This is a genomic window from Alloprevotella sp. Lung230, from assembly GCF_014385435.1.
Classification (GTDB): Bacteria; Bacteroidota; Bacteroidia; order Bacteroidales; family Bacteroidaceae; genus Alloprevotella.
Map to the genome: position 1 here is coordinate 1 of NZ_JACSUD010000010.1, position 57671 is coordinate 57671.

Here is a 57671-nt window from a genome sequence, read left to right on the forward strand (position 1 = left end):
CTAACAGCGATACCGCTGCTGCCGTTTCTTCGGCCGAAACGACGGCCGCTCCCCTCATCGGCCGCCTCCACTCGATGGAGTCGATGGGCACCGTCGATGGCCCCGGCATCCGCTTTGTGGCCTTTCTGCAAGGTTGCCCCATGCGTTGCCTCTTTTGCCACAATCCCGACACGTGGGACGTCAAGGGCGAGCACCAGTTTGACTTCACCCCCGAACAACTGATGGCTGAAGTGCGGAAATATAAGAACTTCATCCGCCGCGGCGGTGTCACCTGCACCGGAGGCGAACCGCTCCTCCAAGCCGAGTTTGTCGAAGCCTTCTTCCACCTCTGCCGTGCAGAAGGGCTGCACACCGCGCTCGACACGGCTGGAACGATTTGGACGGAAGCCGCGCGCCGTGCTGCTGCTGCTGCCGACCTCATCCTCTTCGATGTCAAAACGGTGGACGACTCGCTCCACAAGAGTTACACCGGTGTGGAGCGCACCCACAATGACCGCTTCCTCCACTATCTTCAAGACATCGGAAAGCCCGTCTGGGCACGCCACGTGGTGGTGCCCGGCATCACCGACCGCGACGACCGCCTCGAAGCCGTTGCGCAATATCTGAAGCAGTTTTCGGTCATCGAGCGGGTCGAAGTGCTGGGCTATCACACGATGGGCGAGTACAAGTACGAAAGTCTCGGCCTGCCCTATCCCCTCCACGGTGTCGAACCCCTCTCGCCCGAGCGGAAGGCCAACGCCAAGGCCATATTTCAAGCTGCCCTGCCCAATGTGGTGGTGCAATGAGGGCGTCGATACTCACTGCGCTCAAAGGCGGTTTCTGCCGCAAAAAAATCACGCTTCCTGCACTCTCGTTGGAGAACAGGAAGCGTGATTTCTTTTGGTCTGGCCCGAGGCGGAGCGCTTCCGCTTAGGCGTGGTGGTGCTTGTGAGCGTGGTAGAGGGCGCGCCCTTGCTGAATCATGGCGATGCACTCTGCCGGATCGGCTGCTCTGGCTTCGGCATAGAGGGTGCCGAGACGGTCGAAGAACTCCTCCGAGCCCACCAGGCGTGCAAAGTTGTGGCAGCCTTTCTCCAGGCTCACCGCCCGCCCGCATTTCATCGAATTGGTGTCGATGAGGGCGAAATGGATGCGCTCATTGACGCGGTCGAAAAGGATGTTGTCGGCCGAGAAGTCGCGGTGCAGGAAGCCGTTGCGGTGAAGTTGAGCGGCATAGCGGGCAAAACTCTGCGTCACCTCTTCGCGGAAATCCGGGTCGAGGGTGTCGATGTCCTTCATCGAGTACCGATAGTTGGAGTGCAGACATACGAAGTAGCTCTGACTGTTGAGCCAGTTTTCGCGGATGGTGACGAACGCCACCGGTTCCGGGCTTTCAAAACTGCGCTCTTTGAGGAGGAGTGATTTGACGTAGGCATTCTTGGCCTTAGGCGACTTGTAGAGACGTGTGGCCAATCGGTTGGTGAGGGGCATCTTGCCGTAGCGCTTCACCACGAGCGTCAATCCCCCCACTTTCAGGGTACGGAGGAGGTTGCGTCCGCGGTGCAGTTCGCGTCCGTGGGCGAAATGCTCGTCGATGTGTTCGAGATATTCGCGCAGATGTTGGTATTTGGGGTTAAGAACGATACGCATTATAAATCTTCGATGGGGGGCACTTTCCCCTTAACTAAGTCCGGTGATTTCGCCGTCCACGTAGTCGATGTGGAGGGCTTGAGGTTGTTTGGGAAGTCCGGGCATGCGAAGGATGTCGCCGGCGATGGCTACAATCATTTCGGCACCGGCGTTGATGACGATGTCGCGAATTTCAAAATCGAAACCTTCGGCCGCACCATAGCGTTTGGCATCGGCCGAGAAGGAAAACTGCGTTTTGGCGATGCACACGGGGAAGTGGCTCATGCCGTTTTCTTCGGCTGTTTTGATGCGGCGCAATGCGGGGGCGGCAAAGGAAACCGTGGCCGCGCCGTAAATCTGCTTCGCCACCTTTTCGATTTTCGTACGAATAGGGTCGTCGTCGGCATATTGGAATTGCAGCGGCTGCGAGGGATTTTTCGCAATGGTATCTACCACGACTTGTGCCAATTCGGCTGCACCGGCACCGCCTTCGGCATAGGCGTTGTTGATGACAAACGGAGCCTTCAGCACGTTTTCGCAGTGGGTGCGGAGGAGGGTCATCTCCTCATCGGTGTCTTCGGCAAAGCGATTGAACACCACCACCACGGTTTGCCCGAAGGAGCGGAGGTTGCGCACGTGCTTGTCGAGATTAGCCAAACCGTCGCGCAGGCCGTTGAGGTTGGGGGCTTTGATTTGGTCGAGCGGCACACCGCCGTGCATTTTCAAACCCTGTGCCGTGGCCACCAGCACCGTGAGGTCGGGTTGCAGTCCGCTCTTGCGGCATTTGATGTCGAAAAACTTTTCAGCACCCAAATCTGCGCCAAATCCGGCTTCGGTGATGGTGTATTCGGAGTGGGAGAGCGCCATTTTGGTGGCAAACAATGTGTTGCAGCCGTGGGCAATGTTGGCAAAGGGGCCGCCGTGTACAAACGCTGCCGTGTTTTCGGTGGTTTGCACGAGGTTGGGCTGGAGCGCATCTTTGAGCAACACCATGACCGACCCCGCCACACCAAGGTCGCGGACGGTGAACGGAGTGCCGTCGTAGCGATAGCCGAGCACGATTTGCTCAACGCGGCGGCGCAGGTCGTTCTCGTCGGTGGCAAGGCAGAGAATGGCCATCAGTTCGGAAGCGGGAGTGATGTCGAAGCCCGCTTGTGTTTCGATGCCGTTGGTGGACGGCCCCAAACCGGTGACGATGCTGCGCAAAGAGCGGTCGTTCACGTCGAGGACGCGGCGCCACAGGATTTCTTTCAAGCCAAATCCCTCGGCGCGGTGCTGATACAGGTAGTTGTCGAGCAACGCGGCAATCATGTTGTGCGCAGAGGTGATGGCGTGGAAGTCGCCGGTGAAGTGGAGGTTGATTTTCTCCATCGGCAGCACCTGAGCATGGCCGCCGCCGGCCGCACCGCCTTTCATACCGAAGCACGGCCCGAGGGAGGGTTCGCGCAAGGCCACCACGGCTTTTTTGCCGATGTGGTTGAGGCCGAGCGCCAAACCGATGGACACGGTGGTCTTACCGATACCGGCGCGGGTGGCGGTGATGGAAGTGACGAGAATAAGGTGTGAGCGTTTCATCTTCTCCTCAGAGATGAGACGAAGCGGCACTTTGGCAATGTGTCGGCCATAGTTTTCGATGTCGTCGGCAGCAATGCCTATCGATTCGGCCACCTGGGCAATGGGTTGCAATTCAGTGGCGTGGGCAATTTCGAGGTCTGTCATCATGGGGTGAAGACGTTGTGATGGGTTGAACAAGGTTGGATCAAAAGGAGAGGAAGCAACCTCGTTTAGGATGCTCCCTCTGCAAATTTACAATTTCTTTGAAAAATGGGCAAGGTTTTGATGAGTTTTTACGAGTGGAGTTGGCAAAATGCGGCTTTCTTGTGCCTCAAAAGCTCCATTTCAGGCTGAGTAACGCTTCGCGGGGTCGTAAGCGATAGCCGTAGGTATAGATGTCGGTGAGCATATAGGTGCGCACTTCGTATCGGCGCGTGTCGGCCAAGTTGTGCAGTTGCAGTTCTGCTTCCCAACGCTTGCGCTTGTAGCGCATCCGGGCGTCGAGGAAGAAGGAGGTGAGGTAGTGACGGCGTTGCTGCTCGTTGCGCGCCATCTCGCCCTGCACTGACACCTCCCAATGCTCGCCCGGAGTGAAGGCGGCATGCACACTGCCACTCCAGCGGTTGAGCGCGCTCCGCGTTTCGGCGAAGTGGAGAAAACTCCGTTCCCAAGCCACCTGTGCCCGTACCTGCAACAGCTGCCGCCACCAGTTGCAGTCGGTGGAAAAGGCCGTGTAGACGTGGTGGGTGCGGGTGGTGAGGAGCGACTGTTGCCGCAACATCGAGCGTTGCGAACCATTGTAGCGGAGGGAAAGTGCAAAGTGCGTGTGGATGGGACGGCTGTAGAGGGTGGCGCGCGCTGTCGTCATCCAGCTGCTTTGCGTGTTGTCGTGAAGCACTTCCTGCGAGGTTGTCCCACCTTGTGGCCCGATGGTCGATGCTTGCAGTTGGCCGGCTTTCGTGCGGTTGTAAGTGGCCGTCCAGTTCACCGACCTCCCCCGATAGGTGTCGCGCCACATCAGTTGCAACTCCGACTGCCACGTCCGCGACCGGGAGAGCGCACCGCTGCCCGGCCATATCTGCTGCCGATAGGTCTGGTAGAGCGGGGCGACGAGAAAGTCCTGAAACCGCCCCACGCCCACGTGATAGGCCGTTGTGCCTGTCACGAAGAGGCTTGACCACCGCTTCAGCAGCGTCACCGAAGGCACGAAGTAGGGGCGGTTGAGCAGAAATTCCGTGTGGAGATAGCGGTTGTGAAAGTCGTGCAGCAGATAGCGGACGGGCAGTCTCACTTCGAGGTGAAAACCTCTGCCGCCCACGCTGTAATGAGGGATACCCTGCAGTTCTGCCCCCAGCGCCCAGTTGTCGTTGCGTGGTGCTGTGAGGAGGTTCGTTTGTTCCGAGGCGAAGCGTTGATAGGAGGCATAGACGTTGAGGTGCAGCCCCACTTGTCCCCATCGTCCGTTCTCCCCCAGTTGGTAGGCATAGTGCGTGCCGGTGGTGGCAAACGCCCGCAGGGCCGACACTTCCTGCCGCACCAATGCCGTGCCGTCGCTTTCGCGGTCGGCCGTGAGTTGTGCCGTGGGCGTGGTGCTCAGCCCCGTCTTCAGTTCCCAGGCGGAGAGATGCCGCCCCTTGCGGCGTTTCCAGGCCAAGAGGTTGTCCCAACTCACGTCCACCTCTCGCCACCGCTGGCGGATGCTTCCTGTGGGGAGGTCGTAAATGTTGCGGCGCAGATGGGCGCGCAGGGCGGTCTTTTCGGCCAGATAGGCACTGTCGCTGTTGTGTTCATACTTCAGGCTCAGATCGACGCCTTGTGTGATCAAGTCGTTGTCCACGGCCTCCATCACCACGAGGGGTGTTTGCAGACCATAGTATTCCGATTGCTGAAATTGCGAAAATGTGTGCCGGCCGAGGGTGTATTGCCCTTTCAGCACGAGTTCTTTCTCCTTGCCGAGGTCAAAGAGGGTGTGCCAAGAGGCAAAGGCCGATCGGTTGTCGGCATAGCGCCGTTGGGGCAGACTGCTTGTGCCGAAGGGTGTGTCGGGGAAGAGGGAGGCGATGGGTGTTTCCGAGTGTTGCAGCAGGAAGTCGATGGTCTCTATCGCATAGTCTTCGGCAAAATTGTTGCCTTTGACGGCGTACATCGTCTGGCGATGGGGAAAGATCTGCATCCCATAGAGTTCCGCCAGCCATCGGGCACCATCGCCCGCGCCAGCCCCCATCTTGGCGTTCCCCACCAGTCGCCCCAGTGCCCCTCTCTTGAGCGAGAGGTTGAGTGCTGCCTGCTTGGACACTTCGAGGTCTTTGAGCAACTTCACCGGTTGGTGATTTTCGAGCACACTCACCGACTGCACATCGCCGGGCTTGATGTTGCGTGTGGCCAGTCCGTAGTTGCCTCCCAGCAGGTCGCGCCCTTCGATATAGAAGCGGTTGATGGCCTCGCCTTGGTAACTGATTTCGCCATTTGTCCCAATGTTGATGCCCGGGATGCGGCGTATGACGTCTTCGATGTTGCGGTCGGCCTTTCCCGCGAGCGACGAGACGCGATAGGTGAGGGTGTCACCCCGTTGGTGCACATAGTTCGACTTCACCGTCACTTCGCGAAAGGCTTGTGCGCGCTCGCTGAGCTTCACGTCCTGTCGCTGCGTGCCGTGGGGGAGGATGACTTCCACGGGTTTGTAACTAAGGTGGGTGAATTTCAGTCGAAACTCCCCCTTTGAGTCGTTGCCAAGTGTCAACCGATACTGACCCTTCTCGTCCGTTTGCGTGTAGGCCGTCACCACTTTTGCCCCTTGGGCATAGGCACGAACAATCACTGCCGGCAGGGGAGTGCCTTCGCTGTCGCGCACCGTCCCTGTCAGCAGTGTCTGTCCGTGCCCCAAGCCGGGAAGCAGCAGGAGTAATAGGAGAAGTAGGGGTTTGAGCATCTACTTGTCGAAAAGATATTTGAAACGAAATCGGGCTGACTTCCAGTCAGCAGGCTTGCAGATAGATTTCTACCCCACGAGAACGTGGGGTTATTCAAAGGTGTCGCTTTCAGCGACTGTTATCAATAAAGTGTCTATCCCACTACTTTTGCCGTCAATCTTTCGAGCGAAAACGCTCGATGTCTCCGTTTAGAAATCCTCGTAGGGCGAGTAGAAGAGACGTCTCTTTTTGGCATTGGCTTCGGGTTCTTTCTTTTCAATCAGTCCGGCGGCGACCATACCTGCTCCCGGGTGAGTGGCGTCTTCATAGATGGCTTTGAGCGCTGCTTCACGCGTCACTTTTCGCCAACTATGGAGGGACATTGTCAAAAAGTGGAGTTTGGGTGAGCGTATGCTCGTCGCTTCAATGTGGTGTATCCCCTTGTCGTCTTGTGCTTTCAGAATCAATCCCGGCAAGCCTTGCAGTTTCCACGGCCCGGCATCAATGGGGATTTCGTCGCTCCACCATGCTGTCCAGACGCGTCCGCGAAAGGGTGCCGTGGCTTTGTGGCAGAGATAGCCGCACACGGTGGCCGTGTCGGGCAGCAGCGTCCACTGGAACACAGCTGTACTGTCTTGGCAACGATAGCGAGAGGGGAAGACTGAAAAGCTTTCGGTGAGCATTTTACTTTTGAGATTGCGTACCAAATGATAGTTGGGGATGTTGGGGTATATGAAATCTAAATCAAGCACTTCGCCCAGCGTGGTGGCTTTCCCTTTTGTTACATAAAGGGAGTCTCGCCGATAGGCACCATAAGATCGGTAAGTCATAAAGGACTCTCCAATGCACAAAACCATCGGGTTTTCTTGCGTTAATGGAATGACCGTGTCTACATCAGTTTGCAGATAGAAAACTTCCAGTCGAATCTTTTTATCCAACGTGTCCTGTTTCTCTGGATTAGCAGAAAGTTTTTGTCCCTCTTCAGATAGAAAAACTTGTGCCCATAAAGTAGAAGGGCAGAGGAGCACAAAAAGAATAAAGAGTTTTTTTAGCATGGTGGTGTTCTTATAGGTGTTAAAAATTAGGTGTTGTGCTGCGAACTTAAGAAAAACAGTCTGATTGACCAAATAAATCGAGATTTTTTTTGAAAAAGTTTTTGAGAAATGTTAGTTCGTAGAGTCAACCGGCAAGTGCAAAATTAAGCTATTCTTTTGAAGAACTCTGTTTTTAGTGTTTCAAACTTTAATTTTTTCCTGGGTCTGCTGTTGATTTTCTTTTGTATGCTCGCAATCTTTTTATCTGTAACTTCATCGAAGTTGGTGTGCTTTGGAATATACTGTCTGATGAGTTTATTTGTATTTTCTATCACCCCCTTTTGCCATGAGGCATAAGGATCGGCGAAATAAACGACCGCTCCCAAATATTTCGTAATTAGCTTGTGTGCAGCAAATTCAGGACCATTGTCAGTGGTAATGGTCTTGATGTGTTTCTTGTAGGGCAGAAACAGCCGTCTGACCTCCTTGGCCAACGGCTCTGCCTTTTTCCCATGGGCAAGTTTGGTCATGAAGAGCATGTTTGTGGAACGCTTGCGACGCTCCATCGCCTTGTCGTGCGCCTTGAACCAAATGTACTTGCCCGACCCGAGTACTGTTACGTCTTAATTCACGAGAAAGGGTGGATTGACTGGTTCCCACGATACGTGCGATCTCTTTTCTTGGGCATTTTCTTTGCTCCGAGGTTAGTTGTTTATACATATGCAATACAAAGATAATTAATCTCGGGGAGTCTTCCAAAAGGAGACTCCTTTTTTGTATTGCCGGTATCGCTCTTCGGGGCTGCGCGCCCCGGCCGCGAGGCAAACCCGCGGTGCTTTTCATGGATTAGAACCTATGAAAAAACGAATGATTTGTTGCACTTCGATTTTGAAAGTACGAATACGTACTATGTGAAAAAAGCAAGGGGCTTTTCCTAAAACATTCCCAATGTCCTTTTCTTCTGGGGAAAACAATAGAGCGGGCGGCTACACTTTCTTCAGAGAAAGTGGTTTTGACTTCAGAGCCGGTTTTATTTACCTCAGACTCCGTGACTTCTACCTCCCATGTTTTTTTGCCTTCCCTCGCGCGCGCATACTACTGTCAAACTTTGTTTTTTTCCTTCACTTCCTTCACCGGCGGCTTTTCTTCTCGTCAAAACAATGAGGCGGTGAAGGTTTTACGAAACGAGAACCTTCACCTGCAATCGGTTAATTATCATGGGGTTATCCTACCTGGTGAAGGAGTGAAGGATTTTTTCATGCATTATGTGTGTATACGCGCGCGCGCGAGAGGCGACCGGCAGCGAGTAGGGGCATCCGAAAGAGGTGGTGTTCGATACGGGAGAAGAGCGGCCATGATGGGGAAGCACCGCCCGCTATTCTTAGCCGGAGATTTAGGCCGTCACGCTGTAAAATCACGGTTTTTCTTTGTCGTGCTCACGGCAAAAACGTATATTTGCAAATGAAATTGAAAATAGAAATTAAAACAAAAAATAATGACAAGTATAAAGCAAAGAGAGGAATTACAATCTGCCATTTGGAGAATCGCCAATGAAGTGCGCGGGGCTGTGGACGGATGGGATTTCAAGCAGTTTGTTTTGGGCACTCTCTTTTATCGTTTCATCAGCGAAAACTTCGCCAGTTTCATACAAGGGGGAGATGACAGTTTTCATTATGCCGAGCTGACCGACGATGCGATTACACCGGAAATCAAAGACGATGCCACGAAAACCAAAGGCTATTTCATTTATCCCGGTCAGTTGTTTGTCAACGTGGCCAAGACGGCCAACACCAATCCCGACTTAAACACCGAATTGGCGGCGATATTCAAGGATATCGAGGGTTCGGCCGTCGGCTATGCGTCAGAGCATGACATCAAAGGACTTTTTGCCGACTTCGACACTACAAGCCTCCGCTTGGGAAATACTGTCGAGGAGAAAAACCGCCGTTTGGCAGCCGTCATCAAAGGGGTGGAAAGTCTTGACTTCGGCGACTTTGAAGACCATGAGATTGACCTCTTTGGCGATGCCTACGAGTTTTTGATTTCCAACTATGCCGCTAATGCCGGCAAATCGGGCGGTGAGTATTTCACCCCGCAAAATGTGTCCAAACTGATTGCACGGCTGGCACTCTTGGGGCAGACTTCGGTCAATAAAATTTACGACCCGGCTTGCGGTTCGGGTTCTTTGTTGTTGCAGGCCAAGAAGCAATTTGATGAACACCTGATTGAGGAGGGCTTCTTTGGGCAGGAAATCAACCACACCACCTACAATCTGGCGCGGATGAATATGTTTCTGCACAACATCAATTACGACAAGTTCGACATTGCTTTGGGCGACACGCTCCTCCATCCTCAATATGGGGATGAAAAGCCCTTCGATGCCATCGTTTCCAATCCGCCTTATTCGGTAAACTGGGTGGGGAGCGACGACCCTACGCTCATCAACGACGACCGCTTTGCTCCTGCCGGTGTGCTTGCGCCCAAGTCGAAGGCCGATTTTGCTTTTGTGCTGCATGCTCTCAGTTATCTTTCCGCTCGTGGACGTGCGGCCATTGTTTGTTTTCCCGGCATCTTCTATCGGGGTGGTGCGGAGCAAAAGATTCGAAAGTATTTGGTAGACCACAACTTTGTGGAAGCGGTTATTTCTCTACCTGCCAATCTTTTTTATGGAACCACCATCGCCGTCAATATCATTGTGCTCTCCAAGCATAAGACGGAAGCTAAAACGCAGTTTATCGATGCCGGTGGTGAGGATTTCTTTAAGAAAGAAACCAACAACAATGTGCTTTTACCGGAGCATATCGACCGCATTGTGAGCATCTTTGAACACAAAGAGGAGGTGCAGTATGTGGCTACATCGGTAGACAACGCTAAAATTGCCGAGAACGATTATAACCTTTCCGTGAGTTCGTATGTCGAGGCGGAGGACAAGCGAGAAATCATTGATATTGACAAACTCAACGCAGAAGTGGCTGAAACGGTGAAGCGGATAGACGCATTGCGGGCGGAGATAGATAGTATTATAAAGGAGATAGAGGAGTAAGCTCAGAATACTGAATTTCTGCTAAATGTAGTATGGATTGCAATAAGAAAAGCAACGAATTATGAAACAGAATATCATAGAAACGTCTAATAATTCAGCAAGTACGGCCATCGCTATACTTTCGCAACATGTGCAGCAGCACATCTTTTCCATTCGCCAACAACAAATAATCGTAGATGCCGATATTGCTGACCTATATGGTGTGGAAACCAAACGAATAAACGAAGCTGTACGCAACAATCTGGATAAGTTTCCCGATGATTATATGTTTGTGCTCACCAAAGAAGAAACAGAAATTTTGCGGTCGAAAAATTCGTCCACAAAACTTTCTTCCAAGACTCGAACACTACCGAAAGCGTTTACAGAGAAAGGACTATACATGCTGGCTACAATCCTAAAAAGTAAGAATGCTACTATGGTAACATTTGCCATCATAGAGACTTTCGCCAAGGTACGCAAGTTGAAACGAGAATTGTTAAGCCTTCATCAAGAAAACAACAAGCAGGAACAAAATGAAAAGATGAACCGATTTGGAAAACTCCTATCGGATGTAGTTATGCCCGACCTTGAGGTGGCAGAAACAGAATCATCACTGGAAATCAATTTTTTCATCGGGAAAATCAAACATACCGTAAAGAGAGTCAAACGTGCAACGATAGAAGATAAAGAGTAGTATCAATGCCATCATTAAAGCATTGACCGTATGAGCAGCATTCAGCTTTTTGAACAATGGTGGGCAAAGGTGGCTCGCATGAAATTAGAAAAGCAAACAGGAAAAAGTGTAATTAGCAGCGACAATGCTACTATGCTGCATAGGTTATCTCAAAAGAAACAGCAAGATGAAGAATAACGAACAACATATCATGCCCTTTATAGAACGCTTACTCGATGGGGCTGAAGTGGAGTGGAAGGAACTGGATGAAGTAGCAGAGGTAAAGCGTGGGCGTCGGCTTGTTAGGAAAGAACTGAGCGAAACTGGTCGTTATGCTGTTTTTCAAAATAGTATGACACCTTTGGGGTTTTATAATGAGGGTAATGTCTGTGGAGATACAACTTTTATTATTAGCGCAGGAGCAGCAGGCGAAATTGGATATAGCACAGTAGATTTTTGGGCTGCCGATGACATTTATTATTTTCTTCCAACCACTACTATTTACAGCAAATATCTCTACTACTTCTTATTGACAAAGCAGACTGCTATAAAAGGGCAAGTACGACGTGCGAGTGTTCCACGTTTAGCAAAAAATGCATTTGCAAAAATCAAAATCCCTATTCCCCCTCTTTCTGTCCAACAAGAAATCGTTCGCATTCTCGACAAGTTTACGACGCTGGAGGCGGAGTTGGAGGCGGAGCTGGACTGCCGCAAGCGGCAGTATGAGTATTACCGCAATAAGTTACTTTCCTTTGATATGTTAAATGGGGGGGGTAATTCGTTAAATAATATATTTATTTTGCCATTGGGAGAAGTATGTTCTGTTCTTAGAGGTAAAAGACTAACAAAAAGAGAACTATACGAGGAAGGTTCCTATCCTGTGTTTCATGGCGGAGTAGAGCCTATTGGTTATTATAGTAAACCCAATCGAGAAGCTCATTCTGCAATGATTATCAACGTGGGGGCATCTGCAGGAACGATAGGATATAGTTCAAAGGAGTTTTGGTCTTCTGATGGTTGTTTCTGCTTCTCTCATAGCGAGTCACTAAGTCAAAGGTTTCTGTATTATTTGCTTCAAAGTATGGAAGGCTTCATAAAGGCAAAAGTTAGGAAAGCTGGTATACCTACTTTAGACAGTAAAGTGATTGAAAAAATCAAAATCCCCATTCCCCCACTTTCCGAGCAGAAACGTATTGTTTCTATTCTCGACAAATTCGACATGCTCACTAACTCCATCAGCGAGGGGCTGCCCAAGGAGATTGCGCTGCGCCGAAAGCAATACGCGCATTACAGAGATCGGCTCTTGAACTTTCAAAGATAAAGTCACCCCCTAAGAACGTCTATTATGGATGCGCCAAAGCTTTTGACCGATTGCTGGAAGAACTGAAAGCCGAGAATGCCGCCTTGAAAGCGGAGGTGGCAAGCCTCAAAAGACTGCTCGAAGGAAAAGAGTGAGAGAGGCAGCGCGCTAAGCCGCTATCCTGAGAAGATTAGTTTTCCTATGGGGTAGTTATCATAGGAAATATAGGAATCCTATGATAACTAATAAATCAAGAAAAAACCAAATCAAAAAAATGACTCCTTACAACACTATCGCAGAAATGCAGCACTTCATCGTGCTGGACAGCTACACCAAGTACAGCGAACTTCACGAGCCCCCCGTGGGCTATCAGACCGAAGCCGCTTTGGAGCATGAACTGATAGAAGACCTGCGGCATCAAGGCTACGAGTATCTCTCTGACATAACGAATCCCAAAGCCCTCCTTCTCAATGCACGCGTGCAGATAGAACAGCTCAATGCTGTGAAATTCGCCGATTCGGAATGGCAGCGTTTTCTCGAGGAGTATTTAGATAAGCCGGGAGACAGCATTGTCGACAAGACGCGAAAGGTGCAGAATGATTATATCTACGACTTTGTGTTTGATGACGGGCATATCCAAAACATCTATTTGGTGGATAAGAAGAATATGGTGCGAAACAAGGTGCAGGTCATCCATCAATTTGAGCAAACCGGCACCCACGCCAACCGCTACGATGTCACCATTTTGGTGAACGGTCTGCCCATGGTGCAGGTGGAACTGAAAAAACGAGGCGTCGCTATTCGAGAAGCCTTCAACCAAGTGCACCGTTACAGCAAAGAGAGCTTTAACAGCGAGAGCTCGCTCTACAAGTATTTGCAGATTTTTGTCATCTCCAACGGCACCAATACCCGCTATTTCGCCAACACCGTCAAGCGCAACAAAAATAGTTTCGACTTTACGATGAACTGGGCGAAATCGGACAACACCCTCATCAAGGACTTAAAAGACTTTACCGCCACCTTCTTTCAGAAAAACACGCTGTTGCAAGTGTTGTTCAGTTATTCGGTGTTTGACATCAGCGACACCTTGCTCATCATGCGCCCCTATCAGATTGCCGCTACGGAGCGACTGATATGGAAAGTGAAAAGTTCCTATCAGGCAAAGCGGTGGAGTCAACCCGAAGGCGGTGGCTACATCTGGCACACGACAGGATCGGGCAAGACCTTGACGAGTTTCAAGGCGGCACAACTGGCCACACAACTTGAGTTTATCGACAAAGTGTTTTTCGTCGTCGATCGTAAGGATCTCGACTATCAGACGATGAAGGAGTATCAGCGCTTTTCGCCCGACAGCGTGAACGGTTCGGAAAGTACGGCAGGGCTGAAGCGCAATTTGGAAAAGGACGATAACAAAATTATCGTCACGACCATTCAGAAACTGAATAATCTGATGAAGGCTGAGGCCGCTCTGCCGGTCTATCAGCAGCAAGTGGTCTTTATCTTTGACGAGTGTCATCGTTCGCAGTTTGGCGAAGCGCAGAAAAATCTGAAGAAAAAGTTTAAGCGATATTATCAGTTTGGATTTACCGGAACCCCCATCTTTCCCGAAAATGCTTTGGGGGCGGAAACCACGGCCGACGTGTTTGGTCGTGAACTGCACTCGTATGTCATCACCGATGCCATACGCGATGAGAAAGTGCTGAAGTTTAAGGTGGACTACAACGATGTGCGCCCACAATTTAAGGCGCTGGAAACGGAGCAGGACGAAATCAAATTGACGAAAGCAGAGAACAAAAAATTCCTCCTTCACCCAGATCGAATCAGAGAAGTGTCGGAATATATTCTCCGCAACTTTCGACTCAAAACCCATCGTCATCAAGGTGGCGGAAAGGGCTTTAATGCGATGTTTGCCGTCAATAGCGTTGAAGCCGCCAAACTCTATTATGAAGAACTGAACAACCAGCAAAAAGATAGCGAAAAGCCCTTGAGGATTGCTACGATATTTTCCTTTGCGCCGAATGAAGAGCAGAATGCCGCCGGCGATATTCGGGAAGAAAATTTCGAGCCTTCAGCCATGGATAGCAGCGCCAAAGAGTTTTTGGACAAAGCCATCAAGGATTACAATGCGATGTTCCGAACCAATTTCGGTGTAGACAGCAAGGAATTTCAAAACTACTACCGTGATTTGGCCAAACGCGTGAAGAGTCAGGAAGTCGATCTCATTATTGTGGTGGGCATGTTTCTGACCGGTTTTGATGCGCCCACGCTGAACACCTTGTTTGTCGATAAGAACCTGCGCTATCATGGGTTGATGCAGGCTTTCTCACGCACCAACCGCATTTACGATGCCACGAAGACGTTCGGCAATATCGTGACTTTCCGCGATTTGGAGAGAGCCACGATAGATGCCATCACGCTGTTTGGCGACAAGAATACAAAGAATGTGGTGTTGGAAAAGAGTTACGAAGAATATCTCAAAGGCTTTACCGATATTGCTACGGGCGAGGCGCGCAAAGGTTATATCGACATTGTGAAAGCCCTCAAAGAGCAATTTCCAAGACCTGAGGAAATCGCGAAAGAGTCGGAAAAGAAAGCGTTTACCAAACTTTTTGGTGAATACTTAAAGGTAGAGAACATTCTGCAAAACTACGATGAGTTTACCTACCTCAAAGAACTGCAAAAGATTGACAAAGAGAATCCCGATGCTGTTGAAGCCTTCAAAGAGCGCCACTTTTTGACGGATGATGCCGTTTCGGCCATGATGGAGATTGACGTCCTGTCGGAACGCGCAGTGCAAGATTATCGCTCAACCTATAATGATATTCGCGACTGGTTTAGAAGAGAGCGGGAAGGGAAAGCTCCCGAGCAATCCAAGATAGACTGGGATGATGTGGTGTTTGAAGTGGATTTGTTGAAATCTCAGGAAATAGACTTAGATTATATCTTGGAGTTGGTGCTTGAACACAATAAAAAGACAAAAGATAAAAACGCGTTAGTAGATGAAGTGCGTAGAATGATTCGAAGCAGCGTCGGAAACAGAGCCAAAGAGAGTCTTGTCGTGGATTTCATTCATGAAACCGATCTTACGTCTATTCAAGATAAAGCCGGTATCATTTCGGCATTCTTTACTTATGCCCAAGCACAGCAAAAAAGCGCCGCAGAAAAATTGATATTGGAGGAAAACCTGAATGTAGAAGCGGCAAAACGCTACCTGCAAACCTCCTTAAAGCATGAGTTTGCCAGTGACAACGGCACCGATCTCAATGCAGTTCTTCCCAAGATGAGCCCTCTCAATCCGCTATATCTCACGAAGAAACAAAGCGTCTTTCAAAAGATTACGGCTTTTGTTGAAAAATTCAAGGGAGTTGGCGGAAGTGTGTAATGAGAGTGGCTCTCTCCCTGTGATGGGGGCAACCTTCTGTTTGATGGGCATCTCTCCACAGGTTGTGCGTGTTTTTGAAAAAAATACTATCTTTGTGCTCGAAATTCATTTTATCCCACCTTTATACGTATTCTGATTATGGTAAGAAAACACATGATTCCCTTCTTTGTCGTTCTGCTGATGTTCCTGCCTTTGAGAGGCGGCGCGTCAGAGTTTGTCAATCTCACCCCTTATCCTAAGACCCTCAAGATGGGGCAGGGCACGTTGAGGCTTCCCCAACGCTTTGTGGTGGGAGGAGATGCGCTGGGCGACAGCATTGTTGGTGAAATCAATAAGTTTGTGGCCGACTTCAACCGAGCGGCTACGGGAGTGGAGGCCGTGGCTTCCCCCAACGGAACTGGGGCAACGCTTGTGCTGCGCCTGAACGCCGATTTGAAAAAGACACTGGGCACGGAAGGCTATGGGCTGACCATCACCCGCGACGGCATCACCCTCGAAAGTGCCACTCGGAAAGGATTTTATTACGGATTGGTGAGTATCAAGAAAATGCTGCCGGCCTGCATCATGGCCGGTGTGAAAGACGCGAAGGTGACCACCTATACGTTGCCCTGTCTGACCATCACCGACTCACCGCGCTTCAAATACCGCGGTTTCATGCTCGATGTGAGCCGCCACTTTTTCTCTGTGGCCGAAGTGAAGCGCATCCTCGATGTGATGGCGGCCTACAAGATGAACGTGTTCCACTTCCACCTGACCGACGATCAGGGTTGGCGTTGGGAAGTGAAGCAGTATCCCGAACTCACGCGTGTGGGTTCGGTGGCAGCCAACACCTACATCACCGCCATGTATCACGGTGCCTACTGGACGAATGCGCAATACGGCCCCTACTTCTACACGCAGGATGAGTTGCGCGACATCGTGGCTTACGCTGCCGACCGCCACATTGAAATCGTTCCCGAAATTGATATGCCCGGCCACTTTGTGGCGGCCATGGCTTCTTATCCCGAATACTCGTGCAACCCCGATGCCGCTCCTGCCGTTTGGACGCATGGAGGCGTGTCGAGTAATGTGTTGAATGTCGCTAACCCCCAAGCGGTGCAGTTTGCCAAAAACATTCTCACCGAGCTGATGGACATTTTTCCTTCCACCACCATCCATATCGGCGGTGACGAATGTCCCACCGGTGCGTGGGAGCACAATGCACAGTGTCAAGCGCAGTACAAGAAACTCGGACTGAACTCCTATCGTCAGTTGCAAAGCCACTTCATCAAAGCCATGGACGAACACGTCAGAGCGCGTGGACGCAAATTGGCCGTCTGGAACGAGGCCATCACCGCTGCCGGTTCCGACCTGAAAATTATGGAAAAGACCGGAGCGACCGTCTATTGCTGGACGGGAGCGGCCAATGCCGCGGCCAAAGCCACGCAGTTGAAGATGCCCCATGTCTACACCCCGCAGTTCGGCTACTACATCAACCGCCAACCCGGCCAAGCGCCTTGGGAACAGTCGCTTCCCGGTAATGGCAGCGACGACCTGAAGTCGGTGTACAACCACGTACCTTTCTCCAACCATTACACCCTCGGCATCCAAGGTACATTTTGGACGGAACACGTCGGTACCGATGACGTGTTGGAATATCTCGCTTTCCCTCGCTTGATGGCGGTGGCCGAAGCCGGATGGACGCCGCAGAGCCTCCGCAATTTCGATCGTTTTGTGGAACGTATGCGTGCCGACACCACCATGCTCAACTACAACGGCTATCAGTACGGCCGTAACTACCTGCGCACCACTAATGTACCCGAACCTCCGGCCGACAACACGCCTCCTGCCGTGATGCCTGAAGAAGGTAAAACCTACATTGTTCGCTGTGCGGTGGAGGCGTTCAAGGGTACCGCGTTGGCCGACAATGGCAACTCTGCCTACCCGCAGCATACCGCCGACCGCCGCGCCAACATCGGTTGGATGGTGAACCTCGTGCACCCCTATGATGCCACGAAACGCAATCTGACCCTTCGTTTGAAAAATGCCACTACCCATCGCAGTATCGGCGCTCCCGCTTCTGAAGCCCTCGACCGTCTGGGTTATCCCCTCTCGTTCGGTGCAGCAGCGGAACTGATGCTGACCTACAATCCGAAGCATAAGGATTTCACCATCGCCGCGTCGGGTAAAAATCTTTTCCCCGTTCCCCACACCTCGCCCGCTCTTTCGGGCATCATCAGTGCCGGCAACAAGGAAGGGCTGGGCAATGCCGTTCGTCCGCAGGGAGCAGCTTGGCAGTTGATTCCTGCGCGCATCGTGACCTTCGTCTGCCAAGACACCGAAGGTAAAGCGCTCGCCACCCTCAAAGAATTTACGGAGAAAGGCACTCCCCTTTCGGCAGCCCCCACATTCCCCGGCTATGTGCTGAAAACCCCTCTGCCCACAGAGGTGTCATCGACCGAAGATGTAACCCTTGCTTTGACTTATGAGCGCGCCGCCTATCTCATTTACCGCTCTTGTGAAGACACGCGCGGTGGCCTGCTCCTGCGCGACACGCTCAGCGTGCCTGTTGGGGAAACCTTGATGGTGAAAGCCCCAAAGTTTGATTACTACACGCCGAAAGATGTTCCTGCCGAGGGGGTGGCAGTTACCCCTACTGCCGACCGCCACTTGAAGATGACGTACGAAACCGAAGCCTATTCGGGGGTGAAAGCAGTGGCCGAACCGGTGGGGCAGTTGGAAGATGGTCATAGTTTTGTCATCTATGACACCGCAGTCAATGACCCCAAGCGTGCTGGTTTTCGCAATGTCAATCCCACCACCCAACAAGTGATGCAAGGGCGCCTTGCCCAAGGCGAGGCCACGCCCTACTTTACATGGACGCTCGAAAAAAGCGGTGCGCGTTGGAAGGTGAAAAACGAGCTTCTCGATAAGTATCTGCCTGAAATGGTGCAGTCGGGACGCATTCTCCTTTCCAACAATGCCGGCTTGTTCAACTTCACGCTCAATGCGGATAAGGAGACTTGGAAAGTGCAGGGGAGCAATCGCCAGTATTGGGATGGTGCCGAAGGTTTCATGACGGGTTGGCACACTTACGGTCATCCTTATCGCCTGCATCGCTATTTCGTCAAACCTTATTTCAGCGTTACGGTTTCGGCCGTATCTGCCGGAGAAGGTACCATTCTCTCTCAACAAGTGGCCATCGTTCCTGCCGGCAGTGCTTACACGCTGGTCGCACCTGTCGTTGAAGGTAGAGAGTTGGTGTCGGTGGAAGGGCCTGTTGAGCAGTTGAAGTCTGTTTCGGGACACCTCACCATCCGCTATGTGTATGGTGCTCCTTCGGCGGTGGAGGCGGTGCCCTTGGCGTCTGCCCAACATCATGCCGTGTATGACCTCTCCGGCCGCCGCACAACGCCCTCCCGCCCCGGTTTGTATATCGTGAATGGGGTTAAGGTTTTGGTGAAATAAGCCCACCTTCTTTTCTTTTGCCCCTTGGGCATAGGCGCGAACAATCACTGCCGGCAGGGGAGCGCCTTCGCTGTCGCGCACCGTCCCTGTCAGCAGTGTCTGTCCGTGCCCCAAGCCGGGAAGCAGCAGGAGTAATAGGAGAAGTAGGGGTTTGAGCATCTACTTGTTGAAAATATATTTGAAACGAAATCGGGCTGACATCCAGTCAGCAGGCTTGCGGATAGATTTCTACCCCAGGAGAACGTGGGGTTATTCAAAGGTTTCGCTTTCAGCGACTGTTATCAATAAAGTGTCTATCCCACTACTTTTGCCGTCAATCTTTCGAGCGAAAACGCTCGATGTCTCCATTTAGAAATCCTCGTAGGGCGAGTAGAAGATGCGTCTCTTTTTGGCATTGGCTTCGGGTTCTTTCTTTTCAATCAGTCCGGCGGCTACCATACCTGCCCCCGGGTGGGTGGCGTCTTCATAAATGGCTTTGAGCGCTGCCTCACGCGTCACTTTCCGCCAACGATGGAGGGATATTGTGAGGAACTTTATTCTTGGCGCGTGTATGCTCGTCGCTTCAATGTGGTGCATTCCCTTGTCGTCTTGTGCTTTCAGGATCAACCCCGGCAAGCCTTGCAGTTTCCACGGCCCGGCATCAATGGGGATTTCGTCGCTCCACCACACTGTCCAGACGCGTCCGCGAAAGGGTGCCGTGGCTTTGTGGCAGAGATAGCCGCACACGGTGGCCGTGTCGGGCAGCAGCGTCCACTGGAACACTGCCGTACTGTCCAGACAACGATAGCGAGAGGGGAAGACTGAAAAGCTTTCGGTGAGCATTTTACTTTTGAGATTGCGCACCAAATGATAGTTGGGGGTGTTGGGGTATATGAAATCTAAATCAAGTACCTCCCCCCAAGTGGGCGTCTTCCCTTTTGCCACATAAAGGGAGTCTCGCCGATAGGCACCATAAGAGCGGTAAGTCATAAAGGACTCCCCAATGCCTAAGACCATCGGGTTTGCTTGTGTTGATGGAATGACCGTGTCTACATCAGTTTGCAGATAGAAAACTTCCAATCGGATATTTTTATCTAACGTGTCTTTCTTTTCCGGATTGGATGGACTATTTCTTCCTTCCTCGGAAATAAAACCTTGTGCCCATAAAATAGAAGGGCAGAGGAGCACAAAAAGAATAAAGAGTTTTTTTAGCATGGTGGTGTTTGTTCGGAGATTCTTTTATGAAGGGGTTATTCTTCCTCGTAGGGCGAGTAGAAGTGGCGTCTCTTTTTGGCATTGGCTTCGGGCTCTTTCTTTTCAATCAGCCCGGCGGCGACCATACCTGCTCCCGGGTGGGTGGCGTCTTCATAGATGGCTTTGAGTGCTGCTTCACGTGTCACTTTTCGCCAGTGATGGGTAGACATTGCTGCAAAGTGGAGTTTGGGGGAGCGTATGCTCGTCGCTTCAATGTGGTGCATCCCCTTGTCGTCTTGTGCTTTCAGAATCAGTCCCGGCAAGCCTTGCAGTTTCCACGGCCCGGCATCAATGGGGATTTCATCGCTCCACCATGCTGTCCAGACGTGTCCGCGAAAGGGTCCCGTGGCTTTGTGGCAGAGATAACCGCACACGGTAGCCGTGTCGGGAAGCAGCGTCCACTGGAACACTGCCGTACTATCCAGACAACGATAGCGAGAGGGGAAGACTGAAAAACTTTCGATGAACAAATTGCGTCTGATATTGCGGATTAATTGATGATGGTAGGAGTCACGGAAGAGATTATACACGTCCGTTACTTCACCCACAGTTGGTGCTTTCTTAATCACGCACAAGGAATCTTGTCGATAGGAACAATAAGAACGATAAGAGCAGAATTTTTCTCCAATACTTAGGACAAGTGGATAGGTGATTGTTGCTTTTAAAACAGTGTCTATATCTGTTTGTTGATAGAAAACTTCTAATTGGATGTTCTTGTCTAATGTGTCTGCCTTTTCAATATTAGCAGGAAGGCTGCGTGTTTTGCTATCTAATATAACGCCTTGACCCCAGAGAAGATAGGGAAAGCATGCAATAAAAAGAATAATTTTTTTGAGAGACATAAACTATTCTTGTTTGAAATGTTTGCATTAAAAGAGACACATAGCGCTTGTGAATTTTCCTCGCAAGCGCTATGTGCTATTTTACTCTCTACCGACGGTGTGAATGTCTTTGATGTGAGAAAGTCCGAAACTAATATGACAACCTGGTTGTCCACAAGCATCTTGGGCAAGGCCATCTATATACTTTTGAACTTCTTTTTCCGTAGCTCCACTTTGTCGAAAGGCTTCTGGGGAAACGGCATAAAAACGATGAACACTGTTATCACAGCATCTGACCGTGATTTCACTGGTAGGAGTAGAGATAGAATCTACTGCCGCGAGAGCAAGAAGGAAAAATCTTTTTTTATAAGGCGGAAGATTTTAGGGGTGTGCTGCAAACTTAAGAAAAACAGTCTGATTGACCAAATAAATCGAGATTTTTTGAAAAAGTTTTTGAGAAATGTTAGTTCTTTTGTTTCTCGCGCGCACGCGCGTATACCCTATATAGGGTGTGCAAAAAGCCTTCACTCCTTCACCAGGATGCTTAACGTTTTCTTTTATAGTGGGTTATGGGTGAAGGCAATTTGCACTTTGCCTTCACCCCTCCCTTGGCGATGCCGGCCGATGCTCACCTGCTTTTCCTCTTGGTGTAGAGGGACTTGCCCAAACGGGTGAAGGCAGTGAAGGCAAAAAACAAGAACTCTTGTAGTGTGATGCGCGCGGGAATGCGCGCGAGGACGGAACATGAGGAGCAGAGTGTGCACCCCACGTGAAAGCCGGGCAATGGGGAGGGGGCAAAACGAAATGGGAGGTAGTTTGGCGCGGCTCTGAGGTAAATGAAACTACCTCTGAGGTAAATCTGTCTGGCACGGAGGGGAGAAGGGTCGGCAGTGCTGTCGCCGAAAGTGTTAAATCTGTGTTAAAATCGGGGACCTCCGGCGTTTTTGGCCGGTGAGATGTCTATATGTAAATAGGGGGCTTCTCCCAATAGCCGTAGGCGAGGAGGGCTTGCCCGACGAACCTACGGTAGGTCCAATACCGAGCGGAACGCCTCCGAAGGAGACGCCCATCGGTAAGCCCCCACTCATGACAGAGCGCCGCTTGCCACGTGGCTGAAATCGCGGGATTTATCCAACCAATCTTCTAAAACGAGGAGGGAGACATGGGGACTTTCATAAAGAAACGAAAAAAGAAAAGGGTTTTACGGTAAAACTAAACGCTTGGAAAAAGTTTTTTGTATCTTTGTGCTCTCAATACTTTGTTCACGACATGAAACGACTTTACACGCTTTTCTTGCTCCTCTTGGGGACGATATTCACCCTCTCCGCACAGCGCCTGCCGGGGCGTGTGCTCGACGCCAAGACGGGAGAAGCCCTACCTTTTGTCAACGTTTTCTACGACGGTGGCCGCGGCGTGCAGACCGATGCCGAGGGGCGATTCTCCATCGCCTTCCGGAGCGGAGCGCGCTTGCGGGTGTCGTCGGTGGGCTATGAAGCCTATGCCACCCGCGTGAAAGGCACCGACTCGCTCATCGTGCGCCTCACTCCTGCCGATTTGGGGATAGCCGAAGCCAAAGTGGTGGGGCGTAAGGAGAAGTATTCGCGCAAGAACAATCCTGCCGTAGAATTGATGAAAAAGGTGATTGCTGCCAAAAAGAACAGCGATTTGCGGCAGCACGACTATTATTCGGTGGTGCAGTACAACAAACTTAATTTTGCGTTGAGCGATGTGACGCCACGTGTTTTTGAGGAAGGACAGTTCAAACGGATGCCTTTCTTGAAAAATCACGTGGAGCGGTCGCCCGAAACCGGAAAACTCATCCTGCCGCTCACGGTGGACGAAACCGTGACGGAGCAAATCTACCGCAAGCGTGACAATACGGCCAAGCAAATTGTGGTGGGGCAACGTTCCGAGGGCATCAACGAACTCATCAATACGGGCGATGCAATCAACACCATGCTCAAAGATGCCTTCACCGAGGTGAACCTCTACGAGAACAACGTGCGACTGCTGCAATATCAGTTCATCTCTCCGCTTTCCTCGACCGATGCCATTGGTTTTTACCGCTATTTTCTGGCCGACACCACCTATGTGGAGGGGACAAAGTGCATCGAGGTGCAGTTTACGCCCAACAATGCGCAGGATTTTGGATTTGCGGGCGAACTCTATGTGACGGCCGACTCGACTTATCGGGTGAAGAAAGTGGTGATGGGGGTGCCGGTGCACACCGGTGTCAATTTTGTGGAACTGATGAAAATCGAACAGAGTTTTGAAGAACTGTCCACGGGCGAGCAGGTGCTCACGAAGGACAACATGCTCGTGGTGCTCAAAGTGGCCGAAGGTATTCAGAAATTTCAGGTGAAGCGCACCACCCACTACACCAACTTTGCCTTCGACTCCATCCCTGATGTGCGCTTCAACTTCCGCGGAAAGACCCGCACGCTCGCCGACGCGCAGATGCAGGAAGAGAGTTTTTGGGACGCCCATCGCACCGAGAGGCTCACGCAATCGGAAACGCAGATGGACCTCTTTATTCGCCGCATCCAGAACATCCGAGGGGTGAAACCCATCATCTGGACGGCCAAGGCCTTTATCGAAAACTTTGTCGAAACCTCTCTCGACCCCAAGCATCCCTCCAAACTCGATTTCGGGCCGGTCAATACGACCATCACGGGCAACGACGTGGACGGATTGCGCCTGCGTCTTTCGGCACAAACCACGGCCAACTTGAGTCCGCACTGGTTCTTCCGCGGCTATGGCGCTTATGGTTTCAAAGATCGCCGCTGGAAGGGGATGGGCGAAGTGACCTACTCGTTTCTGAGCAAGCGCTATCTGCCGCGCGAATATCCTGTGAGCCGCTTGGTCTTCTCTTACACCAACGATGTGATGTCGCCTTCGGATTTCCACCTACCCACCGACAAAGACAATGTGTTCTTGGCGGCAAAATGGACGAAGGTCGATCACATGATGTATAACGAAAACTTTCGTCTCTTCTTTGAACGCGAGTGGGAGTATGGTCTGCGCATCAAAGCCCAATTGGCGCACGACCGCAACGAACCTACCGCCCACCTCTTTTATCAACCTGTGGCCGTAGGGACGGCGGCAGGTGTGGGGAGGCCGTTGGGTTCGGCTTCTGACGTAGCGGCAGGGTTTAATCCGGCAGCGAGCAATATGCGCGACATTTCTATATCCGACTTCAGTGTGTTGCTCGAATACCAGCCAGGCGCTACCTATATCAACACCAAGCAGCGCCGCATTCGTGCCAACCACAATGCGCCCATCTTCAGCATCTCGCACACTGTGGGACTGAAAGGCGCGTGGAGCGACTACACCTACAACAACACGGAAGTGGGGATTTATAAGCGTTGGTGGGTAAAGTCGTGGGGCAAGATCGAAACCCATCTCAAAGCCGGTGCGCAATGGAATCGCGTGCCTTTCCCGCTGCTCTGTATGCCTTGGGCCAACACCTCGTTTGTGAAAGAAGATGGGATGTTCAACCTCATCAAGAACATGGAGTTTATGAACGACCGCTATGTCTCGTTTATGGGCTCGTGGGATTTGAATGGGAAAATCCTCAATCGCATCCCTTTGCTCCACCGCCTGAAATGGCGTGAATATATCGGAGTGAATGCGCTGTGGGGGACACTGACCGACAAGAATAACCCTTATTTGGCGCAAAATGCCAATGTTACCGACCTCTTTTACTTTCCTGCGCGCTTCAACCATGATGTCTACGAGCAACAGAGTCGTGTGATGGATCGCAACCGCCCCTATGTGGAGCTGGTGGCCGGCGTGCACAATATCTTCAAACTCCTACATGTGCAGTATGTGCGTCGCGTGACTTATATCAATGAGCCACAGTCGGTCTACGGCAAAACGCAGAAATGGGGCATCCGCTTTATGTTTCGTGCTTCCTTCTGAACCGCTCAGTCGAACACCTCGCTCAGCACCTCCAAACTCCTCAATTCCGGAAAGACGGGGAGGTGTAGGCGGTAGTATTCGAGGATGAGGAAGAGGATGCGCTGCCGCTCCGTGCGCGAGAGGGCAAAGAGCTGCATCGTGCCGAAGTTCATGCGCATGAGCTGGGCAAAGGCTTCGGCCTCCCGCCCCGAGATGTAGTGGCGGTGAGGAGGCGGTGTGGCGCGAAATTGCCCTTCGAGCAAGTCGAAATGGGGCAGGGTGGCGCTGTCGAGCGAAGGCATGATGCCCAGGAAGCGCGCGAGCCGCATCAGGAAGACGATGTGGAAGTTGGCGTAGCCGCTCGGGGCCGTGTCGAACCACTCCAAGCTGTGGGCGATGAAATCAAACAGGAGTTCGCTGCCTTCCTCGTTGCGGAGGATGTGGAGTAGTGCCTCGCTCAGGAAGAGCACCACCATCTGTTTGACCGGTGTGCTGTGCAGTCCGGCATAGGGCGTGAGCACCACGACCGATTTGGGCGAGATGAGCCCGCCGCGGAGTTTAGGTGTCCATTCGGCTTCGAGCAGCGCCAAGGGTTGGAAGAGGCTGTGGCGTACCGCGGCCCGCTTGGCGTGGGAGATGCGCACCAAGAAAGTGACGCGGCCTTCGCTGCGGCTGAGGCATTCGGCAATGATCTTGTCGTCGGCATACCGCAAGGTGTTCAGTACGACAATCGGAGACTTTACGTTCATGAAGCGAAGATACGAAAAAGAAGACAGCTGCGGCCGTTGCTGCCCCAAAAAGCCACCAAAAACGATGGAAAAGCGAGAAAAAAGCACTTTTTTGCAAAAAAAAAGCCCTTTCTCTTTGTTGTAAAGAAAAAAGGTACTACCTTTGCACTCGCAAACAGGGAACAACGCCCCACACGAACAACGAGTGAGACGCTGTCAATTCCTAAGCGCAAATGGTCCCTTCGTCTATCGGTTAGGACGAGAGATTTTCATTCTCTAAAGAGGAGTTCGACTCTCCTAGGGACTACTATTAAAAACGACACGCGGAGGGAGTTCGAAAGGATTCCCTTCCTTTATTTGAAAAAAGGCTACGTCCGAAGCAGTACCGTCGGGATGACGATCTAATTTCCTCCTGCTGAAGAGTGCCGGCAGTCAAATTCTATTCATTTTTCGTAACAACAAAAAAGTAAAGAATAAAATGGCAAATCACAAATCATCTGTAAAGAGAATTCGTCAGACCGCCACTCGTCGCTTGCACAACCGCTATTATGCCAAAACCATGCGCAACGCCGTTCGCAAGCTCCGCGCTACTACTGACAAAGCCGCTGCTGTTGAACTCCTGCCCAAAGTGCAGAAGATGCTCGACAAGCTCGCCAAGACCAACATCATTCACAAGAACAAAGCCGGCAACATCAAGTCGAGCCTTATGCTCCACATCAACAAGCTCGCTTAATCTTCTGGAATAGATAAGATACATCGGAGTCAAATCAACTGAGATTTGGCTCCGTTTTTTGAATAATACATTACTGCGCTCTTTATGAAACGCTTTTTCTTTGTGCTGATGGCTGCTCTCTTGGGGGGCGCTGTGAGCCTCGGGACGCTGGCTGTCGTGACGGCGTGCAGCAGCGAGGGGGACTCTCCTACGCCTGTGCCTGACGACGGCCTGAACTGGGTGAAAGCACCTGCGGGCTGCTACGAAGTGGAAATCAAGTACGAATGCGACTGTCGCGACGAGGTGCAGGCGGTTGTTACGGCAGTTCCCACCGGTCTGCCTGCAACGGAACAGCCCGCGCTGGGACGATGGATTTATTTCCGGAAGACACAGTTGGGCGTGGAGCGTCTGCCCATCGGTTCGAGGACGAAGCTGCGCCTGTTGCGCTATCGTGCGGTGAAGAACTACCACGCCACAGACCTCGCCCATGAGGATGAAGAAGAATTTGTGTGCGAAGCCGCCCAATGCGACCGCTCCTGAAATCTGATGAACAACGATGACAAAGATGAACGAAGATACTTTTGACATCCGCTCCGAACAGCGCACGCCGCCCGCCACCGAACGTGAATTTGAAAACGCCCTACGCCCCCTGTCGTTTGATGACTTTACGGGGCAGACGAAGGTGGTGGACAACCTCCGCGTCTTTGTCGAAGCGGCCAAACAGCGCGGTGAACCTCTCGACCACACCCTCCTTCACGGCCCTCCCGGCTTGGGAAAGACGACCCTCTCCAATATCATTGCCAACGAACTCGGAGTGGGCTTCAAGCTCACCTCCGGTCCGGTGCTCGACAAGCCCGGCGATTTGGCGGGATTGCTCACTTCGCTCGAAGCGAACGATGTGCTTTTCATCGACGAAATTCACCGCCTTTCCCCCGTTGTGGAGGAATATCTCTACTCGGCGATGGAGGACTACCGCATCGATATCATGATCGACAAAGGGCCGGCGGCTCGCTCCATCCAAATCGATCTCAACCCCTTCACCTTGGTGGGCGCCACCACGCGTAGCGGTCTGCTCACCGCACCGCTGCGGGCGCGCTTCGGCATCAACCTCCACCTGGAATACTACGACGCGCAAACGTTGCGCGAAATCGTGTTGCGCTCTGCCCACCTTTTGGCGGTGGGTATCGACCCGAAGGCTGCGGCCGAGATTGCCGGCCGCAGCCGTGGCACACCACGTATTGCTAACGCCCTGTTGCGCCGCGTGCGCGACTTTGCGCAAGTCAAAGGCAACGGAGCGATCGATCTGGAGATTGCCCGTTATGCCCTCGAAGCGCTCAATATCGACCGCTATGGGTTGGACGAGATTGACAACAAAATCCTTACCACCATCATCGATAAGTTTAAGGGCGGACCGGTGGGCGTGACCACCATTGCCACCGCCATTGGCGAAGATGCCGGTACGGTGGAGGAGGTGTACGAGCCTTTCCTTATCAAAGAAGGCTTCATCCGTCGCACTCCGCGTGGACGTGAGGTGACGGAACTGGCCTACCAGCATCTCGGCCGCACCCCTTTGCGGGAGATGACTTCGGCCGATGAACCGCTGCTTTTCTAAATCACCACACTTTAATCCTTTCAGCTCCTCTTGCTGATGAGTTCCTACTTTCTTTTTCCCCTCTTTCTCATCGGACTGCTGATGAAAATATACGACCGTGTCCGTTTTGAACGCCGCCGTAAGGGGGTGAAAACATCGGCGTATGTCAAACTGTACAGGGAGAACAATAATCTCTACCTCCTCCTGTTTCTAATTCTCGCGCTGAGGGCAGGAGGACAGGCTTGGGAGCAATTTTTCGGTCAATAATCTTCCCACACAATGATTACTTACAACAGTCTTTCCATCGCCCTGCCCAACATCGACCAAACTACCGTCACCGAGTGGATTGGACGCGTGGCAGAGAGTCATCAGCGGGTGGTGGGCGACATCAATTACGTGTTCTGCAACGACGAGGAAATCCTCGACGTCAACCGCCGCTACTTGCAGCACGACTACTATACCGATATCATCACCTTCGACTACGGACGAGGCAATGTCCTCTCGGGCGATCTCTACATCTCGCTCGACACCGTACGCTCCAATGCTGAACTGTTTGGAAAACCCTATGACGAGGAACTGCATCGTGTGCTCGTGCATGGTGTGCTCCACCTCGTGGGCATCAACGACAAAGGACCCGGCGAGCGCGAACTGATGGAAGCGGCGGAAGATGCTGCCTTGGCTTTGCGGACGGTAGAGTAAAGGCGTAGGATAACTTAAAAAAGAGATAAAACCTTTGGTGCTTTGCCTTGCGCTCCGTAATTTTGCACCCAAATCAGAGAACTATGCAGAAGAACTTAGTCATCGTGGAGAGCCCTGCCAAGGCCAAGACCATCGAGCGCTTTTTGGGCGACGATTTCAAGGTGATGTCCAGTTTTGGGCACATCCGCGACTTGAAGAAGAAAAACTTTGGAATCGACCTCGAGACGTTCCAGCCCGAATATGAAATTCCGACCGACAAGGCACGTGTGGTGAGCGAACTCCGCACCCAAGCCAAGAAGGCCAACACCATCTGGCTCGCCTCCGATGAAGACCGCGAGGGAGAAGCCATCTCGTGGCACCTGGCCGAAGTGCTCCAGCTCGATCCCGCCACGGCGCGCCGCATCGTGTTTCACGAAATCACCAAGCCTGCCATCCTCGAAGCCATCGCCCATCCTCGCACCATCGATCTCAATTTGGTCGATGCCCAGCAGGCACGCCGCGTGCTTGACCGCTTGGTGGGTTTCCGTCTATCGCCCGTGTTGTGGCGCAAGGTGCGTCCCAACCTCTCGGCCGGCCGTGTGCAGAGCGTGACGGTGCGCCTCATTGTGGAGCGCGAGCGCGAAATCGAAGCCTTCAAAAGTGAAAGTTCCTATCGCGTCGCGGGGCAGTTTGCCGTGCCCGATGACAACGGTCAAACCGCTACCCTCAAAGCCGAACTCAACCATCGCTTCGCCACCGCCGATGAGGCCGAATCCTTCTTGCAACACTGCCGCGAGGCCGCTTTCACCATCAGTGCCATCAGCACCAAGCCCACCAAGCGCACCCCCGCGCCCCCCTTTACCACCTCAACGCTCCAGCAGGAAGCCGCCCGCAAGTTCGGCTTCTCCGTTTCGGCCACCATGCGTGTGGCGCAGAGTCTCTACGAGTCAGGGCTCATCACCTACATGCGTACCGACTCGATGAACCTCTCCAAACTCTGCCTCGACACCGCGGCCCCCGTCATCGCCGAGCTCATGGGCGGCGACAACTACCACAAACGCCGCAACTACCACACCCACGCCAAGGGAGCGCAGGAAGCCCACGAGGCCATTCGGCCCACCGACATGTTCCGCACCACCATTGAGGGTACGCCCCAGGAGTGCCGCCTCTACGACCTCATCTGGAAGCGCACCATCGCCAGCCAGATGGCCGATGCACAGTTGGAGAAAACCACCGCCACCCTCGCCGTCAGCGGCAGCGACTACCATTTTGTGGCCACCGGCGAAGTGGTGAAGTTCGACGGTTTCTTGCGCGTCTATCGGGAGAGCTACGAAGACACCGGCGACACCGAGAGCGACGAAGGCCGTCTTCTGCCGCCCATGCACAAAGGGCAGGAACTGGCGCGCGAGGAAATCGTGGCGCAAGAGCGCTTTTCGCAAGCCCCCGCTCGCTACAGCGAAGCCTCCTTGGTGCACAAGCTCGAAGAGCTCGGCATCGGTCGCCCCTCCACCTACGCCCCCACCATCTCCACCATCCAGCAGCGCGAATATGTGCGCCGTGGTGAGAGCGAAGGCACACCCCGCCCCTACACCCTCCTCACCCTCAAAGCCGACCGCCTCACCAGCGAGACACGCACCGAAAACTACGGCAGCAACCGCGGCAAGATAGTGCCCACCGACACCGGCATCGTGGTGAACGACTTTCTCCTGCAAAACTTCCCCGAAATCATGGACTACCACTTCACTGCCAATGTGGAGCAGGATTTCGACCATGTGGCCGAGGGCGAAAAGAATTGGATCGACCTCATCCGCAACTTCTACGCTGAGTTCGACCCTCGCGTGGAGCAAGTGATGAACGAACACACCGAAACCCGCGTGGGCGAACGCCTCCTCGGCGACGACCCCAAGACCGGCAAGCCCGTGAGTGTCAAAATCGGCCGTTTCGGCCCGATGGTGCAGCTCGGTGCCGTCGATGACGAAGGCGAAAAGCCCCGCTTTGCCAAACTGCCGAAGGAACTCAGCATGAGCACCCTTACCCTCGAAGAGGCCCTCGACCTCTTCAAACTTCCCCGCATCGTTGGTGAGTTTGAAGGCACAGTTGTCAAAATCGGTGCCGGTCGCTTCGGTCCCTATGTGCAGCACGCCGGCAAATACGTGTCCATCCCCAAGGACGAAGACCCACTGGAGATTACTCTGGAGCGCGCCACAGCCCTCATCCTCGAAAAGCGCGAGGCCGAGGCCAAGACCCACTTGCGCTCCTTTGCCGAAGCCCCCGAACTCGAAGTGCGCTCCGGCCGTTTCGGTCCTTACATCAGTTATCAAGGCAAGAACTACAAAATCCCCAAGGCAAAAGCCGAAACCGCGGCCGACCTCACCCTCGAAGAGTGCCGCGCCATCATCGAAGCCGAAGCCAAAAAGCCCACAACCACGCGCCGACGGGCGGCCAAGAAGTAATTTATGAAGTGTATCGTTCTGATTGGATATATGTGCGTGGGCAAGACCACCATCGGCCGTGCCCTCGCCAAGCACTTGGGATGCACCTTCTACGACTTGGACTGGTACATCGAGGAGCGTTTCCGCAAGCGCGTTCCTCAAATCTTTGCCGAAGAGGGCGAGGCTCGCTTCCGCGACTTGGAGCGACGCATGCTCCACGAAGTGGCCGAGTTCGAGAACATCGTCTTGGCTTGTGGCGGCGGCACGCCCTGCTTCTTCGACAATATGGACTACATGAACAGCGTGGCCCACACCTTCTACCTCCAAGCCTCGCCCCACACCATCTGCGAACACTTGAAAATCAGCAAAGGCGAACGCCCCTTGCTCAAAGGCAAAACGCCGGAAGAATTAGACCTTTTCGTGCGAGAGCAACTGGCCGAACGCACGCCCCACTATCAGAAGGCACACCACACCATCAACGTCGACATCCTCGACTCCTACGAGAAGGTCGACGACGTCGTGCAGCTCATCCTACCCCATCTCTGATCCACCCCCTTTCATCCCCACCATCCCCGCACAATGAGAAAATGGCGAATTGAAGACTCCGAGGAGCTTTACAACATCAAAGGTTGGGGCGTCAACTATTTCGGCATCAACGAAAAAGGACACGCCTACGTCCGTCCACGCAAGGACAACACCCAAGTAGACCTCTACGAAGTGGTGCGCGAGCTGGCAGAGCGCGATGTCGCTGCGCCTGTCCTGCTGCGCTTCCCCGACATCCTCGACAACCGCATTGAGAAAACCGCGGCCTGCTTTGAGCGTGCCGAGAAGGAATACGAATACCAAGGCGAGCACTTCATCATCTATCCCATCAAGGTCAATCAGATGCGCCCTGTGGTGGAGGAAATCATCTCCCACGGCAAGAAGTACAACCTCGGTCTCGAATGCGGCTCGAAGCCCGAACTCCACGCGGTCTTGGCCACCAACATGGACACCGAATCGCTCATCATCTGCAACGGCCATAAGGACCAAAACTTCATCGAACTCGCCCTCTTGGCGCAGAAGATGGGCAAACGCGTCTTTCTCGTCATCGAGAAGCTCCCCGAACTGGACATCATTGCCCGTACGGCCGAAAAGATGGGCGTGCGCCCCAATTTGGGCATCCGCATCAAGCTCGCTTCCCGCTCCACAGGCAAATGGGAATCGTCCGGCGGCGATGCTTCTAAGTTTGGACTCAACAGTGCCGAACTCCTCGAAGCTCTCAACCGCCTCGAAACGATGGGTCTGCGCGACTGCGTGAAACTCATCCACTTCCACATCGGCAGCCAAATCCCCAAAATCCGCCTCATCTCGAGCGCCCTCCGCGAGATGGCGCAATACTATGTTCAGCTCCGCAAGATGGGTTTCGACATCGAGTTTGTCGACTGCGGCGGCGGTCTCGGTGTCGACTACGACGGCACGCGCTCGTCCAACTCCGAAAGTTCCGTCAACTACTCCGTGCAGGAGTATGTCAACGACATCGTCTACACCCTCGTTGAGGCGGCCAATAAGAACGAAATTCCGCACCCCAACATCATCACTGAGGGCGGACGCTCCCTCACCGCCCACCACTCCGTGCTGGTGCTCGAAGTGCTCGAAACCTCCGATGTGCCCCATATGCGTGAGGATTTCCATCCCTCCGAAGACGACCACAAACTCGTGCACGACCTCACCGACATTTGGGACAAACTCTCCACACGCTCCATGCTGGAGGACTGGCACGATGCCGAGGACATCCGCGAGGAGGCGCTCGACCTCTTCCGCCACGGACTGCTCGACCTCCGCACCCGTGCTCAAATCGAAAGCCTCTATTGGAGCATCTGTGCCGAAGTGGCCGAACTGGTGCATCACCTCAAGCACGCCCCCGACGAACTGCGCAAGCTCGACAAGATGATGTCGGAGAAATACTTCTGCAATTTCTCCCTCTTCCAGTCGCTACCCGACAGTTGGGCGCTCGACCAGCTGTTTCCGGTCATGCCTCTTCAGCGCCTTGACGATCGTCCCACGCGCAGCGCCACCATTCAGGACATCTCGTGCGACTCGGATGGCAAAATCTCCACCTACGTCAATCACAACCAGCAGACGGCCTACGTGCCGCTCCACACCTTCCGCCACGGTGAGAAGTATTACATCGGTGTCTTCCTCGTGGGCGCTTACCAAGAGATTTTGGGCAATATGCACAACCTCTTCGGCGACACCAACGCCGTGCACATCTCTGTGTCGCCCGACGGCTACACCATCGACAAGACCATCGACGGCGAAACGGTGGCCGATGTGCTGGAATACGTCCAGTATGACCCCAAGCGCTTGGTGCGCCGCCTGGAAAGTTGGGTGTCGAAAGCCATCGCCGAAGGCAAAATCACCATTGAGGAAGGCAAGGAGTTCATCTCCACCTATCGCGCCGGTCTCTATGGCTACACTTATCTCGAATAAATCTCCCTTAAAATTTTTCTGCCGGGCTGAACTTCTTGTCAAGAGGTTCAGCCCTTTTTTGTTCCCCCTGTTTGTATATAGATATCTCACCCTCCAAATCAGCCGGTGAGGCCCGACTTTAACTCAATTTTAACACTTCGTGCGGTGAGGGTGGAGAAGAGGGTATTTAGCTCAGAGGTAGTTTCACACAGCTGGGAGGTAGTTGATTTTAGCTCTGAGGTAGTTGTTTCGGGGAGGGTGGGAGGTAGAAATAGGGTCGGAGTTTTATAGTTTCTGGGCGATGTGGGAGGGATAGGATTTCCCCTTCGTCCTCTCGCGCGCATCACACTACAACATATCCTCGTTTTTTGCCTTCACTGCCTTCACCTTCCCCGATTTTGCTCGGCATTTGGGAGGGCGGAGTGAAAGCAGGTGAGGGCAGATCCATCAAAAAACCTTCACCTGCAAGATGAAGACAATCAGCGCTTTATCTTGTGGGTGAAGGAGTGAAAGCAAAAAACACGCACTATTGTAGGGGACGCGCACGCGCGCGTGAGGAGGATAGGGCGGAGGAAAGAGGGCGGTTAGCGAGCAGCGATGCACTCGATTTCGACGAGGGCGCCCTTGGGCAGTGTCTTCACCGCCACAGCCGAACGAGCCGGGAAGGGGGCTTTGAAGAAAGAGGCATACACCTCGTTCATGGCCGCGAAGTCGGCCATGTCGGCGAGGAAAACGGTGGTCTTCACCACATTGTCGAGCGTCAGTCCGGCTTCTGCCAAAATGTGCTGCATGTTGGTGAGCGACTGGGTGGTCAATTCGCGAATGCCGCCTTGGGCAAATTCGCCCGTAGCGGGATCGACAGGAAGTTGGCCACTGATGAAAAGCATGCCGCCGGCTTCGATGGCTTGCGAGTAGGGACCGATGGCAGCAGGTGCCTTTTCGGTAGAGATGGGAGTTTTCATAACGATGTATTGAAAAAGTAGATGATTTATCCGAAGAACAAATAGCAGATGCCGATGGCTGAAATCACGCCGGCCAAGTCGGCCAGCAGCCCTGCCGCCACGGCATGGCGCGTGTAGCGAATGCCCACGCTGCCGAAATAGACGGCGAGGATGTAGAACGTGGTGTCGGTAGACCCCTGGAAGATGCAGGAGAGTCGTCCCACGAAGGAGTCGGCGCCGTAGGTGGTCATGGCATCGACCATCAGACCGCGTGCACCCGATCCGGAGAGCGGTTTCATCAGTGCCGTGGGCAGCGCACCCACCCATTGGGCATCGTAGCCGGTGCGCGCCACCAGCCAAGTTGTGCCGTCAATCAGAGCGTCCATCGCTCCACTGGCGCGAAACACCCCGATGGCTACGAGAATGGCCACGAGATAGGGAATGATGCGCACCGCCGTTTCAAAACCGGTTTTTGCACCTTCGATGAAGGCCTCGTAGACATTGATTTTCTTCCGAAGTCCGGCGAGAATGAAAGCAATGATGATAGTGAACAAGAGCACATTGGCCGAGGTGATACCTACGCGGTTCATCATCACGCTGTCGAGCGAGGCAAATCCCCAAATGATGCCCGCTACTGCAAGCGAAACACCGCCCAATCCGAGGAGGAGGGTGCGGTTGAGGAGGTTGATGCGCTGAAACAAGGCGGTAACGATGATTCCGGCGAGCGTAGAGAAGAAAGTGGCCAGTAGGATGGGAATGAACACATCGGTGGGGTTGGCGGCTCCCTGCTGGGCGCGGTAGACCATAATCGAAACGGGAATGATGGTGAGTCCGCTCGTGTTGAGCACGAGAAACATGATCATAGCGTTGCTGGCCGTGTCTTTCCTCGGGTTGAGTGCCTGCAAGCCTTCCATGGCTTTGAGCCCGAGCGGCGTGGCGGCATTGTCCAGCCCAAGCATATTGGCCGCGATGTTCATAAAGATGTTTCCCACCACAGGATGTCCCTCGGGGATGTCGGGAAAGAGCCGCCGGAACACGGGCGAGAGCCACCGCGCCAGCACATGGACCACACCGCCCTTTTCTCCGATTTTCATGATGCCCATCCAAAGAGAGAGCACTCCCGTCAGTCCCAAGGAGATTTCAAAGGCCGTCTTGGCGGTGTCGAACGTGGAACTCATGATGGCAGGGAACACCTCGAAATCGCCGAAGACGATGAGGCGCACCACCGCAATGACGAACGCAATGACGAAAAAGGCTATCCAGATGTAGTTGAGTACCATAGGGTGACGGGAAGGGAGTAGAATGTAAGAAACTTAGGTTTGCTCATCAACATAGTGAAAACTGTCCGTGGCGGAAAGCAATCCGGCCGCTGTCGAGCAGTTGGTCGATGACTTCGCCGGCCAGCTCGGCATCGTTGTGGCGCAGGCCGAAGTCGGTGGCGGCATGAGGTGCACCATCGCCCAGTGTGTGGAGGATGATTTGCTCTATTTCGGCCGCGCTGTGGAGGTGGGTCGAGGCTTCGTCGCACACATCGCAATGGCCGCAAGGGTGGGCGGAGTGGTCGTCGAAGTATTCGAGCAACTGCACGCTGCGACAGGTGTCGCTGTCGGTGCAATAGCGGAGCATACTGTGGATGCGGTGTTCAAACTGCCGCAGGCGCTCCTCGTAGACTTCGGAGGAGAGGTGCAGGCGACCGGGTTCGATGCGGCGGCAGAGGTAGGTGATGTGCGCCACCGATTTGCGCGGAATGTAGTGGAGGATGCGGGCGCGGTTGAGGTCCATCAGGATGGGGTAGACCTCGTCTTCGGTGAGTCCGCAGGCTTTGCCCAAAAGGCTCTCGTCGATGAAGACATAGTCGGAAAAAAGACCGGAATACTGCCGCAGCAGGGCTGTGAGCACGGCTTCTGCGCGCTCGTTGTGGCTGTCGTAGTCGTAGAGGGCATCGCGCTGGGTGATCATCATCAAGCGCGAGCGAGTGTCCTCGGCATCGGTGTATTCGAGATAGCCGGCCCGCTGGAGGATGGTGAAGGCATTGACCACAACGACCGGAAAGTGATGGAAGACGCGGCAGAATTTGTCCAAATCAAATTCCAGCACTGCCCCTTCGCCATCGCCGGCCGCCATCTGGTAGTAGCACGCCACATCGTCGTAGATGGCATAGATGCGCTCCTTGGCCGGGAATGTCTGCGGGATGCGCTGGGCGAGCAGGCGGTGGTCGTGGGCGTTGTAGAGCAGGAGGGCGCGTGCCGGCCGGCCGTCGCGTCCTGCCCGACCGGCCTCTTGGAAGTAAGCCTCGATGGAATCGGGCAAATCGAGATGAACGACCAGTCGCACATCGGCCTTGTCGATGCCCATCCCAAAGGCATTGGTGGCCACCATCACGCGGGTGCGTCCCGTCTGCCACGCCTCTTGGCGCGCATCCTTGTCGGCAGCCGAGAGTCCGGCGTGGTAGTAGAGCGCTGAGATGCCCACGGACTCAAGGGTCAAAGCGGTGTCGCGCGTGCCGCTGCGCGAGCGGGTGTAGACAATGGCCGACCCTTCGGAAGTCTGGAGCAACTGCACCAAATCGCCGATTTTATCGTGGCTTTGGAGTACTTGGTAACTGATGTTGGGGCGTTCGAAGCTCATACGGAACACGCATTTTTCTCGAAACCCAAGTTGTTCCTGAATGTCATTGAGCACGGTGGGGGTGGCCGTTGCAGTGAGGGCGAGGATGGGCGTGCCGGGCAGTTCGGCGCGGAGGGCGCTCACTTGCAGGTAGGAGGGGCGGAAGTCGAACCCCCATTGCGAAATGCAGTGCGCCTCGTCGACCGTGATGAAACTCACCTGCATCTGGTGAAGTTTGACCAAGAATATCTCCGTGTGGATGCGTTCGGGCGAGAGGTAGAGAAACTTGTATTGTCCCAAGATGACATTGTCCAGTTCGCGGAGAATGTCGTTGCGCGACATGCCCGAGTGGATGGCCGTGGCCAAGATGCCCCTTTGACGCAGGTTGGCCACCTGGTCCTTCATCAAGGCGATGAGGGGCGTGATGACGAGGCACGTGCCCTCCATCATCAGGGCCGGCACCTGAAAGGTGATGCTTTTCCCACCGCCCGTGGGCATCAGTCCCACGGTGTCCCTTCCGCTCAGAATGCTCTCAATGATGTCGCGCTGGATGCCGCGGAAGTCCGGATGGCCCCAGTAGCGTTGCAGCACGGCGCGTGGGTCGTCCTCCGTCGCAGCGTTGAGCGGTACGTCGGGGAGCAGGGAGTCGCCGGTCGGCACATAGTCGGTCGGTATGGAAGAGGGAGCACCGATGAGTGATTGGAGCGTGGCGTCTTCCGGATAAACCGGGGCTTCTGGAGAGAAATCGGACATTTTTGAGCAAGAGGTAAGGGAGAAGATTATTCTCGCGGCCGGATGTCTTCGATTTGGAGTTGCACCTCACCGCGTTTGTGGGTGTTTTCTTCGATGGCGTAGCAGATGTCGAAAGCGCGGCGTGTCTTGATGTAGCGCGCCTGACTGCTTTGTCCGAAGGCGATGCCGTTGATGATGGTGTTCGACTTGTTGTCGACGAGTTCGAGTTTGATGTGCTCCTGTCCGCGCCCCACGACCTTCGAAGTGCCGTAGTCGTAGACGCGATGGGTGCAGAAACTGGGACGTTCGTTGCCGGGACCGAAGGGGGCGAAGCGCTTGAGTTGCTGGTAGAACTGAAAGTTGATGTCGCTGAAATCCAGCACCGCAGTGATGTCGAGGGTGGGCTGAGTTTGTTCGTCAAGGATGTGTTCGGCCACATAGGCTTCAAAGCGGCGTGTAAACTCAGGAACATTTTCCACTTTCAAAGTTAGTCCGGCAGCGTAGGTGTGTCCTCCAAAGTTTTCGAGCAAATCAGCACAACTCTGGATGGCTTTGTAGACGTCAAATCCCGTGACGGAGCGTGCCGATCCTGTGGCCATGTCGTCCGATCGGGTAAGCACCACCGCCGGGCGGTAGTATTGTTCTGTGACGCGCGAGGCCACGATGCCAATCACGCCCTTGTGCCACTCCTCGTTGTAGATGACGATGCCGCGGCGGTCTTCGAGTCCCGGCAGGTTCTTCACTTGTTCGGTGGCTTGTTCGGTCATCTGTTTGTCGAGGTCTTTGCGTGCCTCGTTGTGGAGGTTGATGTGTGAGGCGATTTCACGCGCTGTGGCGTAGTCCTTCTCCACCAACAGTTGCACCGCTTCTTTGCCGTTTTGCATCCGTCCAGAAGCGTTGATGCGCGGACCAATCTTGAAGACGATGTCGTTCATTGAGAGTTCGCGATCCGAGAGACCACACACTTCGATGATGGCTTGCAGACCGATGGAAGGGTTGGTGTTGAGACGGCGCAACCCATGATGGGCGAGGATGCGATTTTCGCCCATGATGGGCACAATGTCCGAGGCGATGGAGATGGCGCAGAGGTCGAGCAACTCGTGCAGGCGGTTGAACTCGATGCCGTTGCTGGCCGCAAACGCCTGCATAAACTTAAAGCCGACACCGCAACCTGAGAGGTGGGTGTAGGGATAGTGGTTGTCGCGCCGCTTCGAGTTGAGAATGGCCACGGCGGGAGGCAATTCTTCGTCCGGCACGTGGTGGTCGCAAATGATGAAATCGATGCCCAGTTCTTTGGCGTAGGCAATCTCTTCAACTGCCTTGATGCCGCAGTCGAGCACGATGATGAGGCGCACGCCACTTTCGGCCGCAAAATCCACCCCCTTTTTCGACACACCATATCCCTCCTCGTAGCGATCGGGGATGTAGTAGTCGATGTTGGGATAGTATTGACTGATGAACTTATAGACCAAAGCCACAGACGTCACGCCGTCCACATCGTAGTCGCCATAGACCATGATGCGCTCTTTCCGAAGAAGGGCGCGGTTGAGTCGTTCCACCGCTGCCTGCATGTCGTTCATGAGGAAGGGGTCGAGCAACTCTGTGAGCTGTGGGCGGAAGAAACGTCGGGCCTCACCGGCGGAAAAGATGCAGCGCTCACGCAACATTCGCCCAAAGACGGGGTGAATACCCAGTTCGTTGGCCAAATGGGTGGCTTCTGCGACTTCCTCGGCGGGTTGAGGTTCGTAGTTCCACTTGTAAATCATTGTATATCTTGTTTTTGTTATCGAGAGAGAGGGTTCCACTTCGTGCCGGATGAAGGACGAGGTAGAGTTCAGCAGGCTAAGATACGTTTTTTTTCTGAGATAAGAGGTGATTAAACGAATTTTGTGCCGCTGTTTTTTGTCGAACTCGCTGAGAGAGGGTAGAGACTTGATGCTGAATTTCTCGATGAAATCGCGCTTTTTTGAACTTCAGAAAGAAAAGTGCTGGGGAGACGGAGAGGATGGTCGGTGCAACATCGTGCGCCGGACGGCAATGCGGGATGCAAGGGAATTATATAAAATTGGTTGCTCAAAATCACCTGAATTGGGTATTGTTGCTTTTTAGAAAAAAACCGAACTTTGCAAACGAATTAAAACTTTTAATAAAACAGAATGATGAAATCTGTATTTCGTACAATCGTACTTGCAGGGCTGGCATGGATTGTCGGCTTGTCGGCCTATGCCGCCGACTACGTGAAAGTGAGCGAAAAGGGCGGAAAGGATACTTATTTCGCACTGTCGGACAAGCCGGAGGTGACATTCACTGCCGACCATCTCGTGCTGAAGACAGCGAAGGAAACCATCAACTACCCGCTGAGTGCACTGCTCACTTTTGAGTTTACCAATCGTCCGACGGGTATCAATGCCCTCGGCACGGAAGAAAGCCACGTTGTCTTCTCTTTCGAACAAACGCTCAAAGGACAAGGTTTGCAGCCGGGCAGCCGTGTCAGCGTTTACGCTGTGAGTGGGCAGACTGTCGCCTCGGCTGTGGTAGACGCCAATGGCGCGGTGGAAATTGCGCTCGATGGACAAACCGGCGTCTTTATTGTAAAAACATTAACGAAATCATTTAAGCTCATTAGAAAATGAAAAAGATATTTACTCTTCTTGTTGTTGCCCTTTTGGGGTTGAGCGTGCAAGCGCAAACTGTCACCATCACGAAGAAAGATGGTAGTGTGGTCACTTTCCAAGCCGGCGAAATCCGCAATATCCAGTTTGCTCCGAGTGCGGCAAAGCCCGACACCACCGTGATACGTGAATTGACCGGCTATCTGATGGTGACCAGTGGCTTCTTTCCCAGCACCTACTATGGTGATGCCGCCAAGATGAAGGTGATGATGGTCGAAAAACAGCAGTTGGTTCAGTTCTCCGACCCTATGTGGGGCACCGGCTTGTTCAACATCACGCTGACCAAAGGACAAATCTCCGGTTCCGGCAAACTCGCAGTGCCTAATCAGCATGGCGGCGGTGTGAAGGAATATGATGCCACGATGAGCGGAAAAATGACCGAAATCGCCATCTCCATCCCCACGCTGATGGGCGGAACCACCATTACTTGGCACAACGGAAAACCTGCACCTGCTGTTAAAATCGCCGGTAGCTATCAGGGTGATGACAAGATCAATGTGGGTGGGATGTTCCCCTACACTTCTGCCGACAAGGTGACTTACAAAGTAGAGGCCAATGCCGATGGCACCATCAATCTGGTTGTTCCCGAAGTGAAATACAACGGCACCGTGATGGGCGACCTCACCCTCGGCACCTACACCATCAAGAACATCCCCTACGACGAAACCCAAAAAGCCTTTGTGAAAGCCTATAAGGACGACAATATCAAGTTCCTTTTCACCATCGTGAAAGATGGCAACACCACACAGAAAGAATACACTTTCGACAAACCTCTTTGCAAGGTGATGGTTTCGAAAGATGACAAAGGGGTATTCGTGGTCAACAATACCTACCAGATGGGCGCTATGCCGATGCTCATCAACGGTACTTTCAAAAGCTCAAAGTAATTCTTGATGAATAGAAAATAAGATATGTGTCTTAAACATCTTATTGTGATTGCAAAAGCCGTTGTAGGTTGTGTCATCTTCTCAATGATGGCTGCCTGCAACGGCATTATGGATGGTATCTACGACCAACCGTCCGACCGTCCTGCGCTCGCGCAGGGGCAGCTCTATATCAATGCCACCAGTTGGCACAATTGGTACTATGTCGATTTCGACTCGTTGGCGCAATACATAGAAAAGGGCGACACGGAAGGGCTGATGAAGGCGCAAACCCATTTTACGGCCTATCCCATTCCCACGACCGCCGCTGCTTCTGCCCCTGCCGGAGCGACCACCGGACTTTATACCTATTGGTTTGACGTCTTCGGAAAAGGGCTCTCCAACAACGAGCAGCGCGGCTTTACCCCCACCGCTCCTCAACCCGAACCGCCCTCGTGGAGCATCGCCATCCACCGCAACAATGTGCGGACGAACGGCGGAGCAGTGCTCGCCACGCGCTACAAGTCGCTCAGCGAATTGCCGGCCGGCAGCAAAGAGTTCACCGGAGCCACGTTCGTGCCCGATGAGTGGAGCCAAAACGAAGTGTGGGCGGAGCAGTCGCAGATGTTGCAAGGCATCATTGGCTGCCAAGGCATCAAAATCAACAAAGTTTTGTCGTCGTGGCTGAAACTTGAGATTCCCCCCATGCCCCCCGCCTTCCGCCACAACTCACAGGTCTTCCTCATCCGCTTCCCGAATACCAAAGTAGCTGCTGTGCAGTTGGAAAACTACATGAACGCAGAAGGTACAAAATGCTGGCTGACCATCAACTATAAATACCCGTACTAATGACTATAAAGTACCCACTGTTATGGCTGGCGATTTGCAGCATCGGTACAGCATCGGCCGCCGAACCGCAGGACACTACTGCCTGGCGGGACGCGCAGCTCCACACCGTGGTCGTCACCGGGACGCGCACGCCCAAACTGTTGCTCAACTCGCCCGTATTGACCGAAGTCATCACGGCTTCGCAGATTGCCCAAGCCGATGCCACCAACCTGCAAGACCTGTTACAGCACATCCTACCGGGCGTGGAGTTCTCCTATGCCATGAACCAGCAGACGCACATGAACTTCGCCGGATTTGGCGGACAGAGCATGTTGGTGCTCGTCGATGGTGAGCGACTGGCGGGCGAAACGATGGACGATGTCGACTTCACGCGCCTCTCGATGGACAATGTCGATCATGTCGAAATCGTCAAAGGCGCTGCTTCGGCGCTTTATGGTTCCAATGCCAATGGAGGCGTCATCAATATCATCACCAAGGAGGCCGTGCAGCCTTTCGGGCTTAGTGTGAACGGCCGTATCGGACGACACAACGAACAGCGCTACGGACTCTCCTGGCAACAGGGCGGAGAGAAACTCACCAACCTTTTCAACGTGAGCCGCACCCGGATGGACAACTACGAGGTGAAAAGCGGCGACCATCCCGTGACGCGCGTCTTCTCCACCATCTACGGCGATGCCGTTTGGAATTTCAAAAATCAGTTGACCTATCGCTGCACCGACCGCTTCAAACTGACCGGACGTGCCGGCTACTTCTTCCGACAACTCACACGTACAGCCGATGCTCCGGAACGCTATCGCGACTTGAACGCGGGATTGAGAGGGCAGTGGGCCATCAGCGAAACCGACCATTTGGAGCTTTCCTACGCCTTTGACGAATACGACAAGTCCGACTATCAGAAGCGGATGCGTCTCGACATCCGCGACTACGCCAACGTGCAAAATTCCCTCCGCCTGCTCTACAGCCATAGTCTCGGAGACGATGTCCTCTTGATGGGAGCCGACTATCTGCACGACTACATCTTCAACGACAAACTGGTGGGGCGCACGCGCCGACAGGATGCTGTCGATGCCTTTGCCCAGTACGACTGGAACATCAACCACGCCTGGGAACTGGTGGGCGCATTGCGTTATGACTACTTCTCCAACCAATCCCTCTCCCACTTAACTCCCAAACTGAGCGTGCGCTACCGTCCCGTGCGGCGTCTGACCTTCCGCTTCGGTTACGGCATGGGATTTCGTGCACCGACGTTGAAAGAGAAATACTACAACTTCGACATGGCCGGCATTTGGACGGTCGACGGCAACCCCAACCTCAAGGCCGAGGTGAGTCACAACTTCAACCTTTCGGCCGAATACTTCCGGGGGCGCTATTGCTTCACCATGAGCGGCTACTACAACAATATCAACGACAAAATTGCCACCGGAGCGCCTTACTACAAGAACCCCTCGGACGTGATACCGCATCTGCCCTATCTCAACCTCGCCGACTATTCGGTGGTGGGCGGTGAATTCACTGCTCTGGCGCGTTGGAGCAACGGACTCAGCGCCCGCCTTTCCTATGCCCTCACCGATGAGCATCTGCCGCGCAATAAGAACAACGACCGGGTGAACAACCAATACATCCCTGCGCGCAAGCACTCTCTCTCGGCACAAGCCAATTGGGACCATCAGTTCGGCACTTCCTACGGACTGAACATCGGCATCAACGGACGCCTCCTTTCGAGTGTGGACAATGAAGAGTTTGTCGACTACTACGACATTTCCAAAGGAATCAACACCATCCACTATCCTGCTTACAGCATCTGGAAACTCTCCACGGTGCACCGTCTGGGCAAAGCCGTGAAACTCACCGTGACCCTCGACAATCTCCTCAACTACAAACCGAAATACTATTATCTGAACGCCCCGCTGACGGACGGACTCAACCTCCAAGTCGGTGCTTCTGTGGACCTTGATAACTTATTTTAGAACATGGAACAAACAAAGAAAACGAAGAAAAACTACTGGTTTAAGACCCTTATGTCTTTCCTGCTCGTGCTGCTCACCATGCCGCTCGGACACGCATTGATGATTCTCATGGAGCACTATCTCTCCTCCACCGCCCTGCACTATGCCGGTTTCCTCCTCGGATTTGTGGGCTTGATTATGGTCGTCATCGGTGTCTTTGCCAAAGGCGACACCCGACAGACCCTCTGGGGACTTTTCGGCGGCTTACTCTTCTGGACGGGATGGGTGGAATTCCTGTTCCAATACTATGCCAACCGCTACGGCGTGTTGCCCGAAATGGAAAACGGGGAGATAGTCACCAAACCGGAATACCTCATCATGCCCGCCACCTTCGGCATCTGGATGATGGTCATGCTGCTCTACATCTTCTGCACCCGCACCGGTTGCGACTTCATCAACTGGCTGCAGAAGAAGTTTTTCGCCGGACGTAAGTCGGAGATTGTGGCCCGCCCCATGACCCGCCACACCTCCATCGTCACCTTCATGGAGCTGAACATGATGCTCTGGACGCTCTATCTGGTACTGATGTTCTGCTACGACAAGAATTTCCTTGGCGACCACCATCCCGTCACTGCCATCGTGGGCGTGGTTTGCTTCATCGGTTCGATATTCATGTTCCGCAACCAACTGAAATTGTCCGGCTGGGGCGCCAACATCCGTATGGCCATTGCCACGGTCATCATCTTCTGGACGCCGGTCGAAATCCTCGGCCGTCTCAACTTCTTCCAAGAAATTTGGACCGAGCCGCTCCAATACGTGCCTCAAATGGTGACGGTGCTCATCGCCTTTATCGTTGTGGCCGTCTATTTGTGGGTGAATGCCTCCAAGCAACGCCCCAAGACTCCGCGTGCCGGTGAATGATCCCCCTCGCCTACGGCTATTGGGAGAAGCCCCCTTTGGGGACTCCATGCGGCGTATGGGCGTTGGTTTCGTTGACATTGTCCCTCCGTGTTGTATGGACGCTTTGCCAAACGCAATTCTGTCTAATGACCGATTTGGGATTATGTTTCCTCGACATCGTCCCTCTGTGTCGTAGGGGTATGTCATCTTTGAACCGCGTGTGGGCTGCAGCGTCCCCGGAGGGGGCGAATCTGAATAGCCGTAGGCGAGGAGAGCTTGCCCGACGAACCTACGGGCCGTCCAATACCGAAAGGAACGCCCCCGAAGGGGACGCCCATCGGCAGAAACACAACTGCCGGTTTTGGTCAACCGATATTCGCCCCCTTCGGGGACGCACGGCCCTGCACGATCGCGTTCCGTAGGTTCGTCGTCCTTCGTCCTCCTCGTCTACGGCTATTGGTAGAAGCCCCCTTTGGGGACTCTATGCGGCGTATGGGCGTTGGTTTCGTTGACATTGTCCCTCTGTGTTGTATGGACGCTTTGCCAAACGCAATTCTGTCTAATGACCGATTTGGGATTATGTTCCCTCGACATTGTCCCTCTGTATCGTAGGGGTATGTCATCTTTGAACCGCGTGTGGGCTGCAGCGTCCCCGGAGGGGGCGAATCTGAATAGCCGTAGGTGAGGAGAGCTTGCCCGACGAACCTACGGGCCGTCCAATACCGAAAGGAACGCCCCCGAAGGGGACGCCCATCGGCAGAAACACAACTGCCGGTTTTGGTCAACCGATATTCGCCCCCTTCGGGGACGCACGGCCCTGCACGATCGTGTTCCGTAGGTTCGTCGTCCTTCGTCCTCCTCGTCTACGGCTATTGGTAGAAGCCCCCTTTGGGGACTCTATGTGGCGTATGGGCGTTGGTTTCGTTGACATTGTCCCTCTGTGTTGTATGGACGCTTTGCCAAACGCAATTCCGTCTAATGACCGATTTGAGATTAATTTCGACCACCTACTTAGGAAAAAGAAAAATCTACCTCAGAGCTAAATTTACGCAGCTCTGAGGTAGATTTTTTTAGGTCTGATGTAGTTTCGGCGGCAACCTGACAAAACTGACTCGTGCGAGGTCGAACGCGAGGGAAGGGCCTTTCGCTGTCGTCGGTGCCATCATCGTTCTTCGCGCGCGTATGCGCGTATACTACACTATAAGTCTTGCTTTTTGCCTTCATTGCCTTCACCGCTGCCCTTATATGTCTTGAAGTCAGGTAGATAGGGGTGAAGGCAAGGGAGTGACTTCGAGGGAGGCCTTCACCGCGAGAAAATCTCATGGGTGAAAGTGAGTGAAGGCAGGACAGAGACTTTGCCTTCACCGGAAAGATGCAGACTGTCAGTGAGTTGCCCCTATGGGTGAAGGATTGAAGGCAAAAAATACAGCCTATTGTAGAGGACGCGTGCGCGAGGGTAGAGTAGGGGCGTGGTCGGCTATTCGAAGAATTTGCGCCAGTCGCTCTTGTCGTATTTCTTGCCGTGTGGAGCGTCGGATGTGTCGTCGTGGGTGCGCTTTGCCTTCTTGCCTTTTTTGCCGGTCGGGGCAAAGGTGTTGGCAGCGAAATCTTGTCCCTTCCTGCCGTAGTTGCGCTCGCCCTCATAGCGGCGTGAGCGGCGTTCGTGAGGGGTGGGAGCAGCATTGCCTTCGGCACGGTCGGCCCAGTCTACCACCACGCGGCGCTCGCCCACCTTGGCTTTGGCCATCTTCTGGATGACAAATCGGGCATCGTCCTCGGGTACTTCAAAGAAGGAGCAGTTGGTGAGCAAATCGATGCGGCCGATTTCGACCTTACCCTTGACGTAGCGATTGACGAGGTTGATGATTTCGCGGGCAAAGAAGTTGTCGCGCTTACCGAAGTTGAGGAAAAGACGCTTGTAGCCTTCTTCGGCTACGTGCTCGCCCTTGGCGTTGCGGTCGCGGCGGGCTTCACGCTCAGCACTTTTGGCATCGTGGCGTTCGGGACGCTCGGCAGGTTGCTCGATTTCGGGCGCATTGGCGTAGTAGTTGAGGAATCGGCCGAACTCGCTTTGCACCAAACGCTTGATGAGGTCTTCCTTAGAGAGCCATTCGAGTTTGTGCATCACTTCGGGGAGGAAGGGAGCAATCTGCTCTTCGTCCACCTCCACGTGTTCGAGTTCATCAACGACTTTGTAGAGCTGCTTGGTGCAAATCTCCTTCGGGTCGGGAAGCGTGCCTTTTTCAAACTTCTTTCCAATCACCTTTTCGATGGTACGCACCTTGCCGCGTTCGCGCAGGTGGATGATGGAAATCGATGTACCGCGCTTTCCGGCGCGTCCCGTACGGCCGGAGCGGTGGGTGTAGTTTTCCACATCGTCGGGCAGTCCGTAGTTGATCACGTGGGTGAGTTCATCGACATCAAGCCCGCGTGCCGCCACGTCGGTGGCCACGAGGAGCTGTGTGCGGTGTTGGCGAAACTTCTGCATGGTCAGGTCGCGCTGTGCCTGTGCCAAATCGCCGTGGAGCGCTTCGGCGCTGTAGCCGTCACGGATGAGGTGGTCGGCCACCTCTTGGGTTTCCAGACGGGTGCGGCAGAAGATGATGGCGTAGATGCGCGGGTAGTAATCGACCATACGCTTGAGGGCGGCATACTTGTCCTGCGCCTTCACCATGTAGTAGATGTGGTTCACGTGCTCTGCGCCTTCGTTGCGGCTGCCCACCACGATTTCTTGGTAGTCGTGGAGGTAACTTTTGGCGATGCGCTCAATCTCAGGCCCCATGGTGGCGGAGAAGAGCAGTGTTTGGCGGTTGTCGGGGATGCCGGCCAGGATTTCGTCGATGCTGTCGGTGAAGCCCATATTGAGCATTTCGTCCGCCTCGTCGAGCACGATGTTGCGCACGGTTTCAAGATGTGCCACCCCGCGATTCATCAAGTCGATGAGGCGGCCGGGCGTGGCCACGATGACTTGACACCCCTTGCGGAGTTGACGGATTTGGCCGTCGATGGAAGTTCCACCGTAGACGGCCACGATGTGGAGCCCGTCCATATAGCGGCTGTAATCCTTGAGATCGTCGGCAATTTGCAGACAAAGTTCGCGCGTGGGGCTGAGAATGACCAGCTGCGTGTCGCGTGTCGTGGTGTCGATGTTTTGCAGCGTGGGCAGACCGTAAGCGGCTGTTTTGCCCGTTCCCGTCTGAGCGAGTGCAATGACATCGCGTTGGGGGTCGGTCGAGTCGGGGTTGTGGAGCAGGCAGGGGATGACCGCCTCCTGCACCGGAGTGGGGGCTTCGTAGCCCATTTCGCTGATGGCGGAAAGGATTTCGTCCTTCACGCCCAGTTCGGCAAATGTTTTCAAGAAAAAATGATGTGTTAGTGAGAAGCGCAAACCGGCCTCTCGGGGTGTAGTGCAAACAAAATCGTGTGTTTTAGGGACGTCGCTGCCTTAAAGCACGCAGGGTTTGCAAAAAAAATGAACAGGGCGAACAATGAAACCAGAACCCGACCAGCCATAACGTCTTGTTCGCCGTCCATTGCGCGCTTACGAACGGCAAAGGTAGGTATTTTTCGCGGTTGTGCTGTCACAAAAGGGAAATAAAAGTCATAGTGGAGTTGATTATTTCCAAAGAAAGATGCTAAAAGCTACAAATTAGTAGGTCTACATGGAAATAATCCGCTAACTTTGCATCTTAAAACTATTTTCTTCTGACCATGCAATATGAAATCATGGCGCCGGTCGGGTCGCGTGAATCGCTCGCTGCGGCCCTCCGTGCCGGAGCCGACTCTATCTATTTCGGCATCGAGTCGCTCAATATGCGTGCGCACTCGGCCAGCCGATTTTCCATCAATGACTTGCGCGAGATTGCTGCGCTCTGCGAGGAGCACGGCGTGAAGAGCTACTTGACGGTCAACACCATCATCTACGGTGAAGATCTCGACATGATGCGCACCATCTGCGATGCAGCCAAAGCCGCCCGTATTTCAGCCGTTATTGCGGCTGACGTAGCTGTGTTGAGTTATTGCCACAGCATCGGGCAGGAAATCCATCTCTCCACACAACTCAACATCTCCAACGAGGAGGCGCTGCGCTTTTACGCCAACTTTGCCGATGTGGTCGTCTTGGCACGCGAACTCAACCTCGAGCAGGTGCGCGACATTGCCGACTTTATCGACCGCGAAAACATCTGCGGCCCTTCGGGCGAAAAGATTCGCATCGAAATGTTCTGTCATGGCGCGCTCTGTATGGCGGTGAGCGGCAAATGCTACCTCTCGCTCGACAATCAAGGGTCGTCGGCCAATCGCGGTGCCTGCATGCAGCAGTGCCGCCGAAAATATGTGGTGACGGACAAGGAAACCGGCACCGAACTGGAAGTGGACAACGAATACATCATGAGCGCCAAAGACCTCAAAACCATCGGTTTCATCGACCGAATGATGAAAGCCGGTGTTTCGGTCTTTAAGATTGAAGGTCGTGCACGCTCTGCCGAATATGTCTACACTGTGGTGCGGTGCTACAAGGAAGCGGTGCAGGCCGTGCAGGAAGGCACTTTCACTCCTGAGAAGGTGGAAGATTGGAACCAACGTCTTTCCACCGTGTTCAATCGCGGATTTTGGGATGGTTATTACCAAGGACAGAAGATGGGCGAATGGTCCAAAAGCCACGGTTCCATCGCTACGGAGAAGAAGGTCTATGTCGGTAAAGGTATCAAGTATTTCTCCAAACTCGGCGTGGCAGAATTTCTCATCGAAGCCTCTACCCTCCATGTGGGCGATCGCTTGGTGATTATCGGTCCGACAACCGGTGCTATGTATCTTGACGCTACGGAAATCCACGGCGATAACGGCGCTGTGGAGGTGGGCGAAAAGGGCATGTACGTTTCTGTGCCTGTGCCCGACAAAGTGCGCCCCAGCGACAAACTCTACAAACTCGTGAAAAATGAAACTGCTCTTTGATTTTGGCGGAGTCATCGTCGATTTGAAGAAGGAAGCGTGCATTGCGGCTTTCGACCGCCTCGGCTTTGACATTCGTCCCTATCTCGGCACCTACGTCCAAGGTGGTGTGTTTGCCTCGCTCGAGCGCGGACAGATTTCTCTTTCGGAATTTTGCCACGAGATTAGAAAGATAGCGCAACAACCCGACCTTACCGATGCACAAATCGTAGCGGCTTGGGAAGCCTATTTGGTGGGTATTCCCGAAGATTGTCTGCAACTGTTGCTCAACATTCATCAGCATTATTACACTTGTGTGCTCTCCAATACGAATGTGGTGCATTGGCAACAGGGGTTGCGCAACCTCTTCTCGTGGAAAGGACACACCATCGGCGATTATTTCGACCAAACGTTTCTCTCTTACGAACTCCAACTGCTCAAACCCGAGCCTGCCATCTTTGAAGCGGTGGTAGATCGAATGGGCGGAAAAGCCGATGAAATCATATTCTTTGACGACTCGGAGGCCAATTGTACCGCAGCGCGCGCTTGTGGTTTGCAGGCCGTATTAGCCCCCGAACACGGCGCTTGGATGCCGCTGTTTGATGCCAACGGAAAGTTACGCTATGACAGACTATGAGGTAATTCCGCTCCAATCCACTCCACAGCCCCGCCGTTACGCCGCCACCATCGGTTTTTTTGACGGCGTCCATTTGGGGCATCGCTACGTCCTGGAGCAGTTGCGGGAGGAGGCCGCCCAACGGCGATTGGGGACGATGGTCGTCACCTTCGATGAGCACCCCCAGCGAGTGCTGGGGCGTTCAGATGCACCGGCATTGCTCACCGACAACACCGAAAAGCTTTCGCTCTTGGCCGATTGCGGTATAGATGCGTGTGTGCTGTTGCATTTCACGCCCACGATGGCCCATCTTTCAGCAGCCGAATTTATGCGTGAGTATCTCCACAATGTGCTGCCTGTCGATGCGCTCCTCATAGGTTATGACCACCACTTTGGGCAGCCGATGTCGGGCGAAGGTTTTGCACAATACGTGACTTATGGCGCACAAAATGGAATAGAAGTATTGCCGGCGCACGCCTATGCGCCTGATACGGCCGTTTCCGATGCTCTTCGCTATTCTTCTTCGACGGTTCGGAAGCTGTTGCAGCAAGGCGAGGTACAGCGTGCATCGGTCGTTTTGGGACGTCCGTATCAGTTGGAGGGTCGCGTGACGCAAGGCCGACAAAATGGGCGGAAATTAGGTTTCCCTACCGCAAACCTCTCACCCACGAACGCACAGAAACTCATCCCTCGCAGTGGCGTTTATGCCACTCGTGTCGTGATGGACGGGAGGATGTTTCCTGCAATGACGAATGTCGGCACACGTCCTACCCTCAACAATGGTCGGGATGTCACGATCGAAACGCACATCTTCGATTTCGAGGGCGACCTTTATGGGCAACTGCTTACGCTGCAGTTTGTCGATCGCTTGCGAGATGAACAGCGTTTTGAAACCCTTGCGGCACTCGTCCACCAGTTGAACGTAGATGCCCGGCAGGCACGTCGGTTGCTCGCGGCAGTGCACGTATGATTTAGAGTTTATCTTTTTCTATCATGTTTTTCCCTCATGCGAAAATCGATTATTATATTTCTACTCTTCTTGTTCTCCCAGTTGCTGGCGGGATTTAGTACGTTGATGATGAAGAATTGGGACAACATTGCCGCGGGGCGTAGCATCGACTGGTTGCGTGCGGCCGATCCCACGGTGCCTCAGGTCCTGGTTGTCGGCCTGTGGATATCCTATCTCCTCCTTTTCGTCTGTTTGTGGTTGCTTCGGCTCACCAACTCCCCGATGATGGGCAATTTGAAGCGGGGCAGCCGACTTCGTTCTCTCGGTTTCATCGGTAGTTTTCTGCTGGTCTGTGTGGGACTATCTTTGCTGATTACCCCCCTTGGTCTAGACGATGGGGGGATGACGGATCAGGCATTGCAAATCAAGGAGTATTGGGGAGGCGTTTTGTTGCTTTGCATCGGAGGGCCTGCCATCGAAGAAGTTGTCTTTCGTGATGGAATCCTTCGGCATCTCCGCACGAGGGGGCTTAATGCTTGGGCGGCAATACTCATCAGCGCTGCTACTTTTGCTGTGGTTCACGGAAATCTTTCACAGTTCGTTACAGCTTTTCCTCTCGGGATATTACTCGGATTTCTTTATGTCCGCACTGGTGATTTGCGCCTCTGTCTTCCGGCCCATATTCTCAACAATACGATTGCTGTGATGGGACTTTTATTTCCAAAAATAGACGATTTCATCGAACAAATGCCTCTACTCCTGATGCTCGCAGCAGGTGGATTGCTTACAGCTCTCGGTGTGGGATACTTCGTAAAACTCTATCGCTCATGAAAATTCGCAACCTGGATTTAGGGGCACATCCCATCCTTTTGGCCCCTATGGAAGATGTCACCGACATTGGCTTCCGTTTGCTCTGTCGGCGATTGGGGGCTTCTATGGTCTACTCCGAATTTGTGGCCGCCGACGCGTTGGTGCGTATGGTGAATAAAAGTATCGCCAAACTGACCGTCTGCGAAGATGAGCGCCCTGTGGTCATTCAAATCTATGGTCGCGATTCGGGAGCCGTCGCAGAAGCGGCTGAAATTGTCGTTGAAACCGCACATCCTGACGTCTTGGATCTGAATTTCGGCTGTCCCGTCAAAAAGGTGGCCGGCAAGGGTGCCGGTTCGGGAATGCTGCAAACTCCCGAACTCCTTTTGGAAATTGTGCGCCATGTCGTAGACCGCGTTTCCAATCGGGTGCCGGTAACCGTCAAAACGCGATTAGGCTGGGACTTGGAGCACCTGATTATCACCGACCTCGCCGAAGGAATCCAAGATGCGGGGGCAGAAGCACTCACCATTCACGGTCGCACCCGCAGCCAGATGTACACCGGAACGGCCGACTGGACGCTCATCGGTGAGGTGAAGCGCAATCCGCGCATCCACATCCCCATCATCGGTAATGGCGACATCACCTCCGGAGCCGAAGCGCGCCGTGCGTTTCAAGACTATGGCGTTGATGCCGTTATGGTCGGGCGCGCCACCTTTGGTCAGCCTTGGATTTTCAAGGAAATGCGCGATTCCATCGACGAAACGCCTTTTGCCGTGCCCGATGTTATTCCTTCTCAATATGCGCTGATGACGCCTGACTGGATGCTGGATGTACTCAAAGAACAAGTACGTCAAAGTGTGGAGCGTATCGACGAGTATCGTGGTATTTTGCATGTGCGTCGCCACCTCGCCGCCACTCCGCTCTTCAAAGGGCTGCCCAATTTCCGCCAAACCCGTATCGACATGCTGCGCGCTGAAACAGTGGAACAACTCTATGCCATTATGGAGTCCACACGTCCGCTCATCAATGCTCATTTCAACAGCAACTAACTCCTACGCCACGTTCCGCCGACTCCTCAAAGCGGAGCGTGGCTTTGTCTTCTTTTTCTCCACAAGTTTTTCCCTTCTATGAGCTCACCAACTTTTTCCATTCACGACCGCGTTGCGGCTTTGCGCCACTGGATGCGCTGCCAAAATCTCCAAGCATTCATCGTCCCCTCTGCCGACCCGCACAACAGTGAGTATCCTGCCCCGCACTGGAAGTGCCGCGAATGGATCAGCGGTTTTGACGGAAGTGCCGGAACGGCTCTTGTCACCCTCCATCACGCAGCCCTCTGGACCGACAGCCGCTATTTTCTTCAAGCCGAACAGCAGTTGCTCGACACTCCCTTTGAACTGATGCGCGAGGGAGAATGCGCTACCCCCTCCCTTACTGATTGGTTGCAACAAACTTTGGCGGTAGAAATAGCTGCTTTGAAAGATTCTGCCGGCCGCATCGGCTTCTGTGCCGAAACCTGCACTTTGGATTTCTACGAAAGTCTGTCCGCTGTCTTTTCGCCCGACCTGCTCTGCCCCATGACCGACCCTTTCAGTGAAATCTGGCCGGACCGCCCGGCGCTGCCGCAATCGTCGTTGTATCGCCAACCCGATGAATATGTCGCCAAGTCGGCCCACGAAAAGATCGAAGACTTCTGCACACAACAAGGGGAGAGAGAGGGCGAAACGTTTCTCATCGTGAGCGAACTGGCTGAAATAGCGTGGCTGCTCAACCTCCGGGCGTCCGATGTCGAGTATAATCCCGTCTTTATGGCTTATCTTGTGGCCAACCGCGGGCGCACCATTCTTTTCACCCATCTGCAGCGGGTGAATACCGACATTCGGCACTACCTCAGCGAACAGGGCGTGGAGTTGCGCGACTACGCCGAGATTTTCACCTTCGTGACCTCCGTCCCCAAGCACCTCTGCCGCTTCCTCGTGCCGCCCACCCTCAATCTCGCGGTTTACCATCCACTCCGCCTCGCTGCCGAAGCCAATGGACACCTGAGCCTCGCCCTCCAGATGCAGAGCGTAACAGCCCTCAAAGCCGTGAAGGATGAAGCCGAAATCGCGGGCTTCCGCAAAGCGATGCAGGCCGATGGAGTCGCTTTGGTACGCTTCCGTTGTTGGCTCGATGAGTTGGTGAAAAACGGAAAAATCGTAGAAGAAACCGAACTGACCATAGAACATCGGCTCACGGCCTTCCGTGCCGAGCATCCCGACTTCCGCGGACTCTCTTTTGCCACCATTGCCGGCTATGCTGCCCATGGGGCGATTGTTCACTACGAAGCCACACCCGAAACAGCCGCACGACTCGAAAACAAAGGTTTGCTATTGCTCGACAGCGGGGCGCAATACCTTTCCGGGACAACGGACATCACCCGCACCATCGCCCTCGGACCGCTCACCGACGAAGAACGTCGCATCTACACCCTCGTACTGAAAGGACACATCGCGCTCTCGCGGATGCGCTTCCCTGCCGGGACTACGGGGCTGCAACTCGACACTGCCGCCCGCGCTGCGCTGTGGCAGGAAGGTCTCGACTTCGGCCACGGCACGGGCCACGGCGTGGGGTCGCACCTCTGTGTGCACGAAGGGCCGCACCAAATCCGCAAGAACGTCCGCGATTGCACCTTGCAGTCTTTCTCTGCCGGAATGACCATCACCAACGAACCCGGCCTTTATCTTGCCGGAAAGTTTGGGGTGCGCATCGAAAACGTTCTCCTCGTTACGCCTGTCGAAACCACCGATTTCGGTAACTTCCACCGCTTCGAAACGCTCACGCTCTGTCCCATAGACACTGCGCCCATTGTGCCCGAAATGCTCGATGAAACCGAGAAAAAATGGCTGAACGATTACCATGCGATGGTGCGTGAACGCCTTCTTCCCTTGCTCTCTTCCATTGCCGAGCGTGACTGGCTCGTCGCCGCCACCCGGCCCCTCCGATAGTTCCCTTTCATCGTCCCCTTTCCGCCTTGTGGGAAGGGGGCGATGTCTCGTTTGTCCTTCTTTTCTGAAGAGAGGCGTTGTTTCTATGAGGAAAAAGTAGTATTTTTGCTTCCACAACTCAGATAGCGGTGTCGCGAGATGCACAAAAGCAAAAAGCATTCGGTCGCGGTGAAAAGGGAAGTCGGTGCAAGTCCGACACAGTCCCGCTGCTGTAATTCCTCCTTTGCGCGGCAATCACAGGTCACTGTCGTTGAGCGAAAGTTCACGATGGGAAGACGATTGCCGACCGGGGATAAGTCAGAAGACCTGCCGCTGTTCTCGTTTTTCGTTTCTTCCGAGGAGAGGAGGCGAAGAAGCTCTTTTTTATGTTCCACACTTCCCTTTGCTCGCTGTCTTTATGGATGGCGCTGCTGAGTGTTGGTGCTGTCCTTGGTGCCAAGGCTCAATCTGTGCTCCCTTCCTCCGATAGTCCATCGTCTGCCTCTGCGCGCGACAGTTTGCTGCGCGAAGCCCAGGCGTCCACCCTCCGTCTGCCCCAACGGCACCAAGAGGCCGCCCCTCGTTGGGAAATCCGTGCCGAAGGGTTTGCCCGGCGCGGCATCGTGTCGACCACCGATGCCCTGCGTCAGTTGCCCGGCATCAATCTGCGCGACTATGGCGGTGCCGGAGGCGTGAAGACCGTGAGTGTGCGCGGATTGGGTGCTGCCCACACGCAAGTGACGCTCGACGGGCTTCCCGTGCTCGATGCTCGCAGCGGTGCCATCGACTTTGGGCAATTTGATTTTACCCAACTCAACAGCCTTTCCCTCCAGCTCACCGACGATGCCCGCCTGCTTGTGCCGGTGCGCACGCTCGCAGCGGCTGTCATCGCCTTGGAGAGCCGTCCTGAAGGGCGACAGGTCGGTTTGCGCGTGGGAAGTTTTGGCACGATGGCCCCTTCGACCTTGTGGAGCACACGGTGGGGAAAGCACACCCTGGCTGCCGTGGCCGACTGGGCCCATGGCGACAACGACTACCCCTTCACCCTGCGCAACGGCCGCCTCACCACTCGGGAACGCCGCAGCCACAGCGCTACTAACACCCTCCACACTGCCTTGCGCTGGCGGTGTAACACCGCGGCCACACAACTCTCGGCCGACCTCACCTATGCCACCGACCATCGTCGCCTGCCCGGCCCCGTGATGCTCTACACCCGTGCCGGAACGGAGCACACCGCCGACCATGACCTGACGGCCCAACTCTCCTATCGCCACACCCACGGGCGCTGGGAATGGATGGCCGCTGCCAAAGCCGCAGGACACAACACCCACTATCTCAACCTCGATCCGCAATATCCCGATGGGCGCGATGAACACCACTACCGCCAGCGCACAGCCTATGCCACTGCCGGCGCGGCCTACCGATGGACGCGTGACCTCTCCGCGGCCTATGCGGTCGACTATACCTACGAAACGCTGAAATTTGGCAGTACCCTTTGGCGCGATGTCCGCCGCCATTCGCTTCAGCAAAGTCTTTCGTTACGTTGGAGCGTGTCCCGCTGGTCGGCCACGGCACGCTTGCTGCACCATCGGCATTGGAACGATCTTCACGGCACTGACCGCGCCCCCAACGGACTGCCTTGGGAGCACGAAGATCCTGCGCGCAACGCCCGACGCTTCACCCCCTCTCTCTCGCTGGCCTATCGGGCCGTCCGCACCCCACGGGCTGCCCTCACCCTGCGCCTCTATGCGCAACAGCTCTTTCGGATGCCCTCCTTTGCCGAAAGTTACTATTTTCGCTTGGGCAACACTCATCTGCGTCCCGAACTTACGCACCAACTCGGACTGGGCGGTACCCTCCATCTTCTTCCCCGCCACACTCCGGTGACGCGGCTCGACCTGACTTTTGATGTCTATGCCAATCGCGTGTCCGACCGCATTGTCGCCATCCCCCGAAACCCCTACATCTGGCAGACGGCCAACTTCGGGCGGGTGGAAGCTCAAGGCCTCGATCTGACCCTCGACGCCTCACTGCGACTGGCTGCCCGCCACCACCTCAACCTTGCGGCCAACTATTCTTTCCAACAGGTCGAAGATGCTACCTCCGGCGTCACCCCCACACGCCGAAAGCAACTGGCCTACACTCCTGCCCACAGCGGCACGATGGCCTTGGGATGGGACAATCCTTGGGCACAACTCAGCGTGACCGCCACTTTTGCCTCCGAGCGATGGAGCACCCACGAGCACGCCCCCACTACGCGCCTTCCGGCCTACGCCGAACTCGGCCTTACCTTGCGTCGTCGCCTACCGATTTCGCATCGCCGGCAGCTCGACTGCCTCCTCGCTGTGACCAATCTGACCGACCATACTTACGAAATCGTGCGCCGGTATCCCATGCCCGGGCGCACCTATCAGTT

Annotated in this window: 40 protein-coding genes, 1 tRNA gene and 1 riboswitch (1 of these 42 running past the window's edge); of the genes, 28 read left to right on the plus strand and 13 right to left on the minus strand. The window is 53.9% G+C overall.

All coding sequences use genetic code 11. The features are described 5' to 3' along the window. Window positions 1-74 precede the first annotated feature (74 nt). A complete protein-coding gene (pflA, locus tag H8527_RS06545; protein ID WP_187546770.1) occupies window positions 75-785 on the plus strand; it encodes a pyruvate formate-lyase-activating protein in 711 nt (236 codons plus the stop codon). Between the two features lie 124 nt (window positions 786-909). Here the strand turns inward: pflA and H8527_RS06550 are convergent, their stop codons facing one another. From H8527_RS06550 to H8527_RS06570, 5 genes are all read right to left on the minus strand, one after another. Continuing rightward, window positions 910-1629 carry a lipopolysaccharide kinase InaA family protein gene (locus tag H8527_RS06550; RefSeq protein ID WP_187546666.1) on the minus strand — a complete coding sequence of 240 codons (720 nt, stop codon included), beginning with the start codon at window positions 1627-1629 and terminating at the stop codon, window positions 910-912. A gap of 30 nt (window positions 1630-1659) precedes the next feature. Continuing rightward, window positions 1660-3330 carry a formate--tetrahydrofolate ligase gene (locus H8527_RS06555; protein WP_187546668.1) on the minus strand — a complete coding sequence of 557 codons (1671 nt, stop codon included), beginning with the start codon at window positions 3328-3330 and terminating at the stop codon, window positions 1660-1662. Window positions 3331-3493: 163 nt separating this feature from the next. Next, window positions 3494-6091: a carboxypeptidase regulatory-like domain-containing protein gene (locus H8527_RS06560; protein ID WP_187546670.1), complete on the minus strand. Its 2598-nt coding sequence runs from the start codon at window positions 6089-6091 to the stop codon at window positions 3494-3496. Window positions 6092-6280: 189 nt separating this feature from the next. Then, window positions 6281-7126 (minus strand): GLPGLI family protein, encoded by an 846-nt coding sequence (locus H8527_RS06565; protein WP_187546671.1) that lies wholly within the window; start codon window positions 7124-7126, stop codon window positions 6281-6283. 143 nt (window positions 7127-7269) lie between these two features. Beyond that, window positions 7270-7635 (minus strand): IS30 family transposase, encoded by a 366-nt coding sequence (locus tag H8527_RS06570; RefSeq protein ID WP_370539233.1) that lies wholly within the window; start codon window positions 7633-7635, stop codon window positions 7270-7272. Window positions 7636-8600: 965 nt separating this feature from the next. On the opposite strand from H8527_RS06570, the gene H8527_RS06575 reads away from it, so the two are divergent. The 6 genes from H8527_RS06575 (at window position 8601) to H8527_RS06600 (ending at window position 18929) form a co-directional block, all read left to right on the plus strand. Further along, window positions 8601-10148, plus strand: a complete 1548-nt coding sequence (locus H8527_RS06575) for a type I restriction-modification system subunit M (RefSeq protein WP_187546673.1) — start codon at window positions 8601-8603, stop codon at window positions 10146-10148. Between the two features lie 61 nt (window positions 10149-10209). Then, on the plus strand, window positions 10210-10821 hold the full coding sequence (locus H8527_RS06580; RefSeq protein WP_187546675.1) for an ORF6N domain-containing protein: 612 nt from the start codon (window positions 10210-10212) through the stop codon (window positions 10819-10821). Between the two features lie 30 nt (window positions 10822-10851). After that, complete coding sequence (locus H8527_RS06585) at window positions 10852-10998, plus strand: hypothetical protein (protein ID WP_187546677.1); 147 nt, start codon at window positions 10852-10854, stop codon at window positions 10996-10998. Further along, window positions 10988-12121 carry a restriction endonuclease subunit S gene (locus H8527_RS06590; RefSeq protein ID WP_187546678.1) on the plus strand — a complete coding sequence of 378 codons (1134 nt, stop codon included), beginning with the start codon at window positions 10988-10990 and terminating at the stop codon, window positions 12119-12121. Before H8527_RS06585 ends, H8527_RS06590 begins: the two co-directional genes overlap by 11 nt. A gap of 253 nt (window positions 12122-12374) precedes the next feature. Next, complete coding sequence (locus tag H8527_RS06595) at window positions 12375-15482, plus strand: HsdR family type I site-specific deoxyribonuclease (protein WP_187546680.1); 3108 nt, start codon at window positions 12375-12377, stop codon at window positions 15480-15482. A gap of 153 nt (window positions 15483-15635) precedes the next feature. Then, on the plus strand, window positions 15636-18929 hold the full coding sequence (locus H8527_RS06600) for a beta-N-acetylhexosaminidase (protein WP_187546682.1): 3294 nt from the start codon (window positions 15636-15638) through the stop codon (window positions 18927-18929). Window positions 18930-19277: 348 nt separating this feature from the next. Here H8527_RS06600 and H8527_RS06605 read toward each other — a convergent pair whose 3' ends face one another. Together H8527_RS06605 and H8527_RS06610 are read right to left on the minus strand one after the other, a co-directional pair. Then, window positions 19278-20123, minus strand: coding sequence for a GLPGLI family protein (locus tag H8527_RS06605; RefSeq protein WP_187546683.1), 846 nt, complete (start codon window positions 20121-20123; stop codon window positions 19278-19280). 35 nt (window positions 20124-20158) lie between these two features. Further along, the gene (locus H8527_RS06610) at window positions 20159-21004 is read right to left on the minus strand and encodes a GLPGLI family protein (protein WP_187546685.1); all 846 of its coding nucleotides are present in this window, start codon (window positions 21002-21004) and stop codon (window positions 20159-20161) included. A gap of 1248 nt (window positions 21005-22252) precedes the next feature. Between H8527_RS06610 and H8527_RS06615 the strand changes: the two genes are divergently transcribed. Continuing rightward, window positions 22253-24904, plus strand: coding sequence for a DUF5686 family protein (locus H8527_RS06615; RefSeq protein WP_187546687.1), 2652 nt, complete (start codon window positions 22253-22255; stop codon window positions 24902-24904). A 5-nt stretch (window positions 24905-24909) separates the two neighbouring features. Here H8527_RS06615 and H8527_RS06620 read toward each other — a convergent pair whose 3' ends face one another. Continuing rightward, window positions 24910-25632, minus strand: a complete 723-nt coding sequence (locus H8527_RS06620) for a DNA repair protein RecO (protein WP_187546688.1) — start codon at window positions 25630-25632, stop codon at window positions 24910-24912. 214 nt (window positions 25633-25846) lie between these two features. On the opposite strand from H8527_RS06620, the gene H8527_RS06625 reads away from it, so the two are divergent. From H8527_RS06625 to speA, 8 genes are all read left to right on the plus strand, one after another. Further along, a tRNA-Glu gene (locus H8527_RS06625) sits at window positions 25847-25918 on the plus strand. A 171-nt stretch (window positions 25919-26089) separates the two neighbouring features. Beyond that, a complete protein-coding gene (rpsT, locus tag H8527_RS06630; protein WP_187546690.1) occupies window positions 26090-26344 on the plus strand; it encodes a 30S ribosomal protein S20 in 255 nt (84 codons plus the stop codon). Between the two features lie 84 nt (window positions 26345-26428). After that, complete coding sequence (locus tag H8527_RS06635; protein ID WP_187546692.1) at window positions 26429-26863, plus strand: hypothetical protein; 435 nt, start codon at window positions 26429-26431, stop codon at window positions 26861-26863. 25 nt (window positions 26864-26888) lie between these two features. Continuing rightward, window positions 26889-27935, plus strand: a complete 1047-nt coding sequence (ruvB, locus tag H8527_RS06640; protein ID WP_187546694.1) for a Holliday junction branch migration DNA helicase RuvB — start codon at window positions 26889-26891, stop codon at window positions 27933-27935. 258 nt (window positions 27936-28193) lie between these two features. Then, window positions 28194-28613 carry an rRNA maturation RNase YbeY gene (gene ybeY, locus H8527_RS06645; RefSeq protein ID WP_187546701.1) on the plus strand — a complete coding sequence of 140 codons (420 nt, stop codon included), beginning with the start codon at window positions 28194-28196 and terminating at the stop codon, window positions 28611-28613. Between the two features lie 83 nt (window positions 28614-28696). Continuing rightward, entirely contained in the window at window positions 28697-31045 is a 2349-nt protein-coding gene (topA, locus tag H8527_RS06650; protein ID WP_187546703.1) for a type I DNA topoisomerase, read from the plus strand. 3 nt (window positions 31046-31048) lie between these two features. Beyond that, entirely contained in the window at window positions 31049-31570 is a 522-nt protein-coding gene (locus tag H8527_RS06655) for a shikimate kinase (RefSeq protein ID WP_187546704.1), read from the plus strand. A 33-nt stretch (window positions 31571-31603) separates the two neighbouring features. After that, window positions 31604-33496 carry a biosynthetic arginine decarboxylase gene (gene speA, locus H8527_RS06660; RefSeq protein WP_187546706.1) on the plus strand — a complete coding sequence of 631 codons (1893 nt, stop codon included), beginning with the start codon at window positions 31604-31606 and terminating at the stop codon, window positions 33494-33496. 563 nt (window positions 33497-34059) lie between these two features. Here the strand turns inward: speA and H8527_RS06665 are convergent. The 4 genes from H8527_RS06665 to recJ are packed head-to-tail and all read right to left on the minus strand — an operon-like array spanning window position 34060 to window position 39521. Beyond that, window positions 34060-34437, minus strand: coding sequence for a RidA family protein (locus H8527_RS06665; protein ID WP_187546708.1), 378 nt, complete (start codon window positions 34435-34437; stop codon window positions 34060-34062). Between the two features lie 26 nt (window positions 34438-34463). Beyond that, window positions 34464-35696, minus strand: coding sequence for a nucleoside recognition domain-containing protein (locus H8527_RS06670; protein ID WP_187546710.1), 1233 nt, complete (start codon window positions 35694-35696; stop codon window positions 34464-34466). A gap of 46 nt (window positions 35697-35742) precedes the next feature. Further along, the gene (locus H8527_RS06675; protein ID WP_187546711.1) at window positions 35743-37776 is read right to left on the minus strand and encodes an ATP-dependent DNA helicase RecQ; all 2034 of its coding nucleotides are present in this window, start codon (window positions 37774-37776) and stop codon (window positions 35743-35745) included. Between the two features lie 26 nt (window positions 37777-37802). Next, complete coding sequence (gene recJ, locus H8527_RS06680; protein ID WP_187546713.1) at window positions 37803-39521, minus strand: single-stranded-DNA-specific exonuclease RecJ; 1719 nt, start codon at window positions 39519-39521, stop codon at window positions 37803-37805. A gap of 393 nt (window positions 39522-39914) precedes the next feature. On the opposite strand from recJ, the gene H8527_RS06685 reads away from it, so the two are divergent. The 5 genes from H8527_RS06685 to H8527_RS06705 are packed head-to-tail and all read left to right on the plus strand — an operon-like array spanning window position 39915 to window position 45006. Further along, window positions 39915-40388 (plus strand): T9SS C-terminal target domain-containing protein, encoded by a 474-nt coding sequence (locus tag H8527_RS06685; protein ID WP_187546772.1) that lies wholly within the window; start codon window positions 39915-39917, stop codon window positions 40386-40388. Continuing rightward, window positions 40385-41314 (plus strand): calycin-like domain-containing protein, encoded by a 930-nt coding sequence (locus H8527_RS06690; protein WP_187546715.1) that lies wholly within the window; start codon window positions 40385-40387, stop codon window positions 41312-41314. The genes H8527_RS06685 and H8527_RS06690 overlap by 4 nt, the downstream gene beginning before the upstream one ends. Window positions 41315-41338: 24 nt before the next feature. Continuing rightward, on the plus strand, window positions 41339-42139 hold the full coding sequence (locus H8527_RS06695; protein ID WP_187546716.1) for an HmuY family protein: 801 nt from the start codon (window positions 41339-41341) through the stop codon (window positions 42137-42139). Next, window positions 42139-44106, plus strand: a complete 1968-nt coding sequence (locus H8527_RS06700; RefSeq protein ID WP_187546718.1) for a TonB-dependent siderophore receptor — start codon at window positions 42139-42141, stop codon at window positions 44104-44106. The genes H8527_RS06695 and H8527_RS06700 overlap by 1 nt, the downstream gene beginning before the upstream one ends. A 3-nt stretch (window positions 44107-44109) precedes the next feature. Then, window positions 44110-45006: a hypothetical protein gene (locus tag H8527_RS06705; protein WP_187546720.1), complete on the plus strand. Its 897-nt coding sequence runs from the start codon at window positions 44110-44112 to the stop codon at window positions 45004-45006. 1456 nt (window positions 45007-46462) lie between these two features. Here the strand turns inward: H8527_RS06705 and H8527_RS06710 are convergent. Then, window positions 46463-48343: a DEAD/DEAH box helicase gene (locus H8527_RS06710; RefSeq protein ID WP_187546722.1), complete on the minus strand. Its 1881-nt coding sequence runs from the start codon at window positions 48341-48343 to the stop codon at window positions 46463-46465. A 353-nt stretch (window positions 48344-48696) separates the two neighbouring features. Between H8527_RS06710 and H8527_RS06715 the strand changes: the two genes are divergently transcribed. From H8527_RS06715 to H8527_RS06745, 7 genes are all read left to right on the plus strand, one after another. Then, window positions 48697-49938, plus strand: coding sequence for a peptidase U32 family protein (locus H8527_RS06715; protein ID WP_187546724.1), 1242 nt, complete (start codon window positions 48697-48699; stop codon window positions 49936-49938). Then, a complete protein-coding gene (locus H8527_RS06720) occupies window positions 49922-50551 on the plus strand; it encodes an HAD family phosphatase (RefSeq protein ID WP_187546725.1) in 630 nt (209 codons plus the stop codon). Before H8527_RS06715 ends, H8527_RS06720 begins: the two co-directional genes overlap by 17 nt. Next, window positions 50538-51500, plus strand: coding sequence for a bifunctional riboflavin kinase/FAD synthetase (locus H8527_RS06725; protein WP_187546727.1), 963 nt, complete (start codon window positions 50538-50540; stop codon window positions 51498-51500). Before H8527_RS06720 ends, H8527_RS06725 begins: the two co-directional genes overlap by 14 nt. 105 nt (window positions 51501-51605) lie before the next feature. Further along, window positions 51606-52310, plus strand: coding sequence for a CPBP family intramembrane glutamic endopeptidase (locus tag H8527_RS06730; protein ID WP_222935125.1), 705 nt, complete (start codon window positions 51606-51608; stop codon window positions 52308-52310). Beyond that, window positions 52307-53341, plus strand: coding sequence for a tRNA-dihydrouridine synthase (locus H8527_RS06735; protein ID WP_187546730.1), 1035 nt, complete (start codon window positions 52307-52309; stop codon window positions 53339-53341). Before H8527_RS06730 ends, H8527_RS06735 begins: the two co-directional genes overlap by 4 nt. A gap of 78 nt (window positions 53342-53419) precedes the next feature. Next, window positions 53420-55276: an aminopeptidase P family protein gene (locus H8527_RS06740; RefSeq protein WP_187546732.1), complete on the plus strand. Its 1857-nt coding sequence runs from the start codon at window positions 53420-53422 to the stop codon at window positions 55274-55276. 109 nt (window positions 55277-55385) lie between these two features. Continuing rightward, a riboswitch (cobalamin riboswitch) is annotated at window positions 55386-55605 on the plus strand. A 36-nt stretch (window positions 55606-55641) separates the two neighbouring features. After that, window positions 55642-57671 carry the 5' portion of a TonB-dependent siderophore receptor gene (locus tag H8527_RS06745; protein ID WP_187546734.1) on the plus strand. 22 nt of this gene lie beyond the right edge of the window, so the window shows 2030 of its 2052 coding nt (coding positions 1-2030); its start codon is at window positions 55642-55644; its stop codon lies beyond the right edge, outside the window.

Coding starts and splice junctions, on each gene's coding strand:
- H8527_RS06685 (WP_187546772.1), top strand. CDS start 39,915: ATGAAATCTGTATTTCGTACAATCGTACTTGCAGGGCTGGCATGGATT.
- speA (WP_187546706.1), top strand. CDS start 31,604: ATGAGAAAATGGCGAATTGAAGACTCCGAGGAGCTTTACAACATCAAA.
- H8527_RS06600 (WP_187546682.1), top strand. CDS start 15,636: ATGATTCCCTTCTTTGTCGTTCTGCTGATGTTCCTGCCTTTGAGAGGC.
- H8527_RS06715 (WP_187546724.1), top strand. CDS start 48,697: ATGCAATATGAAATCATGGCGCCGGTCGGGTCGCGTGAATCGCTCGCT.
- H8527_RS06565 (WP_187546671.1), bottom strand. CDS start 7,126: ATGCTAAAAAAACTCTTTATTCTTTTTGTGCTCCTCTGCCCTTCTACT.
- H8527_RS06655 (WP_187546704.1), top strand. CDS start 31,049: ATGAAGTGTATCGTTCTGATTGGATATATGTGCGTGGGCAAGACCACC.
- H8527_RS06575 (WP_187546673.1), top strand. CDS start 8,601: ATGACAAGTATAAAGCAAAGAGAGGAATTACAATCTGCCATTTGGAGA.
- ybeY (WP_187546701.1), top strand. CDS start 28,194: ATGATTACTTACAACAGTCTTTCCATCGCCCTGCCCAACATCGACCAA.
- H8527_RS06700 (WP_187546718.1), top strand. CDS start 42,139: ATGACTATAAAGTACCCACTGTTATGGCTGGCGATTTGCAGCATCGGT.
- H8527_RS06730 (WP_222935125.1), top strand. CDS start 51,606: ATGATGAAGAATTGGGACAACATTGCCGCGGGGCGTAGCATCGACTGG.
- H8527_RS06560 (WP_187546670.1), bottom strand. CDS start 6,091: ATGCTCAAACCCCTACTTCTCCTATTACTCCTGCTGCTTCCCGGCTTG.
- H8527_RS06735 (WP_187546730.1), top strand. CDS start 52,307: ATGAAAATTCGCAACCTGGATTTAGGGGCACATCCCATCCTTTTGGCC.
- H8527_RS06690 (WP_187546715.1), top strand. CDS start 40,385: ATGAAAAAGATATTTACTCTTCTTGTTGTTGCCCTTTTGGGGTTGAGC.
- H8527_RS06720 (WP_187546725.1), top strand. CDS start 49,922: ATGAAACTGCTCTTTGATTTTGGCGGAGTCATCGTCGATTTGAAGAAG.
- H8527_RS06595 (WP_187546680.1), top strand. CDS start 12,375: ATGACTCCTTACAACACTATCGCAGAAATGCAGCACTTCATCGTGCTG.
- H8527_RS06610 (WP_187546685.1), bottom strand. CDS start 21,004: ATGTCTCTCAAAAAAATTATTCTTTTTATTGCATGCTTTCCCTATCTT.
- H8527_RS06615 (WP_187546687.1), top strand. CDS start 22,253: ATGAAACGACTTTACACGCTTTTCTTGCTCCTCTTGGGGACGATATTC.
- H8527_RS06665 (WP_187546708.1), bottom strand. CDS start 34,437: ATGAAAACTCCCATCTCTACCGAAAAGGCACCTGCTGCCATCGGTCCC.
- H8527_RS06635 (WP_187546692.1), top strand. CDS start 26,429: ATGAAACGCTTTTTCTTTGTGCTGATGGCTGCTCTCTTGGGGGGCGCT.
- H8527_RS06580 (WP_187546675.1), top strand. CDS start 10,210: ATGAAACAGAATATCATAGAAACGTCTAATAATTCAGCAAGTACGGCC.
- H8527_RS06620 (WP_187546688.1), bottom strand. CDS start 25,632: ATGAACGTAAAGTCTCCGATTGTCGTACTGAACACCTTGCGGTATGCC.
- H8527_RS06590 (WP_187546678.1), top strand. CDS start 10,988: ATGAAGAATAACGAACAACATATCATGCCCTTTATAGAACGCTTACTC.
- H8527_RS06670 (WP_187546710.1), bottom strand. CDS start 35,696: ATGGTACTCAACTACATCTGGATAGCCTTTTTCGTCATTGCGTTCGTC.
- H8527_RS06585 (WP_187546677.1), top strand. CDS start 10,852: ATGAGCAGCATTCAGCTTTTTGAACAATGGTGGGCAAAGGTGGCTCGC.
- pflA (WP_187546770.1), top strand. CDS start 75: ATGGAGTCGATGGGCACCGTCGATGGCCCCGGCATCCGCTTTGTGGCC.
- recJ (WP_187546713.1), bottom strand. CDS start 39,521: ATGATTTACAAGTGGAACTACGAACCTCAACCCGCCGAGGAAGTCGCA.
- H8527_RS06725 (WP_187546727.1), top strand. CDS start 50,538: ATGACAGACTATGAGGTAATTCCGCTCCAATCCACTCCACAGCCCCGC.
- rpsT (WP_187546690.1), top strand. CDS start 26,090: ATGGCAAATCACAAATCATCTGTAAAGAGAATTCGTCAGACCGCCACT.
- H8527_RS06605 (WP_187546683.1), bottom strand. CDS start 20,123: ATGCTAAAAAAACTCTTTATTCTTTTTGTGCTCCTCTGCCCTTCTATT.
- topA (WP_187546703.1), top strand. CDS start 28,697: ATGCAGAAGAACTTAGTCATCGTGGAGAGCCCTGCCAAGGCCAAGACC.
- H8527_RS06740 (WP_187546732.1), top strand. CDS start 53,420: ATGAGCTCACCAACTTTTTCCATTCACGACCGCGTTGCGGCTTTGCGC.
- H8527_RS06570 (WP_370539233.1), bottom strand. CDS start 7,635: ATGACCAAACTTGCCCATGGGAAAAAGGCAGAGCCGTTGGCCAAGGAG.
- H8527_RS06695 (WP_187546716.1), top strand. CDS start 41,339: ATGTGTCTTAAACATCTTATTGTGATTGCAAAAGCCGTTGTAGGTTGT.
- ruvB (WP_187546694.1), top strand. CDS start 26,889: ATGAACGAAGATACTTTTGACATCCGCTCCGAACAGCGCACGCCGCCC.
- H8527_RS06555 (WP_187546668.1), bottom strand. CDS start 3,330: ATGATGACAGACCTCGAAATTGCCCACGCCACTGAATTGCAACCCATT.
- H8527_RS06675 (WP_187546711.1), bottom strand. CDS start 37,776: ATGTCCGATTTCTCTCCAGAAGCCCCGGTTTATCCGGAAGACGCCACG.
- H8527_RS06550 (WP_187546666.1), bottom strand. CDS start 1,629: ATGCGTATCGTTCTTAACCCCAAATACCAACATCTGCGCGAATATCTC.
- H8527_RS06705 (WP_187546720.1), top strand. CDS start 44,110: ATGGAACAAACAAAGAAAACGAAGAAAAACTACTGGTTTAAGACCCTT.